This is a genomic window from Paraburkholderia sp. BR10936, assembly GCF_040965735.1.
GTDB lineage: Bacteria > Pseudomonadota > Gammaproteobacteria > Burkholderiales > Burkholderiaceae > Paraburkholderia > Paraburkholderia nodosa_A.
This window is the reverse complement of record NZ_JBFRCM010000019.1, coordinates 1-57,201: the sequence shown is the minus strand read 5'-3', so window position 1 is coordinate 57,201 and position 57,201 is coordinate 1. Positions and strand designations below refer to the sequence as shown.

Genomic DNA, 57,201 nt, shown 5'->3' with positions numbered 1-57,201 from the left:
TCTCATCCTTTTTCGAAACTCGCATCATGATCGGCGAAATCGATATCTTTGGCGTGTTCGTGCCCGCCGTGCTCGTCCTGATGCTGATTGCGTACCTCATCAATGTCGTGATCGGCAAGGTGCTCACGCGCGTCGGCTTTTACCGCCTCGTGTGGCATCGTTCCATTTTCGATCTCGGCATCTATGTCTTCGTGCTGGCTGCCGTCATCATCGTGTCGCATCGCTTCGTGAATTAACGTGAACGTGAAAAAAACCTGGTTCTCCGCAGGACAGATCCTGCTGACGCTCATCGTCGTCGTGGTCGCCGCCCTCGTGCTGTGGCGCATCGTCAACTACTACATGTTCTCGCCGTGGACGCGCGACGGCCGCGTGCGCGCCGACGTGATCCAGGTCGCGCCCGACGTGGGCGGACTCATCACCCGCGTCGACGTCGTCGACAACCAGCAGGTCAAGCAAGGCCAGGTGCTGTTCGTGATCGACCAGGCGCGCTACTCGCTCGCGCTGCGCCTCGCGCAGGCCACGCTCGAGCAGCGCAAGGCCACGCTCGCCCAGGCGAAGCGCGAATACGCGCGCAATATCGGGCTCGGCAATCTCGTGGCGGCGGAAACGCTGGAGGAAAGCCGCACGCGCGTCGATCAGGGCGAAGCCGCGGCCGCCGACGCCCAGGTCCAGGTCGACACCGCCAGGCTCAATCTTCAGCGCACGACGATCGTGAGCCCCGTGGACGGCTATTTGAACGACCGCGCGCCGCGGGCTGGCGAATACGTCACGGCAGGCCGCGCGGTCGTCGCCGTCGTGGACATGCATTCGTTCCGCGTGGATGGCTATTTCGAGGAAACGCGCCTGCACGGCATTCAGATCGGCCAACCCGTGGAGATCACGGTGATGGGCGAGACGCGCCCGCTGCGGGGTCATGTGCAGAGCATCGTCGCGGCGATCGAGGACCGCGACCGCCAGGCGGCGCCGAACCTGCTGCCCAACGTGAATCCGGCGTTCAGCTGGGTACGTCTCGCGCAGCGCATTCCGGTGCGCGTGGCGCTCGACGAAGTGCCCGCCGATTTCCGCATGATCGCGGGGCGAACGGCAACCGTGGCCGTGCGCACGGAAGCGAACAACGACCGCCAGGCCGCCCACGCGAACAACGCAAGCGGCGCCGTCGCTTCGCAGCCCGCCATGGATGCGAGCGCCCCCGCCGCTTCCCCGGCTGCCGGAGCTTCGCAATGACACGCCGTAGTCTCTGGCGCCGCCGCTTGTCGCCCAACGTCTGGCCCAACCTCGCGCTCGCGCCGCTCACGCTCGCGCTGGGCGCGTGCATCACGCTCGGTCCCAACTATCACGTGCCGCAGGAAGCCGTGGTCAATGCGCCGCTCGCGCAAGGGCCGATCGACGGCGCGGACCATGCGCCCGTCTCGCAACTGGGCGTGCCCGCCAACTGGTGGCAGCTTTACGACGACCCCACGCTCAACGAACTCGTGCAGGAGGCGCTGAAGTCGAACACCGACCTGCGCGTGGCGGCGGCGAATCTCGCGCGCTCGCGTGCGGCGGTCGACATCGCCAATGCACAGGGCGGCTTCTCGGGCACCGCGCACGCCACCGCCGAGCGCGCGCAGGTGTCGGGCGAGCAGTACCTCCTGTTCGAAAAGGTGCCTGTCGCGACGCTGGGCGACCTCGGCGTCAACATCTCGTACGAGTTCGACCTGTTCGGCAAGCTCCGGCGCGGCGTGGAAGCCGCGCGCGCCGACGACGCAGCCGTGGAAGCCGCGGCCGACCTTGCGCGCATCACCGTGGTCGCCAACGTGGCGCAGGCTTACGTGGAATCGTGCTCGGCCGCCGAGGAACTGGAGATCGCGCAGGAATCGCTCAAGCTGCAGAACGAGCGCGTGGCGCTCACCAAGCGCCTGCGCGACGCGGGCCGCGGCAACCAACCCGACGTGACGCGCGGGCAGACCCAGGCCAATACGATCGCCGCCGATATCCCGCGCTTTGAGGGACGCCGCCGCGTGGCCCAGTATCAGCTCGCCATGCTGCTCGCGCGCGCCCCCAAGGACCTGCCGCCCGCCGCGCTCGCGTGCAAACGCCTGCCGAGGCTCAAGCAGCCGATTCCCGTCGGCGACGGCGCCGCGCTCCTCAAGCGCCGCCCCGACGTGCGCGAGGCGGAGCGCCAGCTCGCGGCATCGACGGCGCGCATCGGTGTGGCGATCGCCGAGATGTACCCCGACGTCACGTTCGGCGCGGGCGTGGGCACAGTCGGCCTGACGAGCGATCTGTTCACCCCTGCGACCAATGCCTGGTCATTCGGACCCCTGATCAGCTGGACCTTCCCGGTCAACGGCCAGCGCGACCGCGTGCGCGCCGCGGAGGCTGCCACGGGCGGCGCGCTCGCGCACTTCGACGGCGTGGTGCTCAACGCGCTGCGCGAAACGCAGTCGAGCCTCGCGACCTACGCCGCCGACGACCAGCGCGCCGATGCACTGCGCACGGCCTATACGTCGGCGCAGCAGTCGGCGGACGAAACGCATCGTCTCTATGCGGCGGGCCGCGAACCCTTCCTCTCCGACCTCGACGCCACGCGCACGCTCACCAGTGTGCACGCACAGGTCGCCGCGGCCGAAGGCGAAGTCGCGCTCGACCAGGTGCGGTTGTTCCTCGCGCTCGGCGGCGGCTGGGAGGGCAATCAGCAATCGCTGCAGCAGCAGGGGGCGCAAGGCACGCAACCGGCTTCAGCAGCACCGGCGGCAACCGCCGCGACTGCGCCCGCGAACTAAGCTCGCCTCTCCCTCAGCGCGCCACGCCGCCTTGCGCGGCGTCGGCGCGCATCGACTTCTGCGGCTTCGCAAGCGCGCCGCGTACCTCGAAGCGCACGGTATTGGTCACCTGTCCGCTCGCATCGACGAGTTCGAGCGTGTGTTTGCCCGGCCAGGGCAGCCACGCGAGGCGCGCGGCGCCACCCAACGCCTTGCCGTCCAGGCGCCAGTTCACGCGCGCGGTCGAGCCCGTCGCACGCTCGAACCAGACGCGCTGACGCTGCGCGGGGATGTCGGGATCGAGCGCGAAAATGGTGCCGTCCACGGGGCTGCCGATTTGCGCGGGCCCACGCGCGAGATCGGCGGCATTCGATGCGAGGCCCACGAGCGGCGTGGACGTGCCCGCGATGAACCACTCGTTGCGGGATGGCTCCACGGCATTGGCGAACTGCACGCGCACGCGCTCGACACCCCGCGGCGCGGCAGGCGCGACACTCGGCACGCGCCGATGCAGATAGCCGACGATGGCGGCCCACACCGGCGCCGCGCCCGTGACGCCCGACACGTCCCACATGGGCGAGCCATCCGCGTTGCCGACCCACACGCCCACCGTATAGCGCGACGTGAAGCCCACGGTCCAGTTGTCGCGCATGTCCTTGCTCGTGCCCGTCTTGACCGCGGAAAACATGCGCGTATCCAGCGGACTGTCGAAATCGAAGGTACGCGTGCGCGCATTGTTGTCAGCGAGGACGTCCGTGACGATGAACGCCGACTCGCGGCTGAATACCCGCTTCGACGCGCTATTCGATGCGGCCTGCGCAGACGCGGGCAAATCGGCGATCGGGCTCACGACGCCGCCATTGGCCAGCGCGCGATACGCGTTCGTGAGGGTGACGAGGCTCACGTCGGCGCTGCCCAGCGCGAGACTGAAGCCGTAGTAGTCGCCCGCCTGCGTGAGCGGCAAGCCGAGCGCCGTGAGCGTCTTCGCGAATCTATGCGGCGTCACCATCACGAGCGTACGCACGGCCGGCACGTTCAGCGACGAGCCGAGCGCGGTGCGCACGCTCACCCAGCCCTTGAAGCCCTTGTCGTAGTTCTGCGGCATGTAGAGGCCGCCGCCCGCGGCGAGATCGAGCGGGGCGTCGTCGAGCAGCGAGGCGGTCGTCACGCGGCGCTCGTCGATGGCCTCGGCGTAGAGAAAAGGCTTGAGCGTCGAGCCCGCCTGGCGCAGCGCGAGCGCTGCGTCGACCTCGCGCGCCTTCGAAAGGCCGCCTGACGACCCGACCCACGCGAGCACGTCGCCCGTTGCGTTATCGAGCACGACGACCGCGCCGTCCTGCACGTTGCGCGGATGCGCGCGCGCATTGAGTTCGATGAGGGTGCGCGTAAGCGTGTCGCGCGCGTAGCGTTGCAGGTTCGCGTCGAGCGTCGAGCGCACGCGCATGCCGGGCGCGGGATGCACGGCGTTCGCGATCTGGCGCGCGAAGTGTGGCGCAAGCTGGGGCGAGTTTTCGCTGCGCCCGTCGAACGAGGGATCGTCGGCGGCGATGGCCGGGCGCGCGAAGGCGATCTGCACGAAAGCATCGAGATTCGGGCAACCGCTCTCGACGTTCGCTGCGCGCATGTCGCGCAAGATGCGGCACGCTCGCGTGGCGACCCTCGTATAAGGCGCATTGGGCGCGCGGATCAGCGCGGCGGCGACGGCCGATTCGCGTTCGTCGAGCCCCGACGGCGCCTTGCCGAACAGCGTTTGCGAAAGCGCGGCAAGCCCCACGGTCTCGCCGCGAAACGGCACGAGGTTCAAATACGCCTCGAGAATCTGGTCCTTGCGCCAGGTGCGTTCGAGCCGCAGCGCGTCCACGGCTTGCACGGCCTTTTGCGCGAGCGAGCGCTGGCCCGAGTGCTTCGGGTCGTCGTCGAGCAGTCCCGTGAGCTGCATCGTGACCGTAGATGCCCCACGCGTGCGCGTACTCCACAGGTTCGCCCAGGCGGCGGCAGTCGCGCCGCGCCAGTCCACGCCGCTGTGCTCATAGAATCGTTTGTCCTCCGAAACGACAATCGCCTCGCGCAGCGCCGGCGACACGTCGGCGAGCGCGACCCAGTCGCCGCGCCTCGCGGCGTGTTCCACCCGCGTGCGCTGCAACGGCGTGCCGTCGCGCGCCAGCAGAACCCAGTCGGAGCTTTTCCACTGGCCGCGCACATCATCGAAAGTCGGCAGTGCAAGCGCGGGCAGCGGCACGAGCACGAAGCACAGCGCGGCGGCGCCGAGTGCGCACGCCGCGCGATGCCGTAGCGCGAATGGCCCGCTCACGGCGCCGCCTTCACGACCACCGGCGCATTTGGCGCGACGCCGAACGTGGCCGGCGCGTAGAGCGCCTCCACGCGCGTGGGCGGCAACCCGAAGGTGCCGACGTTGTTCAGCCGCACCGTGTACTCCACCGACACCTTGCCCTTGGGCAGAAACTCATAGTACGCACGATAACCGTCGAAGCCGCGCTCGATGAACGCGGGCCACGGACCGTTCTCGTCCTGCTTCTCGCCCTGCGTCGCCACGGCCGAATCGCGCCCGAGCCCGGAGCCGAGGATCGTCGCGCCCGCGGGGATAGGGTCGTTCACGACGACCCACGTCATGTCGGTTTGTGCGTCGATGTCGAGGCGCACGCGTACGACGTCGCCGCGCGTGTACACGCCCTTCACCGTGGCATCCACCGGCGTGATGGTCTTCGTGATGCGATAGCCTGCCGCGAACGGCGCACGCAACGCGACCGCCGCGAGGCTCTCCACCGTGGCCCATGGCTTCCCGCTTCCTTCATGCGTCAACGTGAGGGGCACCGCCGCGTTCTGCTTTGGCCATGCTAGCAGCGTGCTGCGCACGGGCGCGTTGCGCGTCGCCGCCGTGGCCCCGCTGGCGCCCGATGCCGCTTGCGCCGCCGATTGAGCCGCCGATTGAGCCGCCGCGTTCCAGTCGACGATGCGCGACGTATCGCCGAGCTGGATCTTCGTCGCGCCCGTCACCGGGTCGTGCTCGAACACGCGCGAGAAGCGCTCGACCGCGAGCGAGCCATATGCGTTCGCCGTCGTCGTGCTCCATGCGCCGTTGCGTTGCAGCGCGAGCAGGCCCGCCACGAGCCGCGGCATTTCCTCCTTCCACGCGGGGTTGCCGACAAAGGCCAGCGCGAGGCGCGCCGCGTTGACCTCCGTGCCCGTCATCAGCCACCACAAATCGTCTTCGGCGGCCGTGGAGAAGGTCAGCTGCGTGCCTTGCCACGTGAGCCGCGCGCGCAGGATCTGCTCGAGCTGCGCCAGTTTCTCCGCGCGGTCCGGCACGTCGCGCATGCGCGCGAGACTTTCCGCATAGTCGATCACCGCCGAAGTGGGCCACTGGTTCGGCGCAATCTCGATCGAGCCGAACTGGCGCGCGTTCGCCGCGCCGTAGCGCGACAGCGCATCGATGGCGGCGAGCTTGCGCAGATCCAGATCGCGGCGCGGCGCCCACGAATTGCGCTCGATGCGGCCTTCCACGAAGCGCGTGAGGCCCTCCACCATCTTGCTGCGCAGGGCGTCGGGAAGCGCGAAGCGCGGGTCGAGCTTCGACGCCTCGTCGCTTATCGTGAGCAGATATGCGGTGAGCGCAGTACTGCCGCGGCTCGCGCTGTCGGCGGCGGGCGGGAAGTAGTTCGCGAGGCCGTCACGGTCCAGATACACCGGCAGGCGCGCAAGCTCCGCCTGCCAGCGCGCGGGGTCGCGCAAGCCGATCGCTATCGACGTCTGCTGCTCGAGGCAGGAATACGGATAGCGCGTGAACCAGCGGCGCACGCCGGGCAGGCCGTCCGCGAGCTTCGGCTGCAGCGACACCGCAATGCCGCCACGCACCGCGCCTGCACGCGTCATGCTCGCGTTAGCCGGCGGCGCAACCGGAATCGACAGCGTACCGTCCACCTGCGCGAGCATGGCCTGCTGCACCGTCACGGGTATCGCCGCGCTCACCTGCTGGGCGAGCTTCACCGCATCCGCCGCATGCGCGCCGCCCTGCTCCGCCGCACTCACGTTCCACACGAGCGCGGGCCGCTCCGCCTCGGCGAGATCGTCGGGAACCGCAACCGTCCACGCAATCTCACGCGACGAATTGGGCGCGAGCTCCACGGTCTGCGCGGCCAGCGCGAGCGGCGGCACGTTCGGCGCGACCAGCACTTTCATCGCGCGCGCGGTCGTATTGCGCAGCGTGAACTGCGCACGGAAGGTGTCGCCCTCGCGCACCTGTGGCGGCAGGCCCGAGATCAGCTGCAGGTCCTGCGTGCTCTCGATGGTCGCGCTGCCCGTGCCGAAACGCGCCACCCCGCTCGCCGCAATCGCGACGATGCGAAAACGCGTGATCGAGTCGTTCAGCGGCACACTCACTTGCGCCTCGCCCTTCGCATCGAGCGTAACGCGCGGGTTCCAGTAGAGCAGCGTGTCAAAGAGTTCGCGCGTCGCGCCATGCCCGCCGCCGCCGCCCGCCGGCACCGCCTTGCGCCCGAAGTGCCGCCGCCCAACGATCTCCATTTGCGCCGTCGCCGTCTCCACGCCGTAGGCGCGTTGCTGCAGCATGGCGTCGAGCAGATCCCAGCTGCGGTTGGGCATGAGTTCGAGCAGCGCTTCGTCCACGGCTGCCACGGCGATCTGCGTGCCCGCCGGCACCGGCTGGCCGCCCGGAAGCTGCACGCGCAACTGGACGTGCGACGTCGCGCGTACCGCGTAGCGTTTCGCGTCGGGCGTCACGCTCACCGCGAGGCGGTGCGCCGCGTCGCCCACGCGGATTTGCGCGAGCCCGTAGCGGAAAGCCGGCTTCGAAAGATCGACGAGCGGCGTGGGCGCCTCGTACTGGCGCCCTTCGTACCAGAACGCACGGGCCCATTCGAGCGGCGCTCTCCACCCCCAGGTGAAGAACGAATACCATGGCACTTCGTGAATACGCCCGCGCAGCGCGAGCACCGAAACGTAGACGTTGGGCCCCCACGTGTCGCTCACCTTCAGTTCGACGGTCGGATCGCGCCCGTCGAGTTGCACCACGTGCGTTTCGATGATGCCCTCGCGTTCCACGGCCACGAGCGCCGTCGCAAAGCGGAATGGCATGCGCACCTGGAACCGCGCGGTCTCGCCGGGTTCGTAGCTCGTCTTTTCGGGCAACACGTCGATGCGGTCCGTGTTCTCGCTGCCGAACCAGAGCTCGTCCTCGCGCGTGACCCATAACGAGGTCGTGGCCGTCGAGGCATGGCCGTCGCCGTCGCGCGCCGTCGCTACGAGCTGGATATTGCCCGCTTCCTTGAGCTTCGCGTCGCACGTGAGCAAGCCGTGATCGTCGCTCGTGCCGCTGCACAGCGTGCCGAGATCGCGTGTTTCCGTGTGGTTGTCGTAGGCGTAGAAACCGCCCACCATGCGCTTGCGCGAAGTCGTCGTGATCTTCGCCACGCCGCGCACTTCGAGCTTCATGCCCGCGTGCGGCTTGCCCTGTAGATCGAGCGCGAGTGCGGTGACCGGCACGGTCCTGCCCACGGAGACCCAATGCCCCGACTTGATGCCCGCCACCACGGCAGCGGGCCAGAGCGTGGCCGCGCCGCTGATGGTCTGCACCTCGCCGCTCGGGTCCGCGAAGGTCGCTTCGAGCGCGAGGCGCTTGGGCGCGTCCACGGCCGGCAGGTTCTTCAGCACGAGCGTGCCCGCACCGTTGCGGTCGAGCGTGAGCGGCTCCCTGTCGGCCACGAGCTTCGCGACCTCGTTGTCCTCGCGCGGGCCGCTGTCCTCGTCTTCTGACGCGTTATCGGCCGGGCCCCGGCTCACATACGGTGCGAAACTGAAATCGCTGTACGTGCTGGCGAACGAGGGCGTGGTGTCCTTCACGAGCGCCGAAACCTGCACAGGCAGATTCGAAGCCGCGCCGCCCGACACATAATCGATCTGCACCGCCACGCTCGCCTGCGTTGCGGCGACGAGCGGCGACGTCTTCTCGTTCTGCACGGCGATCGTGCCCTTGAGCACCGGCAAGCGGAAGGCTTCCACGCGGAAGCTGCCGCTGTCGTAGCTCATATGCATGGCGTCCGCGCTGTTGTCGGCTTCGTCGTTGCCGTCGCCTGCCGTGCTCGCGTTCGCGTCCCCGTCGTCGAGCGAGACGTCATATTCGCCGAGCTTCGCTTCGGGCGGCAACACGAAGGTCGAGTCCGCCGTATGGTCGGCGGCCCACTTCAGTGGCAGATGCCATGTCTGCCCGCTGCCGGCATGACGTATCGTCACGCGTGTGGGGTACTGCTGCGGGAGCGCGAAACCATGCATCGTCTGCGCGCGGATGTAGTGTTTCATCGACACCGTCTCTCCCGCGCGCAGCAGCGTGCGGTCAAACACGGTATGCGCGCGCACCGTGGGCTGCACGCTCGTGTCGGTCGGCACGTTGAAGCGCCACGACTCGATGCCGCGATTCCAGTCCGATTGCACGAAGGCCATGTCGGGGCCCGTTTTCGGGTCGTCGATGCGCGCCGAAACGAACAGTCCGCTAAAGCTGTTTTCGCCGCAGTCGCGACGATTCGAGAGCGGTCCGTCTATCGTCAGGAGTCCATGGGAATCCGTCTTTCCCGTGGCGAGCATCTCGCCGTTGCAATCCGATACGTGTACCTCGGCGCCTGCTACCGGTTCGCCCTTGTCGAGCGATGTGACCCACACCACGCTATTCTCGCGGCCTTGCTTGAAGTGCACGCCCAGATTGGTGACGAGCACGGTCGTGCGCACGTACATGGGCGCCGGCTTGCCGAGCAAGGAGGCGCCGAGCGAAGGCGAAGCGAGTTCGATCACGTAGAAGCCCGGCTTCGGCACGGGAATGCCCACCACTTCGAACGGCCGCAACGCCTTGGGATCGGCTTTGGGCAGCGTGAGCGTCTCTACGCCTGGCTGGCCATCGAGCAGTGAGAGCGAGCGCACGTCGATGATGCGCTCCTTCGCGTCGTCGTCACCCTCCCCCGTCGTGCGCGGAATCACCACGGGCGACTTCGCGCGCGCGAGCAGCCCCGGCATCTGCTTGTCGATCGACGTCTCGCTCATGCCGAAATTGTCGAACTGGTCGACGAGGCGCATCCAGCGACGCATGTCGGTATCGGACTGCACCGCGAGCTTCGCGAACTTCGCCTCGCCCGCGTTGAGCCCCTGCACGTGCAGGTCGGCTTCTACGTTGCGCAGCGTGACCGGCACCAGCGGCGGCGTGCCGGGCTCCGCGTAGCGCTCGATGATGCCGAAGGTCGAGGACGGGAATTTCGCGAGCGGCGGCATTGGCGCGGTCGCCGTATGCAGCGGGAAAAGATCGGCGTTCGCGAGCGCACGGCCGCTTACGTCCTTAAGCCCGGCGGGTGCGGTGATCGTAAGCGTCGCGCGCTCGGGCAAAGGCGCGGAGAACGAAATTGAGCTGACCTCGTTGTTCTTGTCATCGGGGCGGAAAGCCGGCGCGACTTCCCCCTTCGGGCCTTGCAGACGGAACTTCTGCGCGTCGGCGCGCGCAATCGGCGCGCTCAGGTCGATGCGCAGAGGCCGCAGCGGCGTGCATGGCGCCTTCGCATTCTCGCGCTCGCAACTCATGCTCGCGGTGAACGGCTCGCGCACCGTGAAATCGAAGCGGCGCTCGACGTCGTTGGGCGTGCCGTTCGGTCCGAGCACGCCCTTGCCGTACACGAGCTGCATCTTCGCGCTGGAGGGCAGCGTTTGCTGGCACGTGAGCGTGAGCACGCTCGCGCTGTCCTTTTCGAGCCGGAAATGCTTGAGCAGCGCCGCGCGCGTGAACGCATCGACAGGCTGCACCGGAATGCGGTTGCCGAGTCCGCCCGACTCGCACCACACGTGTTCGCGCACGGAAGCCGGCGTGGCGGGGCCATTGAGCTTCAGCACGAATGCCTGGTTTTCCTCTATTTCGCCGCCATAGGGACGCACGCTCAGCGGGAAGGGGCCGCCCGTGGAGAACGTGAAGCGGCGCACGCCCGTCACGACGTTGCCCGCCTGCGATTTGAGCGCGTCGACTAGCGTGACGCTGCATTGCACGTCGGGCGGCAGATCGGCCGCGAAATCATAAGCCCACGTTTTCCCGTCGATCCACCGACCCTGGCCCGCGCTGGCCGCCGCATTGCTGCATTGCAGGCGCGCGGGGTCCTTTGCATCGGGCGCGCCGAACGCCACCATGGCCTCATCGAACTTCACCACCACCTGGCGCACCTGCGCCACGGTGCCCTGCGGCGATACGCTCACCGCGCGCGCGGCGTAGGCGCGCCACGCCCACGCCATGCATAAGCCCAGCACCAGGGCAAGCGCCAACGTCCACCACCCGCCAGTTGTTCGTGTTATTCGTTGCATCGACCGGTCCTCGTTTGCGCGCGCGCCGCGTGGCCATTGCCGGGCGGCGTGCGGTGAATGGTACAGGGCGCCGCGCGCCGGCGCGCCGGGAATGGCCGGCCACGCGCTCACGCGGGAGCCTCGCGCGCAACATTGCGCGAATCGGGCACTCGCGATATCGGAAACCGCTGATTTTGCGAACGGGTTAAGGCGAAGCGAGGACTGCGGGGAAGAGGCTGGCCGGGCTTGCGGACGCGAGCCGGTGAGAGTGGGAGCGAAGGTGCGCTGTGACGGCGGCCGCGCCTCGCGGCTCGCCATGCAACGCGGGCGGCCGCTGGCCGCCCGCAATACATCGGACTACATGGCTTCGCGATACCGCGCCGCCGGCTGCGACTGCCCGAAGTTCGCGAACATTGCGGATCGCGCCGCTTCGTAGTCGTCCCACTGCTGCGCGTCGGGCAGAGGCGGGATCGTCACCGTCTCGCGCCGGTCGAAGCCCACGAGCGCCGCGTCGACGAGGTCGTCCACTTCCATCACGGCCGGCAGCGCATTCACGTCCTTGCCGGAGCGCTCCCAGATTTCGGTGCGCGTGGCGCCCGGCACGACGGCTTGCACGTACACGCCCTTGCCGCCGAGTTCCAGATTCAACGACTGCGAGAAATACAGCACGAACGCCTTCGTTGCGCCGTACACGCTCGAGCGAAACTCGGGTGCGAGGCCAATGACGGAGCCGACATTCACGATCGCCCCCTTGCCTTCGCGCGCGAAACGCGGCGCGACTGCCGCGGCGAGGCGCGCAACCGCCGTGACGTTCAGACCAATGAGGCCGGCCACGGCGTCCGGGCCCTGCTCGACGAACGTGCCCGGCAGGCTCGCACCCGCGTTATTGATGAGCACACCGATGCGCGCGTCATCGGCAAGCCGCGCCTCCAACAGCGCAAGATCCGCGTGCGAGGCCAGATCGGCGCGAACGACATCCACGTTCACACCATCGCGCTCGCGCAGGCGCGCAGCGAGGTCTTCCATGCGGGCGCGATCGCGCGCCACCAGCACGAGGTCATGACCGCGCTTTGCGAAACGGTCGGCGTAGACGGCGCCGATACCCGTGGACGCGCCAGTGATCAAGACAGCAGGTTTAGCAGACATCGAAACTTCTCCTTGGGAATTCCGTTTTCATGATGAGCATCATGTAAACAGAATCATGATGACCATCATATATAATGTCAAGCGTCGAATGATGGAGAGCGGAGAGAACAATGAGGGTCAGTCGCGAACAGGTAGAAATGAATCGCCAGCAGATCCTGCAAGCCGCCGGCCGCCTTTTTCGCGAGCACGGCTACGATGCGGTCACCGTCGCGGACGTGATGAGCGCCGCCGGTCTGACGCACGGCGGCTTCTATGGCTATTTCAAATCGAAGGACGAGTTGATCGCGCAAACGCTCGCCCACGTCTTTGCCCAGGGCGAAGGCGGCGATCCCGATCTGGTGCGCTATGCGGCGCGCTACCTCAGTGCCGAACATCGCGACAACGTGGCGGACGGCTGCCCGACCGCGGCGCTCGCAGCCGAGACCGCGCGGCAAACGCCGGAAGCGCGCGCCGTCATGGCGGCCGGTCTGGAGCGTCAAATCGAGCGCCTGAGCGGGGGCATGAACGGCGCCGGCGGCGCAGCGGCGCGCCAGGCGGCGATCGGCGGCTGGGCCGCGATGGTGGGCGCGGTCGTGCTTGCGCGGCTGTGCGACGATCCCGTGCTATCGAATGAGATCCTCGAGTCGACACGCAAGTGGATTGGCGAGCGTGGGGCGCCGCGCGACTAAAACGAAAAGCGGCCGATATGTGCGCCGTGTAAGCAGGCAGCAAATGAATCAGCCCGCGACGGCGCTTTCGTGCCGTCGCGGGCTGATTATCTTCATGCGGTATGAATCGGCTTCCTGCCGCCCTAAAACTCAGTGCGCGTTATATACCGGCGGCGAATAGCTGCTAACCGCGCCGTCGGTACGTGCACCGCTTTCCGACGAGCCGCTAGTGGCCGGGCCATAGCCGGTTGCCTGCGCAACGGCCCCACCGTTTTGTGCGTTCACTCGCGCCTCGGCTTGTTGCAGATCCGCGGGGTAATACAGGTCGTTCACCGAGGGACGATAACCCGCGGCTTCGAGCTGCTTCAGCTCACTACGCACCTGCGCACGCGTCACAGGACCATTGGTGCCTTGCGACTGTGCAAATGAAATGGCCGGCACTGCAAGCACCGCAGCGATCGCAACGGCCTTGATGAGCGTTCTCATGACTAACCTCCAGTAACTTGAAATCGGCGCAGCGGCTTGTCTGCATCCGTTGAGTAGAAGTCTAGGAACGTTGGCGTCGCGAATAAATGCTGCAAAAGCGAATTTACTATTCCCGCAGCGCACCTAATCGGTTTTCACTGCTCCAATGCATAAGCTTCTATCCGGATGGAATATGGAACACGTATGCAACGCACTGTGCCACTCTGATGCATGATAGGGGCTCTTCCGAATCTTCGACGAGGGGGCAGCAATGGCGACGTGGCAACCGGACCCGACCTTCTACCCGTCTGCGCGCATGGCAGGCGAAGCCCCAGCGGAGACACTGGCATACGTCGCCAGCTTCGACCCCACGCGCAGCGTGCCCGATTCGCTCGACGTGGTCGATCTGGACCCCCGCTCGCCGGATTTCGGGCGCATCGTGCATCGGCTGGCAATGCCCAACGTCGGCGACGAGCTCCACCATTTCGGCTGGAATGCCTGCAGTTCGTGCCTGTGCCCCAACGCCCCCCACGCGCATACCGAGCGCCGCTATCTCATCGTGCCCGGTCTGCGCTCGTCGCGCATTCATATTGTCGACACCAAGCCTGACGCGCGCCGCCCGCATATCGCGCGCGTGCACGAGCCCGAGAGCGTCGCGCAGCGCGCGGGCTACACGCGCCCGCACACCGTGCATTGCGGGCCGGATGGCATTTATGTGACGTCGCTTGCGAACGCGCAAGGCGAGGCGCCCGGCGGCGTCTTCCTGATGGACCACGAGAGCTTCGATATTCTCGGCCAGTGGGAGATCGACCGCGGCCCGCAGCAGCTCGCCTACGACGGCTGGTGGCACCTCGGCTACGACACGCTCGTGACGAGCGAGTGGGGACTGCCCGCGACTTTCGAAAACGGCCTCGTGCCCGAGGTCCTGCTTGGCGGCCAGTATGGCCATCGCCTGCACTTCTGGGATCTGCATACGCGCCAGCACAAGCAGGTGCTCGACTTCGGCGCGGAAAACCAGCTCGTGTTCGAGTTGCGCCCCGCGCACAATCCCACGCGCCCCTACGGTTTCGTGAACTCCGTGATCAGCCTGAAGGACCTCTCGGCCTCGATCTGGCAGTGGTATCTCGACGGCGACCAGTGGGCCGCACGCAAGATCATCGAAATTCCGGCCGAGCCGGCCGATCCCGAGCATCTGCCGCCCTTGCTCAAGGGATTTGCAGCGGTGCCGCCGCTCGTCACCGATATCGCGCTCTCGCTCGACGACCGCTTCCTCTACGCGGCGTGCTGGGGAACGGGCGATTTGCGCCAATACGATGTGTCGGACCCTGAGAATGCGCGCCTGACGGGTTGCGTGCGTATCGGCGGCATCGCCGCGCGCGCGGCGCATCCGTTTGCGCCCGAGCGCGCGCTGAACGGCGGCCCGCAAATGGTCGAAGTGAGCCGCGACGGCCGGCGCGTCTATTTCAGCAACTCGCTTTATGGCGCGATCGACGCGCAGTTCTATCCCGAAGGCATCGACGGCTGGATGGTGAAGCTGGACGCCGCGCCCGAAGGCGGCCTCGAATTCGACGAGCGCTTCTTCGTCGAATGGCCGAAGTCGCACCGGCCGCACCAGATCCGGCTCGAAGGCGGCGACTGCTCATCCGATTCGTACTGCTACCCATAAGCGCGGAGCACGATATGGAGGAAGTCTTCGGCGCGCACTGGGGCGCCTGGGCAGCCGTGGTGGGCAGCGGCGTCTTTCACGGCGTGAATCCGGCGATGGGCTGGCTCTTCGCGACCGCGCTCGGGCTTCAGCGCGGGAGCCGCACGGCGCTGCTGCTCGCCTTGCCGCCCATCGCGCTCGGTCACGCCGCGTCCATTCTGCTGTTCACGAGTTCCACCGCGGCGCTCGGCGCGCATCTGCCCGGCGCGGCGCTGCACGCGTGCCTGGGCGCGCTGCTGATCGCGTGGGCCGCGTGGCAGTACGCGTACGGGCATCGGCACCGCGTGCGCGTGGGGATGACCGTGGGCTTTGCCGGGCTCGCGGCGTGGTCTGCGTTGATGGCCACGTTGCACGGCGCGGGGCTCATGCTGATGCCCGCCATGCTGCCGCTGTGCGGTGGAGCGGCCGGCGCAGCGGGCCTTGCGAACCCGCTTGCGCTGTCGTTCGCGTTCACCGCGCTGCATACCGCCACGACGCTCGCCACCACGGCCGTCATCGCGCTGCTCGCCTACGAGTATCTCGGTCTCGGCGTGCTGCGGCGAGGCTGGATCAACTTCGACTGGCTCTGGCGCGGCGCGCTCGTGGCAACGGGCACATTGCTGATCGCAACGGCGTGAGCCGCCGGCTCAACTCCCCGCCGGATAGTCCGTGCCGAGGCTCACCTCGCGCCATGCCTCGATATCGGCCAGCGCCGCGCGCAAGCGATTCGCCACTGCATCCACGCCGAATGCGCCCAGCACGAGATGCCGCGGCGGCTTTTCGGTTTCCGTGATGCGGATCATCGCCTGCGCCGCGCGCACCGGATCGCCCGGCTGATGCCCGCTGCCTTGCGCCGTGCGCTGCATACGCGCGCCCGCCGTTTCGGCGTAGTCGTCGATACGGCTCGCCGTTTGCACGAGCGAGCGGCCTGCCCAGTCCGTGCGAAACGGCCCCGGCTCCACGCAGGTCACCTTGATGCCGAGCGGGGCAACTTCGGACAGCAGCGAATCGGAGAATCCCTCCACGGCGTGTTTCGAGGCAGCATAGTAGCCAGAACCCGGAAAGCCCGCGAGCCCCGCCACCGACGTAATGTTGATGACGTGGCCCTTGCGGCGTGCACGCATGCCAGGCAGCGCCGCGCGCGTGAGCGCGAACAGGCCGAATGCGTTGGCATCGAACTGTGCGCGGATCTCTCGTTCCTCGCCCTCCTCGATCGAACTCTGATAGCCGTAGCCCGCGCTGTTGACGAGCACGTCGATCGCGCCGAACTGCTTTTGCGCGGCCGCGACGGCGGCGTCGATTTGCGCCGCGTCGGTCACATCGAGCGAGACGGGCAGCAGGCGATCGCCGGCCTCGGGCGCGAGATCGTCGAGCGACGCCTTGTTGCGCGCGGTTGCCACGCAACGCCAGCCGCGCGCGAGCACGGCGCGGGCGAGCTCGCGGCCAAAGCCGGTCGAACAGCCGGTCACGAACCAGACCGGCGACGCATTCGGGGAATCAACGGACATGGGAAGGCCTCGGAAGAAGGGGCAGACAGGGCTGCCGAAGACAGGGGAAAGTGGAAGATGGCGCCGCCGCACGAAGCAGGTCGCTTTCGAACGCATGCGCAGCCTCTGATGATACCGGTCACGCACGAACTCTGCTGGCGCGCCCGTGGGTCCGTGGGCCCGCGCCGATGAACGCCTGCGCGGATCGCGCGGGCCATGTACCATACGGCGCCTGGTGCCCCGAATTTCAGCGCCAAGAATCCACTGTCAGTTGCCGGAGAAGAAACCCGATGTCCACCGTCACCACGCCCGCACGACCCGCTGCCGATTTCGCCGATGCCGTACGCGCCCTCGAAGCGCGCTATGGCACGCCGTGGTCCGCGCCGCTGCCGGCCTGGAACGATACGCTCGACACCCTGCTCGCGCACCGCTCGGTGCGCAACTACGCGGACCGTCCGTTGCCCGACGGCACGCTCGAAACGCTGATCGCCGCGGCGCAATCGGCATCGACTTCGTCGAACCTGCAAACGTGGAGCGTGGTTGCCATCGAAAACCCCGAACGCCGTGCGCGCCTCGCCGACTTGGCGGGCGGCCAGTCGCACGTTCGCGCAGCACCGCTCTTTCTCGTGTGGCTCGCGGACCTCTCGCGTCTCGAAGCGGCCGGCGCGCGCAGCGGGGCGAGCGTCGAAGGTCTGCACTACATGGAGACGCTGGTCGTCGGCATGATCGACGCGGCGCTCGCCGCGCAAAACGCCGTGGTCGCGCTCGAATCGCTCGGCATGAGCGCCGTATATATCGGCGGCATCCGCAATCAGCCTGAGCAGGTTGCCGCGGAACTGGGTCTGCCGCCGCGCGTGCTCCCGGTATTCGGCATGTGCGTGGGCTATCCCGACGAAACGCGCCCTGCGGATGTGAAGCCGCGCTTGCCGCAGGAGGTCGTGCTCCATCGCGAGCAATACGACGCGCCGTCGCAAGCGGCCGCGATTGCACAGTACGACGAAGTCATGGGCGGCTTCCAGACCGCCCAGGGATTGAGCGCGGCGGGCTGGACCGTGCGCTCGCTCGCGCGCTGGCGCAGCCGCGAATCGCTGCACGGCCGCGACCGCCTGCGTGACGCGCTCAACGCGCTCGGCTTCGAGCTGCGCTGAACGCACCGGCACGCCGCGGAACATTTCAGGCAACGAAGCACGCACGCCACACAGGAGAGACGCAAATGAAAGTCGCCGTCATGGGCGCAGGCGCAGTAGGCTGCTTTTACGGCGGCATGCTCGCTCGCGCGGGACACGATGTGGTCTTGATCGGCCGGCCCCAGCATGTCGAGGCCATTACGCGCGACGGGCTGCGCCTCGAAGCGCAGCAGTTCGACGAGCGCATCGGCGCGCCGCATCTCACCGCCAGCACCGAAGCCGCCGCCGTCGCGGGCGCGGACCTCGTGCTGTTCTGCGTGAAGTCGACCGATACCGAAAGCGCAGGCGCCGCGATCAAACCGCATCTGGGCGCCGGCACGCTCGTGCTCACGCTGCAGAACGGCGCCGATAATGCCGAGCGCCTGCGCACGGTGATCCCGCAGGACGTGGCGGCCGCCGTGGTCTACGTCGCCACGGAGATGGCGGGGCCCGGCCACGTGCGCCATCACGGCCGCGGCGAGCTGGTAATCGAGCCTTCGCGCGCGAGCGACGCCGTTGCGCGCACGCTCATCGACGCAGGCGTGCCCACGGAAATCTCACCTAATGTACGCGGTGCGCTCTGGGCGAAGCTGATCGTGAACTGCGCGTACAACGCGCTTTCGGCGATCACGCAATTGCCTTATGGACGTCTCGTGAAGGGTGCGGGCGTGAGCGAGACGATGCGCGACATCGTCGGTGAATGCATGGCCGTCGCGCAGGCAGACGGCGTGACGCTGCCGCCGGACATGGACAGCGCCGTGACGCGCATCGCGCAGACCATGCCGGGCCAATACTCGTCCACGGCGCAGGATCTCGCGCGCGGCAAGCTCAGCGAGATCGATCACCTCAACGGCTATGTCGTGCAGCGCGGCACGGCGCTGGGCGTGCCCACGCCTGCGAACCGGATGCTGCAAACGCTCGTGCGGCTCATCGAGGACAAGGCGCGCGCGGCGATCTAGTTCGCTCCGGTCTCGTTGAGTCAGCGGTCGAACACGAGCAAGGTGGAGGTGGCGGACGCGTAAAGCTTGCCCTGTGCATCCGTGATGCTGGCCTCCGTGAAGGCCGCGCGGCGGCCGATGCTGAGCACGCGCCCTTCCGCGCGCACGGTGCCGGTGTCGGCAGTCATGGGGCGGTGGTACGCGACCTTTAGCTCTAGCGTGGTGTAGCCCTGACTCGCGTTGAGCCGCGAATGCGCCGCGCACCCGCACGCGGAATCGAGCAGCGTGGCCGCATAACCGCCGTGCACCGTGCCGATGGGGTTGTACACGTGCAGCCCGGGCGTGCCCTCGAACACGACGCGGCCCTCCTCGACTTCGACCAGCCTGAAGCCGAGCGTTTCGCCGATGGCCGGGCCACGGCTCCCGTGCAGCAAGTGCTGCAATTGTTCGACGCCGGTCAGGCCGGCGGGCATTTCGGCAACGAGGTTCATCGAGGCAGTCTCCATCTGCGGCGCGCGTCGGTTCGCAACTGTCCACGCCTGAGCGATGCGCCATCGTAACGCTTTTCGCACGATCGTGCTTAAACTATCGGGGGCCTCTCATGTGTTTCGAATCAGGCCTCGCTTCATTGCAGCGGACGTTTCAATACGTCTCGAGATGCAGCCGCCCTTCCCGCTTGAGACGATCCCACAATGCCTCCCAGCCCATGCCGTGTTTTTCGGCGATTTCCTGGAGCGCCTGCAGCACGCCATCTTCCATGCCCTTCAATCCGCAAACATAGACATGTGTGTTGCCGTCCTTGAGCAGTTGCGCGACGTCCACGGCGCGCTCGCGCATGACGTCCTGCACATAGCGCCGCGGCTGGCCCGGCGTACGAGAGAAGGCGAGGTTCGTGTCGATGAAATCCTTCGGCAGGTTCATCAGCGGTCCGAAGTAAGGCAATTCCTGCTGCGTGCGTGCGCCGAAAAAAAGCATGAGCTTGCCGGTCGCGCCCTTGAGCCTGCGGCGGCGGCGATATTCGGTCATCGCGCGCATGGGCGCGGAGCCGGTGCCCGTGCAGATCATCAGCAGATGCGAGTTCGGATGGTTCGGCATCAGGAAGGTATTGCCGAACGGCCCGATCACGGTCACCACGTCGCCCTTCTTCAGATCGCAGAGATAGTTCGAGCACACGCCATCGGTTGCGTTGCCGCTGTGATCGCGCGTCACACGCTTCACCGTGAGCGAAACGTTGTTGTAGCCAGGGCGCTCGCCGTCGCGTGGGCTCGCAATCGAGTACTGGCGCGCGTGATGGGCTCGGCCTTCCAGGGTCGCGCCCGGCGGCAGTATGCCGATGGACTGGCCTTCCAGCACCGGGAACGGCACGGCGCCGAAGTCGAGCACGATGTGATGGATATCGCTTTCGGTGGCGTCGTCGGTGAGGCGATAGTTGCCGACCACGGTCGCCGTGGTCGGCGCCTTGTGCGTGTAGAGCTGGACATAGGGGCGCGCCGCCGACCACGGCGGCACGGTCGAGCCACGCAGCATGTCGGAGCCGCCCACGGGCGCATCGGCGGCATTCGGCGCCGCTTGCGCCTCGCCGGCCACACCGCTCGATTCCTGCGTTTCGACCGGCGCGCCCACCGATGCATTGTGCGCGGGCAGTTCGTCCCACGTGTACTGCTCGTCGATGGTGTACGCCTCGGCCTTGAGCATGTTGCGCCAGTTGTCGATCGCGCCGGTCGGGCACGGCGGCACGCACGCCATGCAGGCGTTGCAGACATCGGCCTTCACCACATAGTTGGTGCCGTCGTGCGTGATCGCGTCAACAGGGCACGTTTCCTCGCACGTATTGCAGCGTATGCAGATTTCAGGATCGATCAGGTGTTGCCTGATAATTTCCACGGGTAGCGGACCGTTCATGATTGTCTCCCACCGCGGCGCGCGAACACGTGGCTGCGCGCCGCCGCTCCCCTCAGTTAAAGCGCACGTATTCGAAATCGACGGGCTGCCGGTTGATGCCCATGGCCGGCGGCGCGATCCAGTTGGCGAACTTGCCCGGCTCGATCACGCGGCCCATGAGCGAGGCCACATAGGCGCGGTCTTCCGCCGTGGGCAGCCATTTCGCTTCGTTCGCGGCCCATTCGGTCTCGCCGATCACGCGGCCGTCCGGCGACACGCGCACGCCCGCGAACGTGCCGATCTGGCGGTTGAAGGCCTTGTGCGGCACGGTGAGACGAGCACCGATGCCAGCTTTTTCCAGCACCTTGTTCCAGCGGTTCACGCCTGCAATCGAGTCCTTGATGTAGTCGTCGCGCAGCACTTCGTTCATGGCGTTGAGCATCGGCACCTCGCGCTCCACGAGCTTGCCGTCCTGCACGTCGAGCAAACGGTATTGCTGGCCTTCGAGCTGATGGTCGTCGTCGCGTTTGGTCTCTTCGTAGCGACCCTTCAGGCCCGAGCTATAGAAGGTCGCGGCATTCGACGAGTGATCGGCGCCGAACAGGTCGATCGTCACCGAGTAGTGGAAGTTCAGGTAACGCTGGATCGTTTCGAGGTCGATCACGCCCGCGGCGCGCAAGCGGTTCACGTCGTCGGTCTTCAGTTCGTTCATGACCTGCGCGGTGCGTTGCACGACGCGCGAGATGCCCGATTCGCCGACGAACATGTGATGCGCCTCTTCGGTCAGCATGAATTTCGTCGTACGCGCGAGCGGATCGAAGCCGGATTCGGACAGCGCCGAAAGCTGGAACTTGCCGTCGCGGTCGGTGAAGTACGTGAACATGAAGAACGCCAGCCAGTCGGGCGTTTTCTCGTTGAATGCGCCGAGAATGCGCGGGTTGTCGTCGTCGCCCGAGCGGCGCCCCAGCAATGCTTCGGCTTCCTCACGACCGTCGCGGCCGAAGTAGCGATGCAGCAGATACACCATCGCCCACAGGTGCCGGCCTTCCTCCACGTTCACCTGGAACAGGTTGCGCAGGTCGTACATGGAAGGCGCGGTGCGGCCGAGATGGCGCTGTTGCTCGACGGAGGCGGGCTCCGTGTCGCCTTGCGTGACGATGATGCGGCGCAGGTTCGCGCGGTGCTCGCCCGGCACGTCCTGCCACGCCGCCTCGCCCTTGTGCGCGCCGAAATGGATCTTGCGGTCCGCATCGCCCGGCGTGAGGAAGATGCCCCAGCGATAGTCAGGCATCTTCACATGGTCGAAGTGCGCCCAGCCGCCCGCGTCGACGCTCACCGCCGTGCGCAGGTAGACGTCGTAGCCGTGCGAGCCGTCGGGGCCCATGTCGCCCCACCACGAGAGAAAGTTCGGCTGCCACTGTTCGAGCGCGCGCTGCAGTGCGCGGTCGTCGGCGAGATTGACGTTGTTCGGGATCTTTTCGCCGTAGTTAATCGTAGAGTTGATCGTGGACATTGCGGTTCCTTGTGGCAAACGCCTTGGCGGAGTCGGAGATCAAACGCGGGCGACGTCGAACTGCGCCTTGCTGCCCTTGCCGTACACCTTGAGCGCGCCTTTCTCGCCCACGGCGTTGGGCCGGTTGAAGATCCAGTTCTGCCACGCGGAGAGCCGCCCGAAGATGCGCGTTTCCATCGTCTCCGGCCCGTTGAAGCGCAGATTCGCCTCCAGGCCCGTGAGCGCGTCGGGCGACATGACCGCGCGCTCTTCCAGTGCGAGGCGGATTTCGTCGGGCCAGTCGATGTCGTCGGGCGAGGCCGTCACGAGGCCCAGGCGCTCCGCCTCGACCGGCTTGACCGCTTCGCCGATCTTCGCGCGCACGGCATCGAGCGGTTCGGTTTCCTCATAGAAGCGCCGCGCGAGACGCGATTGATGCGTGACCATCGGGTAGAGGCCGAAATTCGCTTCCGAGAGCGTGATGGCCGGTTCTTCGTCTTCGTTCGCGGGCAGCGCGGCCATGTACGTACGGTCCGCGGCGAACGCGAATTCGGCGAAGGTGCCGGCGAAGCACGAGCCCGGCTCGATCAGCGCGAACAGCGAACGCGAAGAGACATCGATGCGTGCGAGCGTGCGGCGCAGCATGCCGATGGTCTCGCGCACGAACCAGTGGTCGCGGTGAGCGAGCAGCGCGGCGTCGGCGGCAAGCACGGTGCGCGCGTCGCCTGCGGTCTTGAGAATCCACGTGCCGATGTCGAGTTCGTTGGTGCGCATGGAGAGAATCGCGTCGTCCAGCTCGCGCGCGAACTGCAGCGGCCACCACGATGCACCGGCGGAGACGATTGATTCGATATCCGAAACAGGTGCCGCGGCGGGCGCTTTCGCCGTGAACGTCGCGGTGCGCTTCGCGCGGTCGATCGTGACATCGACAGTGGCATAGCTCAGGCCGCCGTCGTGCTGCACGCGTTCGATGCGCGGGAGCGCGATGCCCTGCGCGTCTGCGGGACGATCGCTCGCGGCGGCCAGCTCGAGCGCGCGCGCCTGCACGGCCTGACCGAACTGGTTCGGCTTCACGACGTCGTCCACGAGACGCCAGGCTTTCGCGCGCTCGCCGCGAATGCCTTCCACCACCGTGCAGAAGATATCGGCGCGGTCGTGGCGCACCTTGCGCTTGTCGGTGAGGCGCGTGAGGCCGCCCGTGCCCGGCAGCACGCCGAGCAGCGGTACTTCCGGCAGCGCCACCGACGACGAGCGGTCGTCCACGAGCATGATCTCGTCGCAGGCGAGCGCGAGTTCGTAGCCGCCGCCGGCACACGCGCCGTTCACCGCCGCAATGAACTTCAGGCCCGAATGGCGCGACGAATCTTCCATGCCGTTGCGCGTTTCGTTGGTGAACTTGCAGAAGTTGACCTTCCAGGCGTGAGTGGAGAGGCCGAGCATGAAGATGTTGGCGCCGGAGCAGAACACACGGTCCTTCACGCTGGTCAGCACGACCGTGCGCACTTCCGGATGCTCGAAGCGAATGCGCTGGAGTGCATCGTGCAGTTCGATATCCACGCCGAGGTCGTACGAGTTCAGCTTCAGCTTGTAGCCGTCGCGAATGCCGCCGTCTTCGGCGATGTCGATTCCGAGCGTCGCCACCGCGCCATTGAACGTGAGCTTCCAGTGCCGGTACTGCGAGGGATCGGTGCGGTAATCGACCCGCTGCGGGGCGACGGCGGTTTCGGCTGCGGCCATGAGCGTCTCCTGTCTACACATCGTTTCAATGAACGATAGTGCAATGGAATGCTCATGTAAAGCACATTAGTGCATTTTAGTGCATGCACGGGGTAAACCCGCGATGCCGCGGTCCGCGCCCGCCACTCATTCGATGCGGGGCGCCTCCGCGGCCAGCCGGGCGGCGAGCCGGTCACGCAGTTGCAGGTAAGCGTCGGCGAGCGTCTTTTCGCTGGTGTCGAAGGTCATGTCGGCGCGGCCATACAGTTCGCTGCGGCCAGCCAGGATGCGCTTGAGGTCGTCCATCGCCTCGCTGTTGCCCGAGTTGCCCGACATGGGCCGCAGGTCGCCCTGCGCCACGACGCGGCGCATGTGCTCTTCGGGCGCGGCCTGCAGCCAGACCGTGAAGCAATGCGCGAGCAGCACGTTGAACGTGGCGGGCTCGGAAACGAGGCCGCCCGGCGAGGCGATCACGGCGCGTGGGTGTTCCGCGATCACGGCCTCCAGCGCCCGGTGCTCGTAGCGACGATAAGCGCTCGCGCCATAGAGTGAATGGATTTCCGAAGGCGGACAGCCCGCCAGCTGCTCGATCACCCGCGTCAGCTCGACGAACGGCACCTTCAGCTCCTGCGCGAGCATGCGCCCCAGCGTAGACTTGCCCGCGCCGCGCAGCCCGATGAGCGCGATGCGCTCGTTGCGGTGCGGGTCGGCGCTCGTGTGCGAGAACATCTCCGCGAGCGCCACGCGCGCGCGCTGCAAGGCAGCCGGATCGCGCCCCTGCAGCAACTCGCGGATCAGGAGCCATTCCGCAGAGGATGTCGTGACGTCGCCGATCACCTCGGCGAGCGGGCAGTTCAGCGTGGTCGCGATCTGCCGCAACACCAGTACGGAGGCATTCCCTACCCCGGACTCCAGATTCGCCAGATGCCGCTCCGAAAGCCCGGTTTCCGCCGCCAGCGTCTTGCGCGTCATGCCGCGCCGCGCGCGCAGCATGCGTACGCGCTCGCCCATGGCGGTCAGGAACGGATCGCGTTCGGTGCGCTCGCCGCGCGAGGCGTCGTCGGCGGCTTCGGCTGGCAGCTCCGCAATGTAAGTTTGCTTCATCTTAGGGAATCCCTGAATCCGTTTTTATGTACTATAGTGCTTGACATGCATTTTGCTAACGGCTAATTTTCCGCGAAAAGGTTGATCGACGACAAATCCGATCGAATCAGACTGAGCGGAGACAACACCGTGCCAATCCCAGCAGCATCGCAGGAACACGCCACGGCCGTGCCGCCGCCCGCGCAATTCAACTTCGCCACGCATCTGTTCGCGCTCAACGCCGCGCGCGCCGCGAAGACCGCTTATATCGACGACACGCTCACGCTGAGCTACGGCGAACTCGAAATGCAGGCCCGCCGCTTTGCGGCCGCCATGCGCGCGCTGGGCGTCCACACGGAAGAGCGCGTTCTGCTCGTGATGCTCGATACCGTCGAGTTGCCCACTGCGTTTCTCGGCGCGCTCTATGCGGGTATCGTGCCGGTAGTCGTCAACACGCTGCTCACGCCGGCCGACTATGTGTATATGCTCACGCACAGCCGCGCGCGGGTGGTGATCGCCTCCGGCGCGGTGCTGCCCGCCGTGAGCGCCGCGCTGGCCGAAGCACAATGTGAGGACTGCCAGTTAATCGTTTCGCAGCCTGCTTCTCCGCCCGCTTCACAGTCGCTTCCGCATGAACCCGAATATGTTCTCGCCGATCTGATCGCACGCGCCGAGCCCGCCGCGCGCGCCGCGCAAACGGGTTGTGACGACATCGCCTTCTGGCTCTACTCGTCGGGATCGACAGGCAAGCCCAAAGGCACGGTGCATACGCACGCCAATCTCTACTGGACCGTCGAGACTTACGCGAAGCCCATTCTCGGCATACGCGAAAACGACATCGTGTTTTCGGCGGCCAAGCTGTTCTTCGCCTATGGCCTCGGCAACGGCCTTTCGTTTCCGCTCTCGGTAGGCGCGACCACGATCCTGATGGCCGAACGCCCCACTGCCAACGCCGTATTCGCACGCCTCGTGCAGCATCGGCCCACGGTGTTCTACGGCGTGCCCACGCTTTACGCGAGCATGATGGCCGCGCCGAACCTCCCGGCACGCGCCGACGTCGCGCTGCGCGTGTGCACGTCCGCAGGCGAAGCGTTGCCGCGCGAACTGGGCGAGCGCTTCCGGGAGCACTTCGGCAGTGACATTCTCGACGGCCTCGGCTCCACGGAAATGCTGCACATCTTCCTCTCGAACCGGCCAGGCGCGGTCGAATACGGCACCACGGGGCGCCCCGTGCCCGGCTACGAGATCGAACTGCGCGACGAGACCGGCGCGCTCGTGCCCGACGGCGAGATCGGCGACCTCTTCATCCGCGGGCCGAGCGCGGCCGTGATGTACTGGTGCAATCGCGAGAAGTCGCGCGCGACCTTCCTCGGCGACTGGGTGAGGAGCGGCGACAAGTACCGGCGCCTGCCGGGCGGCGCCTATGTCTATGCGGGCCGCAGCGACGACATGCTCAAGGTGAGCGGCCAGTATGTCTCGCCCATCGAAGTGGAGATGGTGCTCATGCAGCACGACGCCGTGCTCGAAGCGGCCGTGATCGGCGTCGATCAGGGCGGCCTCGTGAAAACCTGCGCGTTCGTCGTCCTCAAGCAAACGGCAGTGGAAACTTCGCACGACGCGTTGGCCGAGCAGTTGAAGGCGTTCGTGAAAACACGGCTCGCGCCGCACAAGTATCCGCGCGACATCCTGTTCGTCGACGATCTGCCCAAGACGGCCACCGGTAAGATCCAGCGTTTCCGGTTGCGTCAGCAGTTTCAGTCGTGACAGTGACAAACGCCATGAACGAAAGCGAATTCGCCGATCTGCCCGCCACGTCCACGCGCGATGCACTGCGCATCGAATATCGCTGGATCGGCACGGCCGCCAGCGATGTGCCGCTCGCCGTGTTCCTGCACGAGGGTCTCGGCTCGATCGCAATGTGGAAAGACTGGCCCACCGCGCTTTGCGAACGCCTCGGCATGCGCGGGCTCGTTTATTCGCGTCCGGGTTACGGCCGTTCCACACCGCGCGCGCAAGGCGTCAAATGGCCGGTCGATTTCATGTCGGCGCAGGCGCGCGATGTTCTACCTGCGGTGCTCGACGCACTCGGCGTAAGCGCTGGCGAACGCAAACGCATGTGGCTGATCGGTCATAGCGACGGCGCCTCCATCGCCCTGCTCTACGCCGCCGCTTTCCCCGAAGCACTCGCGGGTGCAGTGGCGATTGCGCCGCACGTGTTCGTCGAAGACATTTCGGTCGACAGCATCGGCGAGGCGAAGGTTGCGTACGAAACGACCCGCCTGCGCGAAAAGCTCGCGCGCTATCACGACGACGTCGATTCCGCGTTCTACGGCTGGAACGATATCTGGCTCGATCCCGCCTTCCGTTCCTGGAACATCGCCGGCGAACTGGCGTCGATTCGCGCGCCGCTGCTCGCCGTGCAGGCGCTCGACGACCACTACGGCACCATGGCGCAAGTCGAAGCGATTGGCGCGGCCGTGCCCCACGCGCGCGTCCACGCGCTCGCGCAGGGCGGCCATTCTCCCCATCGCGATGCGCCGCAGCCGCTGAACGACGTCATCGAGCCATTCATTTGGGCACAGCGCAAGCCCGCGGCCTGAAAACAACTCAGCGTCCCCGCAACACCCTCCAACGCGCGCCCAATGCCTCCACGCAGGGGCGAATCGATGCACCGCGCATAACACTCCCCCGCCAACGCGGTACCTCAGCCCATCGAAGGCCAAACTAAGGGCCAAACCCGCCTCATCGCTGCAATCCTTTGGTGATATTGTCTTTCTTTGCGCGGTGGAGACGGGGTCCGACCACGCGAACCCAATGGCAAAACGGGGCACCAAAAAAAGCGAGACGCAAGAAGACCGGCGGGACATGCGCGCCGGCCAGAACGATGAGCGATTCCATTCTGATGAACGTTTCAAGAACCTCGGTGCGACTGAGGCGAGCCTGGGCGTCGATGCGTCCGCGCTTCGTGCGCGCCTTCGCGCCCGCGCTGCGCAACCTGCAATACGTGAAGCGCCGCATGCGCCCGCTCGCCGTGGTGGCGAGCGTGGGCTTCCCGCTTTACTACTACGTCTGGAAAGACCTCTTTCCTCAGCCGTATGAAAATCTCACGCTGCGCCTGATCGGCTCGTTTCTGTTCATACCGATCCTGGCGTTCGAGCGCTGGCCCGCCGCGCTGAAAAAGCTGCTGCCGTGGTACTGGTACTTCTGCACGCTCTACGCACTGCCGTTCTTCTTCACGTTCATGCTGCTCAAGAACAACGGCAACGAAGTGTGGGTGGAAAGCGCGCTGATCGCGGCGTTCGTGATGGTGCTGCTGCTCGACTGGCTCATGCTCGTGCTGCAGTTCCTCGTGGGCATCAGCCTCGCGGTGGTGGCCTACTGCCTCACCACCTACCCCATCGTGCTCGGGCCGAACTATTTCACCCATCTGGCGATCTTTTCGTTCGCGGTGGCAATCGGTGCGGTGGCCAATTACGATCAGGACCGCATTCAGATCGAACAGGAGCGCGCCATGCTGGCCACGGCGGGCAGCGTGGCGCACGAACTGCGCACGCCGCTCGTGGCGATACGCGTGGGCGCCGCTGGCCTCATGCGCTATTTGCCCGCGCTCCTCGACACCTATCAACTCGCCCAGCGCAGCCGCTTGCCCGTGCCAAAAATACGCGTGGCGCATCTGCATTCCCTGCAAGGCGTGGCAGGCCGCATCGAACAGGAAGCACTGCATTCGAACGCGATCATCGACATGCTGCTCGCCACGGCGCGCTTCACAGGCGGCAACATGCAAAACGCAACGATGTGTTCGATCGTACATTGCGTCGAGACCGCACTCGCGCGTTTTCCGTTTCGCGAAGGCGACCGGCGTCGGGTAATCTGCAATCTGCGCCCCGATTTCGAATTCCACGGATCTGAGATGCTTACCGTTCACGTGCTCTTCAATCTGCTCAAAAATGCCTTCAGGCATATGGGCAGCATCGAAGGCGCGCAGATTTCGATTCGTCTTGAATCAGGGCAAAGGGCCAATCGTTTAATTTTCAGCGATACGGGCACCGGTATTTCCCCTGAGGTATTGCCGCACATCTTCACGCGCTTTTATACTTCGACAACCGCCACCGATGACGTGACGCTCGGAGCAGGAATCGGGCTGGCATTCTGCCGCGATGTCATGCAAGCGATGGGTGGAGCGATCACCTGCTCTTCCGTAAAAGGCGAATACACCGAGTTCGTTTTGACATTCCCTGCGCCATGACGAAAGCCATTCAGCCGTTCTCCTATCCGACCACCGTCGCCTTCGTCGACGACAGCGCCGCGTTCCTTTCGAACCTGAGCCTGCAACTCGACCCCGACCTGGCCTTCCGCCTGTTCAGTTCGCCCTCTGAGGCGCTGAAATTCCTCAATGGCCGTACGCCGCATGACCGCGCGGCGGAGCCTATCTTCAGCCCCTATCTGGACCGTACTGAAGAAAACGATGCGCACCAGGTCATCGCCATGCGCGTCGATGCGATACGTAGTCTCGTACATAACGCCTCGCGCTTCGAGTCGGTTTCGGTCGTGGTGGTCGATTACGACATGCCAGAACTCAACGGCATGGAGTTTTGCCGGCGCATTACCGACCCGTCGATCAGGAAAATCGTGCTGACCGGCAAAGCCGACGAGCACGTGGCCGTAAAGAGCTTCAACGAAGGGCTGATCGACCGCTTCATCCGCAAGCATGAAGTCGACGCGGTGGAAACGCTGAACCAGGCGATCGACGATATGCAGCGCGCGTATTTCGACCGCTGCTGCAGCACGGTGCTCGACGCGCTCGCCGTATCCGAATATGCATTCCTCAAGGATCATGCGCTCGCCGCGCACGTGAAGGGCATTGCCGATTCACTGGGCATCGTCGAGCACTATCTCTCGTATCAACCGCACGGACTCCTGATGTTCGACGGTGTCGGCACCGCGTACCTGCTCGTCATTCACACCGACGAATCGCTGCGCGGCGTGCGCGAAATCGCCGTCGAACAAGGTGCGCCCATCAGCTTTCTCGCGGAGCTCGACAGCCGTCGCAGCCTGCCGTATTTCTGGCGCACGGAAGGCTATTACCCGTCGCAGTGCATCGAATGGCAGCCGTATATGCATCCCGCATCGGAGTTTCACGGCGACCGCCGCTATCTCTACGCCCTGGTGAAGAAGCCGGCGGGGCTCGCGCTCGACAACGTGCTGCCCTACGACCGGCATCTCGACCAGTTGGACCGCGAGATCCAGGCGGCGTGGGACTCGCCCTGATAATCGGGCGCACCCCACGCTACCGCTGTCTCGCTCCACGCTGCCTCAATCGCGCACGGCTCAGGCCGCCACAGCCACCATCGGCATGTTCACCACAGCCTGCGGCAGACGCACGCGCGCACGACCCGCATTGCGTTCGTTGCGGCGCGTGGACGGCCAGTTCCACATCTGCACCTCGTCGCGAATTTCCGCGCACACTTCGACGAGCCGCTCCAGTTCCTCCTCGCACAGCGCCGCATTGAGCGAGAGCCGCACGAGCGAGCGGTTCTGCGCTGTGGCAGGTGCACAGAACACCGAACCAAAAATGCCGCGTGCTTCGAGCGCGTCGCGCAGGATGATCGTCTGCGGCTCAGGCCCGGCTTCCAGCGCGATGATCTGCGTTTCGCTGCCGTTCAGGTTGTAGCCGAGATCGGCAAGCCGTGCGCGCACGTAACGCGCGTTGGCCGCGACGCGCGTGCGCCGCCAGTCTTCGCGCTCGATCACGTCGAGCGTCGCAGCGAGACCCGCCGTTTCATGCGGCAGCAGCGTCGAGCTGAAAATGGCGGGCAGCGCCTCGCACTTGAAATACTCCTGGAAGCGCCGCGAACAGCTGATGATGCCCGCACGGCCGGCAAACGCCTTCGCAAGACTCGCGGTACGGAAATGCACGCGGTCGATCAGCCCGAGTTCGGCCACCATGCCCGCACCGTGCGGGCCGTGCGTGCCGAGCGAATGCGACTCGTCGACGACCAGCACGCATTCGTGCTCGGCGCACACTTCGGCGATCGCCGTGAGCGGCGCCACGCTGCCGTTCGTGCTGTACACCGAATCGACGATCACGATCCCGGCCCCGTAGCGCTGGATGCGCTGCTCGAGATGATCGACATCGTTGTGGAAGAAACTGATCGCGCGCGCGCCGGCGCTGCGGATGCCTTCCCACAGCGACATATGCGCCATCATGTCGACGTACACCGGCGTCTGCGCATTGGCGATCGACTGGATCAGCCCCGTATTCGCGGCAAAACCCGACTGGCACAGCACGCTCGCTTCAGCCCCCATGTATGACGCGAAGCGGTCTTCGAGCGCGAGTTGCGGGCAGTCGTCGCCGTGGAGGAAGACACCCGACATCAGAAGCCCGTTGCCCTCCTTGCGGATGCTCATGCACATTGCATCAAGAATCTCTGGGTGGCGCGCAATCGAAAGGTAATCATTACTCGAGAGGTGCAAGGCATCAGCATCGGCAACACGGCCCTTCATAATGTGGCCCCCGGCCCAGCTTTCCTGCACGCGCTCGGTGTAGTAGCGATCGACACGTGCTGCGAGGAATGCGGGCAATGCCGCGTCGTTGTTATGTGCGTTACGCCAGTTGCTGCCAACTTTCATCTCAGGCTCCTTGTGGTTAAAGGCCGGCCCCGGAGGCGACTTGTCTGGTCAGGAAGGATTCCGAAAGGCAGGCCCGTAATGTGTCCGCAACGAAACGACACGCGCGATGAGGCCTGACGTGCGCATTCCGGCAGCGGACTTATGAATGTGGGTGATGCAATGACTGGCGAGCGCGTGAGTCGCGGCGCGCGGCGGGGAGTGGTCACGGCCGGCGGCGCCAGAGCGCGCTTGAGAGAAAACCAATGCGGGCGCGGGGCGCCGGGAGCAGGCGCCTTCATATCCGCACGAATCCCGCTTCGCGTGATCGCCACTGGTTACAAGGGAAGAAACGCCCGCCCGAAAATTTTTGAGGCGCGCCACGCAGGCCACCTGGACCCTATACGTCATGCAGCGAAAGCGCCTTCACGCTGCACGCAACGTCGGTCGCGCCATTGATAATTATCGTTTAAAAACAGCGCTGTTAAGCCTTCACAGTGCGCAACTATGCGTAGCGCATGGAGTTTCGACAAGGATTGCCCGTCGCGCCGCGAAAGGACGCGAGCGTTGATTCATCACGCATAGATCGCGCGAAGGGGACCGACGGAATTGTCAGATGGCCACGACGCGGTCGCGCCCGCGTGACCTGGCGACATAGAGCGCGACGTCGGCGCGCGCCATCAAGGTGGCGAGCGAGTCTGGCGCTTGCAGTTCATCGACGCCGGCGCTGACCGTCAGTCCGTCGTGGGGCTCTTCGCCGGAGTCGCGGGCGTGAGCGTCGGCGCTGCGGCGAACGGAGAGCGTCAACACGCGCAATTCATCGAGCGATGCGCTCGCCTGGGCGAGAAAGGCGCGGCGCGTGAGCGAACGCGCCCAGCCAGGCCGTCAGGGTCACGAACCGGTAGCTGTACACGGGGCGCTCGGGCGGGGGGCAACGCAGTGAGAGCCAGCCGAGCGACGCGTAGATGGCCGCATGAAACGTGGAGATTCAAGATCGCATGGCTGGTCAGCCGTCGCGCGGCGGTGACCCGGCGTGGTCAGACAAAACGGCGAAGCCACGCGACTCTATTTGGACTACGAATCGTAATCTTCGCACGGCAGGCGGGAAAAGCTCGCCGCCCCCTCCCGCCGCTTGACGAACGCCCCGCAGGACCGCGACCATGCCTGAGTCGCCACGACGTAACAGGAGCCATGTCATGACCCAGCATGCGTTGTACGTCGAGCTGCACGCGCAGCCCGGCAAGGAAGAGGACCTCGCGGCATTTCTCGCGAGCGCGAAACCGCTGGTCGATGCGGAGCCCGGCACGCCAGCCTGGTTCGGCGTGCGCTTCGACGCCACGACGTTTGCGATCTTCGATGCATTCAACGACGAAGCCGGCCGCAACGCGCATCTGAACGGCCAGGTGGCCGCGGCATTGATGGCGCGCGCGGGCGAACTGCTGGCCGCGCCGCCGCAGATCCGCCGCGCCGACGTGCTCGCCGACAAGCTCCCCGCCTGAACGGCCGCCAGATTGCCCGACGGGACGTGCGCGCGGTCACGTCCTTTCCCTGCCTGTAAATGGGGCGCGCGCCGGTCAAGGCGCCGGGAACGGCAACTGCGCGAGCCGTCCAGATCTCCGAAGGAGGAGCCGATGAAGCCTGCTTCCGCTTGCGAGGCCACACGAGCTGACACCCCAGACGAGGCGCGTTCGAATGCAGAGGCGCTGAGCGATCGTGTGCTGCACGCTCTCGAACGCGTCACATGGCCCGCGCATCCCGCCACGCTGATCGAAAACGCCGAGCGCAGCGGCGCGCCGCGCGACGTGATCGACGCTTTGCGCCGCTTGCCGGACGAGGCGTTCGGCAGCTTTCCCGAAGTCTCGGCACTCATCGTCGCGGCGCAACTGGGCGCGCGCGGCTCGACCGCCCAACGGGGCGCGGCGACGCGAAGATGACGACCGAAGCGGCAACGATGCCGGGCGAGGATCGTTCTTGCACGCCGCAGGAACAGAAATTGCGCGCTGCGGGACGGCCGCCGGATACCCTCGGCCCGCGGCGACGCGATCGCGAAGAACAAAGGCCCAGCCGCCATGATCGGCCGGGCCGCTCACGCAAGAGACGTATGGCTACCGTATTACTAGTCGACGACGACACGAACGCGCTCGATGCGCTCAAAGAACTGGTCGGGCAGGAAGGTTATCGCGTCAGAACTGCCGCAGACGGTTCGGATGCCCTGCAAAGCGCACTCGCCGACCCTCCCGATGTCGTGATCTCCGACTGCATGATGCCGCGCATGGACGGTCTCTCCCTCATGCGCGAAATGAGGCGCAGCAGCAAGCTTGCGGGCGTGCCGCTCGTGCTCGTCTCCGCGCTCGTCACCCTGCCCCCCGACGCCGACGTCGTGGGCTTCCTGCGTAAGCCCTTCGCGGTTTCGCAACTGCTCGACATCCTCCACCGGCTCGCCACACCGTGACGCGCTCCAGCCTCGTCCACCGCATGAACGATTTACATCGTCGTTGTAGCAACTGACGCTCGGGGCGCGCAACGCGACCACTCACGGCCGCTTCCTTCATTCGGCCTCCTGACCGGTTCTCGATCGATAGCCGCGCCCTGCACGTCACGGCATGACCCATGCTCCTAATCGGCGTGGCCGGCCCATTTGGGGCCGGCATGGGATCGAACCCTAGCCGCATTGCGTCGAGATGCGATGCGCATATTCAAGGGAGGTCGAAATGAGTGAATACGCAGGCCGCTCGCACGACGAGCGCGTGGCGCAACGCAAGCGCGAGAAGAAGGGCGCCACAGAGCCGCCGGGCGGCGATATGGCCGTGCACGGCACCGAGCCAGACGCCACCCACAGCAGCGGCGAGCTCTCCGAGCAAGGCAAGGAAGTGTGGCGCAAAGGCGCGGGCCTGGACGGCGGCGGCAAGAGCAAGTGAATCTTTCTTCAAGCCACCACGATCGCCATGGCGCATGGTTGCGCCATCAACTTCCGCAGTCTTCTGGATAACCGAAAGGAGAACGTCATGACCTACTCGCAAACCCCAATCGGTTCGGCGCCGCGCAGCGGCGACGGTGCTCGTATCGTCGGCCGCGACCAGTCGGACACGCGTGGCCCCGGCCCCGAAGTGATGGCGGCCAGTACGCTGGACGGCGACCGCGTGATGAGTTCGGACGGCGACGAAGTCGGCAAGGTCAAGGAAATCATGCTCGACGTGGAAAGCGGCCGCATTGCCTACATGGTGATGTCGAGCGGCGGTTTCCTGGGCATTGGCGACAAGCTGCTCGCGGTGCCGTGGAATGCCCTCACGCTCGACGCGGCACGCAAATGTTTCGTCATCGCGCTCAATTCCGAGCGCGTGAAGAACGCACCGGGCTTCGACAAGGGCCAGTGGCCCTCGATGGCCGATCGTACCTGGGCCAGCTCCGTGCACCAGTACTTCGGCCGCGAGCCGTACTGGAGCGACGACGCCGCGAGCCTGCCGCTGGACGAGCCGGGTCGCGAGCCGCCGGAGGCCGGAGGCGTAAAGCTCTAACGGGCGCGCACGTGCACCCGTAACCGTTCATCGGGCGCCCGCGGCGGCGCCAACGTGTCATGCTGATGGTCGCGAGCACAACGACAACAACGCGAACACACCATGACTTCGATGGACCGCCGTGATTTCCTTCGCGCCGCCGCCGCGGGCGCGACGCTCAGCCTGGCTTCGCCCGCCATTCAGCGGGCGCTGGCCATTCCTGCCAACAACGCAACCGGAACGATTGAAGACGTGCAGCATATCGTCGTCTTCATGCAGGAAAACCGCGCGTTCGACCACTACTTCGGCACGCTGCCCGGGGTGCGCGGCTTCTCGGACCGCATCACGATTCCCCTGCCCCACGGCGCCAATGTATGGCAACAGAGCGACGGCACACGCACGCTGATGCCGTTCTACCTGGACAGCCGCAAGGGCAACGCGTTGCTCGCGGGCGGCGCGCACAATTGGGCCGACGCACACGAGGCCTGGGACCACGGCCGCATGACGCATTGGCCCAAGTTCAAGGGCGCCGCCTCGATGGGCTATTTCCAGGCCTCCGACCTGCCGTTTCATTTCGCGCTCGCCAACGCCTTCACGATCTGCGATGCCTACTACTGCTCGCTGCATGGCGGCACCAATGCGAACCGACTCTTTCTGTTCACCGGCACCAACGGCCCTACGGCCTCGCCTTATGCCGTGGTCGACAACAATGGTTGGGACAACATCGGCGCGCCGTCCACGGGCCTGAAATGGACCACCTATCCGGAACGCCTGCAGGCCGCAGGCGTGACGTGGAAAGTGTACGAAAACCAGCCCGATAACTACACCGACAATCCGCTTGTGGGGTTCGCGAACTATCGCAAGGTGCTCGAGGCGATCGATGGCTCGCCCAACCTGCCGTGGACCCAGGCGCTCGACGCACGCGAGCCGCTCTATAAAGGGGTAGGCAATACCATGTCCGACGGCGGCTTCCTGCAGGCGCTCAATGACGACATTGCGACAAACCAGCTGCCTCAGGTGAGCTGGATCATCGCGCCGCAAGCCTATTCCGAACACCCCGCCGTTTCGACGCCGGGCCAGGGCGCGTACTATCTTCAACGGCTGCTCGAAGCGCTGACGCGCAACCCGGACATCTGGAGCAAGACCGTGCTCTTCGTGAACTTCGACGAGAACGATTGCTTCTTCGATCACATGCCGCCGCCTTGCCCACCCTCGCCCATCAAGGACGGCGAGTACGCAGGCAAATCCACGGCCACTACGCGCCACGAATACTTCACCATGCGGAACCCTCCCGGCGACGGCAAGCCGGTCAAGCCAGACGGCTTGCCGTTCGGGCCGGGGCCGCGCGTGCCGATGATCGTCGTTTCGCCGTGGAGCACGGGCGGCTATGTGAACTCCGAAGTCTTCGATCACACGTCGGTGCTGCGCTTCATCGAAACGCGCTTCGGCGTGCGCGAACCGAATATCAGCCCGTGGCGGCGCGCGGTATTCGGCGATTTCACCTCGGCGTTCAACTTCAGCACGCCGAATGAAAAGCCCATGCAGGCGTTTTCGGCCCCCACGAAGGCCGACGCCGATGCGCTCAACAAGCAGCAGAACGCGCTCAAGCCCGTGCCGGTGCCGCAGCCTGGCACGCAAGCCATGCCGCAGCAGGCGCGCCGCGCGCGGCCATCGCGCGCACTGCCGTACCGCCTCAACGTGGATGCGAGCGTCGACGGGCGTCATCACAAGGTTCAACTGGCGTTCGGCAACGAAGGCAACGCCGGCGCCGTCTTCCACGTGTACGACACGCTTCATCTCGACAGGTCGCCCCGCCGCTACACCGTCGAAGCCGGCAAGACACTGCGCGACACGTGGACGCCCAGCGCCGCTGACGACGGCGCCTACCACCTGTGGGTGCTTGGCCCGAACGGTTTCCATCGCGCCTTCGAGGGCAATGTGCGCGCGGCCGCGCATGGCCCCAATCCCGAAGTGCGCGTGCGCTACGACGCCGCGAACAATGCACTCGAACTGAGCATCGCGAATCGCGCGAGCGCAGCTTCGAACGTGAGCGTGGCGGCCAATGCCTACCGCAGCGACGGGCCCTGGACTTACGCGTTGCGCGCCGGCGAACAGGTGCAGTCGAACTGGGCGCTCGCGGATTCGGGCGGCTGGTACGACTTCACGCTGACCGCGGAGAACGGCGTGCTAAGGCGTTTCGCGGGCCGGGTAGAAACCGGCAGGGACAGCGTGAGCGATCCGGCGATGGGTGCGTGAGGCGCCTGAGAACGCATCCGAAGCGCCCACGCAGTACACTGCCCGTTCCCTTCACGATGGCCGCGCGCGACGTTGCGTCCAGGACGTTCGATACGCATTCAACGCGCGTTGGAAAGCGCGGCCAGCCTTCCCCCTCAAGGAGCCCGCATGAAAATCGATCTGACTGGAAAACTCGCGCTCGTCACCGGCTCGGCTGCGGGCATCGGCCTTGCCGCGGCCAAGGGCCTCGCGCTCGCGGGCGCCGACGTGATCGTCAGCAGCCGTCACACCGAAAACGTGCGCGAAGCCGAGGCGGCGCTGCGTACCGCTGCGCCCGGCGCGCGGGTGCAGGGCTTCGTCGGCGATCTTTCCAGTGCCCAGGGATGCGACGCGCTCGTGAAGGCGCATCCGCAGGTGGACATCCTCGTGAACAATCTCGGCGTGTTTCAGCAGCAGGACTTCTTCGAGATTCCCGATGCCGAGTGGCTCCGCTTCTTCGAAACGAACGTGATGTCGGGCGTACGGCTCTCGCGCGCCTATGCGAATGCAATGGTCAAGCGCGGCTGGGGGCGCATCGTGTTCATCTCATCGGAATCGGGATTGAACATTCCCGCCGACATGATCCACTATGGCATGACGAAAACCGCGCAACTCTCACTCGCACGCGGCCTCGCCAAGCGCCTTGCGGGCACGGGCGTCACGGTCAATTCGGTGCTGCCGGGCCCCACCCTTTCCGATGGCGTGACGCACATGCTCAAGGACGAAGTGGCCGCTTCGGGCAAGACCGTCGAGGAAGTCGCCGCGCAGTTCGTGCAGACGCATCGCGCCTCTTCCATCATCCGGCGCGCGGCGAGCGTGGAGGAAGTGGCGAACATGATCGTCTACGCATGCTCGAAGGAGGCTTCCGCGACCACGGGCGCGGCCTTGCGTGTGGATGGCGGCGTGGTGGATACGATCGCGTGATGCCTCCGGCTGCAAGCCTGGCTATTTAATTCGCAATGCGAATGACACGAAGGCATCCGTCGAATACAAAAATGCAGCCCGCCTGGGCGGGCTGCGATTCGACTGCCACTAGCGTGGCTCGCTATTAGCCCCTTCTTACGACGCCAAGCACCAACGTGACGAGGAAAATCACGAGGAAGATGAAGAACAGGATCTTGGCGATCGATGCCGCACCCGCCGCAATGCCGCCAAAACCGAACACGGCCGCGATGATCGCGATGATGAAGAAAATGACAGCGTATTGAAGCATGACGTCCTCCTGCATCCGGTGCAACCCGGCTCAAGGGTGGTCGCCGCGCCCCGGCGCCGCGTGCGGTCGCCTGATGCCCGGCATCTGGTTGAGCAGGACGGATCTACGCGCCCGCCCCTGCAGAATCCACTGCAGCAAGCGCGGTGCCCGGCATCGGGCAGGTCTCCGAGGGGAATGATGTGACGGAATCGCCTCGCAAGGGTGCTGGCAAACACGCGCGCACCGGACAAGCGCGCGCTTCGTGATGCGTTACGCCACTTGCGGATGCCAGCCGGCGCGCTGGAACGCCGTGGCGAAGAAGAGCACCTGGTAGCGGATCGAGTTCGACCAATAGGACCACGTGTGGCCGCCTGGACGTTCCGCGTAATCGTGAGGCACGCCTAGTTCGACGAGCTTTTCATGCAGCGTGCGGTTCGACTGTACGAAAAAGTCGCTCACGCCGCAGTCGATCGTGAGCGCGATATGGGCGTGTGCGAAGTCCTGCGCGCTATCCACGATCGCATTGTTGTTCCAGAACGACGCGTGTCGCGCGGGGTCGCCGAATACGTGATCGATGCCGGGCTCGTCTTCGCAGTTGCGCGGATCGACAGCGCCACTTATGCTGCCGGCCGCACCGAACGTCTCCTGCCGGTCCAGCGCAATACGCAGCGCGCCGAATCCGCCCATGCTCAAACCCGTGATCGCCCGCGCCTCGCGCATCGCGATCGTGCGGAAATGCGTGTCGATATACGACACGACCTCGCTGCCCACATACGTTTCGTAACGACTGCTCCGATCGAACGGGCTGTCGATATACCAGCTCTCGTGACCGCCGTCCGGCATCACGAGCACGACGTGATAGCGGTCGGCGAGCTTGCCGATGCGGGTGTTCGAGGTCCAGTCGGCATAACTGCCGCCCGAACCGTGCAGCACGTAGATCACCGGAAAGCGCGAGGCGTGGTTGCCACGCGCGTAGTCGTCGGGCAAGACGACGGTCGCGTCGAACGAGCGCTGCATCGCGGCGCTAGGGATCGAAACGACACGCGTCTGGTAAGCCCAGACGGGAGCACTGAGAAGCAGCGCCAGAACGAACCAGCACGCGCGGACAATAGCCATGAGAAGTCGCTCTTGTGTTGACTGCCACGAAAGACAACTGCTTTCGTAGACTCTAACAAGGACCACTTACAGCCAAATTTCAGCGTGCCATACGAATGGTTGGCGACCTTGCGGGAACCCACATGATGGGAGACGAAACCCCGCACGCCGCATTTTCGAGCGCACCCTCTATCTCACCAAGCCGGCTGCGCAGGCCAACGATCAATCGCCGTTGCGCCGCCTGCGCCGCAGCCGCCCTTCGGGCTCGCCCTCATGCAGCAAACCCTTTTGACGCGCCGTGAGCGGATCGGTCAAACACGGCTCCGCGTCGAGTTCCTGCTCGAAACGCTCCCACATGCCCGCAGGCGTATTCGCCTTGCCGACGCGCGTGCCGATCGTGAGCCGGATCTGGTTCGCCCGGCCGATGGTGGAGCGCAACCGGTGGATTTCCCATAGCAACCGCAATACGACGGGCAAGGGATTCCGGTCGTAGATTTCAGCCAGTTCCGCCGCCGTGAGCGGAGGGAAGTGACGATGATCCCGTCCCATTTTCCGCCCCCAAAAACACTGTATATTTATACAGCCTATCACAGGTCAGAATGATTCTGCCTGGTCGGTTTCATCGGTGTTTTGTGAGCAAACGAATATTTGTCACCTTATGAGGCTTGAAACCCACGGATTGAAGGTCTACCTCATGGCAGCCGAGACTGGGCGCCTCCACGTGCCAGGCACGCTATATCTGAACGAAAAGTACGGCAACCCTCACACCCAACAAGTCGTCGCCAGGGCGCTCCGGGTATGGGTGCGTCTGGCCGACGCGTTTGGGATCGACCTTGCGGCTCGCGCACTTGAAGGGCACTGTCGAGAAGAAGAGCACCGTGAATGCGTAAACAGGATCATCCTCGAAGTGGCGTTGACCTCTTACATGCGCATTTATCGGTCCGTGGATGCCTGCAAAGGCCACAGTGGCTTCTACCCGCGCATCGGTTCGCAATCCAAATTGATCTTTCGAATCACGATCTCCCAGCCCACGACGTGACGATAGTTGCCTGCGAACGAGGACTCACGTCGGCGCCCGACGCAGCTTCAGAGCGATGTCGAGCTTCTCAATCCAGCCGACGTCGTCGAGGCTCGCCCCGAGCAGCGCCTCAATGCGTTCCATCCTGTAGTTCAGCGTATTTGGATGAATGCCAAGGGCGGCCGCTGACTGGCCGCGCCGCTGCCCCTGCTCGAAATAGGTCTGCAGCGTCGCCACCAGCTCAGGCTCGTTGGCTAGCTGTTCGAGCAGGGAGACGAGGTAGCGCCGCGCGTTCGATGCGAGACGCGCGCTTTCTTCAATGAGGATACTAGAATACATTGCGACCTGCGACTGCCCCTGGCTTTTGGGTGTGAAGTCCAATGCCCGGATCGCTTCGTCGACCGTGGCCGCCCAACCCGACGCGCCTTCGTTCATCAGGCCAACGCCGATACGATGAAGCTCCGGCACCGCAGCCGCCAGCGCACCGGCCCGTTCTGCCGTGAGCCGATCGATACGGTTGATCGAATCGCCTCGCAGGCAGGGTGCCCACAGAATCAGCCTGCCACGATGCCACGCCCGCACCAGATCGCCTGGCGCGGCAGCAAGATGACGCGCTGACGCCAGTGCGATGCGGTCGAGTTCCCGTTCACGTTCGTACGACGTATGCTCGGGTAGTTCGATGTCGATGGCGAGCGCCACGCGTGGCGCAGTGGAATCGAGACCCAACGCCTCCACTGTTTCCCGAAAGCCGTCGTGATCATCCGGTGTATAAAAGACAATGTTGTAAAGCTGATGACGCAACGCCTCACGCCAGCGCGCTTGTTGATACTGCTCTTCGAGATAGCTTTGCGCGATGCTCTGCGCCATGACGTCAAAAAAGTCGAAAAGATACGGCGAGATGACGAACAGCAATTCGTCGACGAGGCTTCCATCGTCCTCGCCCAGCGCAATGTAAGTGCGCCAGATTTCGCGCGATCCGAGCCGGAAGGCACGCAGTACGGATTGCAGCGGTACGCGCTGGTGAACGCGTCGGCGGCCGAACTCGCGGAAGCGATCCATGTCGTCCGCCGATGGTGGTCGACCCGTCAGAAGCGACTGGAACCACAAACCGGCCGTCAAGTCGATCGACGCTGCAATGTCCTGTCTGACTGATGGCATCAGGTTCTCGTAACCTTCGAGGCTCATCAGCGTCTCATACATGCGCTCATTCACGGCCGTCGGGTTCGCTGCAAGCAAAGCCGTACGTTCACGCAAGCTCGCGCTGATCGTCGGGATGCTGACTATCATGAGTAGACTCTTCCCTGTAGAAGGACCTGCAACTGGCAACAGCACGGATTTCGGCTATTGTGCGATATTCGCCTCAATTTGCCTCAATCGGCAGTGTGAACCGGAACACCGTGCCATTCGGCTCACGAGGCGTGACCCACAGTCGCCCGCCATGGGCTTCGACAATCGATCGGCTAATGGAGAGTCCCATGCCCATTCCGTTGGGTTTGGTGGTGTAGAACGAGCGGAACAATTGTTCTGTACTCCCTGGTGGAAGTCCTAAACCGGTGTCCCACACCTCGACTATCACATCGTTCGAGTCACTCCGCTCAGAGACGATCGTCAGCTCGCGCTGTCTGTCACTCACTGCGCTCATCGCCTCCGCAGCATTCATGACAAGATTGACGATCACCTGCTGCATCTTGACCCGGTCCCCGAGCACAGGCGGCAGGTTTGCGGAAAGGCAAGTCTGCAACCGCACGCTGTTTCTCTGCAACTCGGCGTTGATCAGGGCCAGCACTTCGACAATGGCCTCGTTGATATCTACCGGGTCCTCGCGCGGCGGCGCCTGCTTGACGAGAGATCGCACGTGGCCAACAACCTCCACGACCCGGTTGCCTTGCTTGAGAATGTGATTCAGCGACTGCCGTGCCTCCTCCAGCTCCGGAGGCTGGGCATCCAGCCAGCGCAATCCGGCCGTAGCATGCATGACGACGGCGGACACGGGCTGCTTGACCTCGTGCGCAATCGAGGCCGCCATTTCGCCGAGCATCAAGACGCGGTTCAGGCGCGCCATATCGGCCTGGGTTTGCTGCAACGCGTCCGCCGCCCGCTCGCGTGAATCGCGCTGTGCCGCTTCGGCCAGTTTTCGCTCCGTCACGTCGATGATCCAGCCCACCATCCGATAGGGCTGGCCGGAATTGTTCCAGAGTGCCTGTCCGCGAGACTGAACCCATCGGTATTCTCCCGACATGGTGCGAATACGATATTCGACGTCGTAGGCGTTCTTGTGCTCCAGATGCGCCGTGAGGCAGGCCGTCACCCGCTCGATGTCTTCTGGATGAATTGCCTCCTGATGCACACTCGCTTCATTCGGCAGGTCGTTTTCCTCGTAGCCCATGATTGCGTTGAAATGGGGCGAAAAGTACATCGCGCCCGTCTGCGGATTCCAGTCCCACAAGCCCGCTGTCGCGCCCCTCACTGCGAGCTGAAAGCGTTCCTCGCTCGCCCTTAGCTCGACCGCGACGCGGTGGCGTTCGATTGCGTAACGGATCGCGCGGCTCAGTTCCGAAGCGCGGATATCCTTCTTGAGGAGATAGTCCTGTGCACCGTGCTGAATGGACAGCAGACCGACCGAATTATCGTCCAGTCCGGTAAGGACCAGCACCGGCATGCCGGGCACCATCTGATGGAATTTCCTGAAGGTGTCGAGCCCCCCTTTTGCGTCCGGCAGCCCCAGGTCGAGAATCACCACGTCGAAATGCGTGGTCCGCGCGCACGCGACGCCCTCCGCCATGGATTCGGTGCGCACCACGTGGTACTTGAACTCCACCACGTCCTCGAGCACCCTGTCGATCAACAGTGCGTCAGTCGCGCTGTCCTCGATCAGGAGGATATGTATTTCATGATCGATGTTCACGATTTAACGGGCGGTAGCGTCACGACGCGAAGCCAGAAGTCGTTGATGCTGCGCACGACTTGAACGAACTTCTCGAAGTCCACGGGCTTGGTGATGTAGCAGTTGGCGTGCAGGCCATACGACTTCGCCACGTCCTCCTCGGCTTTGGACGTGGTTAGCACGACGACCGGAATGTTCATCAACTCCGGATCGGTTTTCAGCTCTTGAAGCACTTCCTGGCCGCTCTTTCGTGGCAGGTTGAGATCCAGGATGATCAGGCCGGGACGGGGTGCGTTTGCATGTTTTCCTTCTCGCTTGAGGAACTCGATGGCCTCCACGCCGTCCTCCGCAATGTGCAGTGGATTGAGCACCTTGTAGTATTCCAGCGCCTCGCGCGTCATCATCACGTCTGTGGGGCTATCCTCCACCATCAGGATATGAAACATCTGCTCGCTATTTTCGGAAAACATCGTAAGTCTCCTCTTTTTCGTGTTCGGCTTCAGATTGTGTTCTTGACGCCCAGCGTGAAAAGGAACGTCGCGCCCTCCTCCGGAGCAGACTCGACCCAGATCTGGCCGCCGTGCTGTTCGACGATCCGCTTGCAAAGCGCCAGGCCAATCCCGGTGCCGGGATACTCTGCGCGCGTGTGCAAGCGTTGAAAGACCAGGAAAATCCGTTCGAAGTATTGCGGATCGATACCGATCCCGTTGTCCTTGACCCAGAATAGCCACCCCTCGCCCTGGCGCTTCGCACCCACGTCGATCCGTACAGGGCGTGACTTGTCGCGGAACTTGACGGCGTTGCCGATGAGATTCTGGAACAGAAGCGTAAGGTGCGTCGGAATCGCCACCACGGTAGGCAACGTTTCCTTCCTCACCTCGGCGCCGCTTTCCTCCATCATGACGCTCAGGCTCTTGAGCGCCTGATCGAGGATCTGCGCGCAGTCAGTCAACTGGCGCGCGTCATCGGAGCGGCCGACCCGCGAATAGGCGAGCAGATCGTTAATGAGCGCCTGCATCCGCGTCGCGCCATCGACCGCGTGTGTAATGAATTCATCGGCACGGTTATCCAGTTGCCCCTTGTATCGCATCTGCAGCATCTGCAAGGGGCCGGCGACTGCTCGCAGGGGTTCCTGCAGGTCGTGCGAAGCCAGATAGGCAAATTGTTCGAGGTCCTTGTTCGAGCGGGCCAATTCGTCGGTTTTTCTAAGCAACTCCTCTTCCGCGTGCTTGCGCGCCGTGATGTCGACCACGGCTGCGAGGACGAATTTCCCTTCGTCGGTCGACAGCGGATTCAGGCCGATCTCGACGGGAAATTCCGAGCCGTCCTTGCGCAGCCCGTAGAGGTCACGGCCGGCTCCCATGGGTCGGCTCGTCAGATTGCTGTAGAACAACGCGCGATATTCCGGGTGGTGCGCACGGAAACGCTCCGGCACGAGTGCTTCGATGCTTTGCCCGATCAGTTCGTTGCGCGGATAGCCGAAGAGCTTCTCCGTTTGTGCGTTCACGAGAACGATCCGGCCATCGTGGTCCACCATCACCATTGCGTTAGGCGCCGCTTCCACCACCTGCCGGAAACGTTCCTCCTGCCTCCTGCGCTCAGTGATGTCGACGACGGCCGCGAGGACGAACGTGCCTTCGTCGGTAGAGACAGGATTGAGTCCTATTTCAACGGGAAATTCGGAGCCGTCTTTACGCATTGCGTAGAGGTCGCGGCCGGTCCCCATCGGGCGGCTCCTCATGTCGGTGTAGTATGCGCTCCGGAAATCCGGATGACCAGATCGGAAACGCTCGGGCACAAGCGCTTCGATACCTCTCGTCATCAATTCTTCACGCGCATAGCCGAACAGCTTCTCCGCCTGCGCATTCACGAGAACGATCTTGCCGGCACGGTCCACCATCACCATGGCGTTGGGAGCCGCCTCCACGACTTGCCGAAAGAGTTCGTTAGTCAGGCCGCTCAGTTCTTTGCGTTCCTCCATCTGACCTCCTGGCAAGAATTCTCGTTTTCAAGGTTAGAGCGTAAGGCCGGCGGTGCAGTGCCCTGGACCGCTACACCAGATCGCCAGGCCGACTTCGCGAGTCGAGGCCTTGCGGGTTCCATGTAGTTCTCGTTTCGCGACAGAGCAAGCGGCAAGGCTCGGAGCACGAATACCCTCATAAGAGTGTATTCGGCAAATGCCTGGCACTCCATCACGTGCGCTACATACATCCGTATTATTTCTGTTCCGGCATGCACGTACTATTCTTCGCAATGCACTGCCGATATCACACCTTCCTTCTTCTCGACGATCGGGGTCCTTCTCGTGGTTACGTCTGAGGTAGTTACGATCGTTGACGACGATGAGGCAGTCCGTATCGCGACTGCGAACCTTGTTCGTTCGTTGGGCTGGAACGTACGCACCTTCGCATCTGCCGAGGAGTTCCTCGAATCCGCACACGTGGAAGACACCTCCTGCCTGATTTCCGACGTACGAATGCCCGGCATGTCCGGTGTCGCGCTCCACGCCCGGCTTCGTAGCCGGGGGAATGCACCACCCACCATTTTCATCACCGCGTTTCCAACTCTCGATCTGCACGCCGAAGTTATTGAAAACGGTGCACTGGTCTTGCTCGAGAAACCCGTTGCCGCCGACGACGTGGTGCGCTGGCTCAGCCTCGCGTTGCAGGAGCCGCCGCCGCAAGGCAATCTATAATCGCCCGCTGGCGCACCCGGCCCCGCACGATGGCGCCGGGACGACGTCCCCAACACGACGACGCTCTCAGGAAGGTCCGTTCACTTGGGGCTTGAGGCCAAGTGCTTGCGCCTTTCTGACAAGATCCGGAACCGAGTGCGCAGCCAGTTTTCTCATTGCGTGTCCTCGATGAATTTTGACGGTGACTTCGCTGAGTTTCATCTGCGCCGCAATCTGCTTGTTCATCAGGCCCGAGATGACATAACGGACGACCTCCTGTTCGCGAGTGGTCAACGAAGCATAGGCAGCGCGCAGCGCGACAAGCGCCTGTTCGGCCTGGACACGTTCGCCGTCGCGCGCCAGTGCGTCGGTAACGGCGTCGAGAATCTCCTGGTCCCGAAACGGCTTGGCGAGAAAATCGAAGGCACCGGCTTTCATGGCTCTGACCGACATCGCAACGTCGGCGTATCCGGTCATGAAAACAACCGGCATCCGGATTTCGCTTTTTGCAAGCTCCTTCTGAAATGCAAGCCCCGTTTCGCCTTGCAGCCTCACATCGAGAATCAGGCAGCTCGGTACAGCCTTTTTCGGGAACGCCAGAAACTCGCGGCTGGCCGAGAAAGTCTCCACATGCAATCCGGCAGAGCGCAGGAGTGCGTCAAGTGCGATTCGCACCGCTTCATCATCGTCGATCACGTACACCATCGACGGCAGACCATCGGACGCGCCCTTCGTCGAAGTCAAGCCAGATCCTGAACTCAACGGCTTCTCCTAATTTCAGGTCTTTCGTTCGGCCCTCACGGCCGATTGTTGCCGCCCTATTCTGATTGCGGCCCAATGGGGCATCGGGGTTTTAGAAGCCTTTTGAAAGCTTGTGCGGGCGAGTCGAACGACGCCCGACAAATAGCGACGAGTGAAAAATACCGCAGCGGCTGCGTATCGACAAACGTGCAAGTGGTTGCTGGATTAAGGCGTTGGTCCAGGAAAAGTATATCTTCGTATAGCCAACGTGAGTGGCGCGTATTTACCTCCCTCGGCGAACGACTTCGCGCTTCCTGACGACCTGCTTCGCCCCGCTCCCGCTGGCACTCTGGCCGCGCCAAGGTCAGATGACCCAAACATACCCCTGTATGAACCGCTCACGCGAATGAAGAACCACGCCACCCGTTCGTACGATGGTTTTTCTCGCCTTGCATGCGTATCTTTGGTGTCATCGACGGAAGCAAATTGAGCTTCCGCCACCGCGCATTCGATGGCCATATGCTATCCCTAGAACATCAGGAGTCCGATATATTCAGTACGCTACACACATGGATTTTGTGGGCAGCAACGCGTACGCACACAACGCACGTTCGCGATTCCCCACGAAAGCGCTCGACCACCCCGCCCCCACCCGGTGTGCAAATGTCGCCGCGAGGCGCCCACGATCCGCACGTGGCATCTGACGCCGGGCAGCGGCTTGCATGACGCCCCGTGACAAGTGACGCAGAAGTCGGCGGAGAACGTGAACACCGCCGCCACAATCGAAGTGAGCGCACAAATGTTCTCGATATTTTACTTAGGAATGCAACGTTGTTCTCTTTTTATTGACTTCTTGAAGCACATGTTACGGAGGATCACCAAATGAACTGGCTGGTATTAACGCTGCGCAGCCATCCTGAGATAGCGATCTTTATGTCGCTAGGGATCGGTTATTGGGTGGGGGGAAAGAGTTATCGGGGCTTCAGTCTCGGTGCCGTCACCTCGACGTTGCTTGCGGCCATCGCTATCGGACAGCTGGGCATTCCGATCTCCGCCAATGTCAAGTCGATATTCTTTTTGATGTTCCTCTTTGCCGTAGGATACGGAGTCGGACCGCAGTTCGTCAGAGGCATTGCTAAGGACGGTATTCCTCAGGCGCTTTTCTCGGTTGTCCAGTGCGTTCTGTGTCTTGCCGCCCCCATTGCCGCCGCCAAAATCGCCGGTTACGGCGTCGGTTCCGCCGCCGGCCTTCTCGCTGGCTCACAGACCATTTCCGCGTCGATGGGGTTGGCGACGGACGCCATCGGCCGACTCGGACTGCCCGCCCCGCAAACGAAGGCGTTGCTCGATGCCATGCCGACCGCCTATGCCGTCAGCTATATATTCGGCACGGTCGGCTCCGCCATCATCCTCGCCCAACTCGGCCCGAAGCTCCTGCGAATCGATCTCGTCAAGGCGTGCAAGGAATACGAAGCCAGCCTCGGCGGCACGCAGCAGATCGTCAGCGCGGGTAGCGCGTGGCACCAATACGAACTGCGCGCGTTTCGCATTGCGAGCGAGAGCCCTTTCGTCGGTCTGACCGTCCGCCAGGTCGAAGCCCTGGAGACCGAGGGCATGCGTCTGTTTATCGAACGTATCCGACGCGGCACCGCAATCGAGGAAGCAAGGCTCGACTATGTCCTTGCAACGGGTGACGTCGTGGCTGTCGCCGGGCGCCGCGACCAGCTCGTGTCCGCGCTGGGCACAAACGGGGCGGAGATCGACGACGCCGAACTCCTCGCGGTTCCTGCCGAGGGAGTCGATGTCTATGTCTCCACAAAGGATGTCGACGGCCAGACACTTCAGCAGTTGTCCACGCTTCCCGCAGCGCGAGGCGTCTTCATCCGCAAGATCAAGCGCGGCCCGACCGAGACGCCGATTCCCGTGCTTCCCAGCACGCAGCTTCACCGCGGCGACACGATCACGCTCGTTGGCCGGACCCAGGACACGACTGCAGCAGCCAAAGCACTGGGCACGCTCGACCGGGCGACCAATGCCGCGGACGTTGCCTTCGTCGGGCTGGCGATCACGATCGGTGCACTCGTTGGCGCGATCACCATCAATATCGGGGCCGTTCCGTTGACACTCTCAACGGCGGGCGGTGCCTTGATCGCCGGCATCGTGTTCGGTTGGTTGCGCGCCATCCACCCAACATTCGGACGTGTCCCCGAGCCCACGATCTGGTTCATGAACTCCGTAGGACTGAATGTGTTCATCGCCGTGGTGGGGATCACGGCGGGACCCGGTTTCGTGCTCGGCCTGAAGCAACTCGGCGTCAGCCTCTTTCTGTGGGGCATCTTCGCGACCGCGGTCCCGCTGGTTCTAGGCATGTTCATCGCGAAGTACGTGTTCAGGTTCCATCCCGCAATCGTGCTGGGTTGTTGCGCCGGCGCCCGCACCACAACGGCAGCCTTGGGGATGATTTGCGACGCCGCGAGAAGCCAGGTCCCAGGGCTCGGCTACACCGTCACATACGCGGTCGGCAATACGCTGCTGACGATCTGGGGCATGGTCGTCGTCATGATACTCAAGTAGCCCCCCCGCCCCGTACGCATTCAATGAAGCGCACCCGGCGTGCCCTGTCACGCCGTCCCAGCAGTTGCCTTACCCGGCAAGGCACATCTTGTCGATGGCATGTTCAACCCCAGGAGATAGTCAATGGCTACGCCAATTGCAGCAGTGTCGTCGTATGAAGAGTTCAATATCAACGTTCCGGAAAACGAGTTTCCCCGACACGGCATCGCTGCGCGGGCAGCAGAGGCACTCGTCCTCAGTCAGGAATGGACCGACACGAACCCGATGCTGAACATGTCATCGTTCGTCACGACCTTTGCTGAGCCCGAAGCGGTCGAGATCGCCAAGCGAAACATGTTCAAGAACTATATCGACCACGACATGTATCCGCAGCTTTTCGCCATGGAAACGCGCATGGTGAAATGGCTGCACCAACTCTGGAACGGACCGGAGGGCGTCGAACCGTATGGCGCCGCGACGGTCGGCTCATCGGAAGCGTGCATGCTCGCCGGTCTCGCCCACAAATGGAACTGGCGCCAGAAGCGGGAGCGGGACGGCAAGGACGCCACACGCCCCAATATGGTGACGGGCGGCAACGTCCAGATCGTCTGGAAGAAGTTTCTGCGCTATTTCGACGTGGAACCGCGGATCGTTCCGCTCAAGACCGGTAACTATCGGCTAACGGCGGACGAACTGGAGAAGTACGTAGACGAAAATACGATCGCTGTCGTTGCCATCGCCGGGCAGACCTTCACCGGCGAGGACGACGACATCGAGGGGATCCACGACTGGCTCGACGCTTATGAAGCGAGGACCGGCATTTCGATTCCGATGCATATCGACGGCGCGTCGGGAGGTTTCGTCAATCCGTTTCTCTATCCTGACTACCGCTGGGACTTCCGGCTGCCGCGCGTCCAGTCCATCAACGCATCGGGGCACAAGTACGGGCTCACGCCGCCGGGACTGGGCTGGGTGATCTTCCGCGAACGCAGTGTGTTCAATGAGGACCTCGTGTTCTATGTGAACTACCTGGGCGGCGAAATGCCGACGGCCACGCTGAACTTCAGCCGCAACGCTTTCCAGATCGCCGTTCAGTACTATCAGTTCTTGCGCCTGGGTTTCGACGGGTATCAGCGGATCATGCGCCAGACGTTGGACAACGCCATCGCCTTGCGTCAGACACTCGTCGACAGCGGCTATTTCACCATCATGAACGAGCAGCAGCGCATTCCGGTGGTGGCCGTCACGCTCGACAAGGGCGTCACGAAGTTCAACGAATTCGATGTGTCCAACAAGGTCCGTGAAAAGGGTTGGGTGCTTTCCGCGTATTCGATGCCGGCCAACGCCGAGGAGGTCAAGAGCCTGCGCGTGGTGGTCCGCCCGCACATCAATCACAATGTGGCGCAGATGCTCGCGCGTGACATCGTCAATGCGTGCAAGTACCTCGAGACTCACGGCGGCAGCGCGACCGCACCGAAGCTGCACCAACACCCGCCGGAGAACAGGTCGCCGGCCAAGTGCTGAAGGGTCGGGCCGGAAGCCTGCCTTTCACTGATTGCTTAGCTTTGGCGCCCCGGGCTCAGTTTCCTCGGGGCGCATCGTGCGGACATCAATCTTCAGCGAGGCTTCAGTTCGACGGGCGCATCGGCTCGATAGCCGCCGCCCAGCGCCTTCGTCAACGCGACCTCCTGACTGAGCGTCTGCCCGTTCAGCGCGAGCAGTGCCACCTGCTCGGCAATCACCGGCTGGCGCGCTTGGAGCGCCGCGAGCTGGCTGGTCAGTCCGCGTTGCCAGGACGCTTCGACACTGTCTCTCGTGAACGTCACCGATTCGATGCGCTGCTTTTGCAAGTCGGTTTCGGCGTCGAGCGCCTGCAAACGGCTACCCGTCTGCGCGACATCGCGAACCGCATTGAGCACGGCCTGGTTGTACTGCTCGATCAACAGGTTGCTCCCCTGGCGCGCGCCGCTCAAGTTCGCATTGAGCATGCCGCCATCGAAGATCGGCAGGTACAGGCCCGGAATCAGGTTGATCTGGCGGCTTGCGTGCGTGAACAGATCGGCGAGATGCAAGGCGTTGTAGCCGAAAAACGCCTTGATGTCGAAACTCGGATAGAAGGCAGCCTTCGCCGAGTCGATCCGGTCGAAGGACGACTGCACATACCACCGCATGGCCTGCAAGTCGGGGCGCCGGGCGAGAAGCTCATAGGAGAGCGTCGCCGGCAAGATAGCCTGCGAGGCCGGAAGCGCAACGGACCTGATCTCCGGCAAGCCTTCGGGCCCCGCGCCCGCCAGCGCCCGCAATGATTCCCGAAACTGTCTGATCTGCGCCTGCGTGGATACGATCTGCCGTTCGATGGCCAACTGCTGCGCGCGGGCCTCTTCGAACTGCGTACGGGGCTCGAGGCCGCGCGCCGCGCGCGCCTCGTGGGCCTGCACCGCAAACTGCGCGATCTCGTGTGATTCGTTCAATAGATCGATAAGCTGGTAATTCGTCTGAATGCCGAAATAGAGCTGCGCGACATCGGCCGATATTTCGAGTTCGACCGCCGATGTCTCCGCAAGCCTCGCGTTCGTCACGCCAATCGAAGCCGCGATCTGCGCGCGCTGCTTGCCCCAAATGTCGACGTTCAGGCTCGCGCCCAGTCCGACGACGCCCTCGGTGTACCACGGGCCCGTGAGACCCAACGCCGGCTCGTTCTGCGCGAACGGCCCCAGGAAACCGTTTGCCGAGACATGCTCGCGATCGAGCAAGGCGATCGCACTGACTTGCAGGCTCGATCCTGTCCTGACGAGGTCGACGTCAGACTTTGCCTGCGCCACGCGGGTGCGCGCGATCACCATCGTCGGTGCATTGGCGAGCGCCTGGTCGATTAACGCGTCGAGCTGCGCGTCGTTGTAGCGCGTCCACCAGCGGGCGGCGGGCCAGCCGTCGCGCGCGAGATGGATATCGTTCGCGAGATTGATCTGCCTGGGCGCGATCTCGGTATACGGCGGGCTGTCATGGCGAATTAGCGCGCACCCCGGCAGCACGGACGCCATCCACACGATGCACAGGCAGCGTCGGTGCCACGACACGCCTCGCCGATTCACCCGCGCAATCATGATCGCAGGGCCTGTGACGATGGCGCCGCGGCGGGCTCCGGGAGGCCGGCGTCAGCAGCCCATTCCGGCAATCCCGCGACCTGCCGCGACAGGTCGTCCGCGGCCTCGATGAGCGGTCCGCCGGTCGCGAGCGCCGGTTCGCCGGCTTGCGCAACGATCTCGATGCGTCGCGGTGCGCGGGCTGCCGGTGGATTCGCCGCGAGTTCCTCCGCATATCGCGCAAGCTCGGCTGATGCCTGGTCCTGGGCCAGGCGCACGGCTTCTGCCATTCCCGGGTCGGACAATTCGACCTGCGCCACCAGCGTACGCAACGCATCACCCGCCAGCATGATCTCGCGCCCCTGTGCGAGAACAGTTTGCGCGCGCAGCGTCAGTTGCGGCTGGTCCGTCTCCCGCCAGTCGGGCTCGAGTGCGACACGGGAGAGCGTCGCCTCGCAATCGGCCAGCACGGCCCACGCCTGCAATTGGCGCTGCTCATAGGGTAATTCGTCGTGCCCGGTCACGCCGGTTTGCGGTGAGCGCAATTGAGCTGCGATCGCCCGCAGCATGGTGGCGAGCTTCTGCCGCAGCACATCGCCCTCGCCTTCTCGCCAGAACGACATCTGCACGAAGGTCGCGACGCCAACGCCGAGCAGGATGCCCACCATCCGGTCGCGGATTTCCGTGAGATTGATGACTGGGCCGAATCGCGCGAGCAACGCCAGCGAAAAGGTGAACACCAACTGGATTCCGGCGTAGCCGATTCGCTCCGAGCCCGCCGCAATCCACGCCCCGAACGCGATGACGGGCAGCGTCATCAGCAGCAGACCCGTTATTTCGTCGAGGCGCGGTAGGACGAACACGACCATGAACAACGCGAGCGCACTGCCGATCACGGCCCCGGCGAGCCGCAGCAACGCACGCTGCGCCGATGCGCCGAGGCTTGGCAGCGCGACGATCAGGCAGGTCAGCATGATCGTGTGGGCGCCCTGCCAGTCTGCGGCGTTGTAGAACACGTAACAGATCAACACCGCGAGCAGCGTCTTCAGTGAGAAACGTGCATAGGCCGGGTTAGTCCAGGCGTCGGGCGCGACCATCGGTTCACTCGGAGCGGAAGCGCCTGGCGTCGCGCCGCTCGCGAGGAGGTCGGCGTAGGCATACAGCGCCCGTTGCAATTCCGCGGCTACGGGAATCGTGTCGGCGGCGTTGCGCTCAACAGCGGTGACGGTGCTCACGTAGCGATACGGCTCGCCCAGCGCCACCGATTCGTCGAGCGCGCGGACGTTCGCATGCAGTTCGTGCAGCATCTTCAGTTGGGCCGCCGACGCGCCTCGCCACTCGGGCGGCAGCTCGCTCGCCGCGCGATAAAGACGCGATACCGTCGCGATACATGCAAGCTGCGTCGCCTGATGCTCGCGATAGTGGGCGTCGCGCATCGTCGCGAACCGCAGCAGCTTTTGCAGCGTCAGCGCGCCTTGCTGGACGTCCGCCGGCGTGAGCGACGTTAGCGGCGCATTGCTCGCGCCGCCCTCGATCAGTTCCACGAGCCGGGCATCGAGCGCCTCGAGTTGCCGATGGATCTCCGCCTTGAGTTGCAACTGCGGTTCCGCGGGCAACAGCAGCGTATTGACCAGTAACGTCAGCGCGATCGGATAGTTGACGGCCACCCACACCCACAATACTGCGCGGATCAGCAGGTCGGCCTGGTCGGTCCGGTCGACGAAGCTCTGCACGTAGATGACGACAATGGCGACAATGAAGAACACCACGCCGATTTTCAGCACGCGAATCAGGTACGCGCTGCAAAAGAACACCAGACTCGCAATGACGATGCGCACCAAAGGATAGTCGTACGTGAACTTCAGCAGCAAGATCGACAGGCCGATGCCGAGCGTCGATCCGAGAATGAACATGATGCCGACGAGCCGCGTGAACACCACGTTCGACTGCGTGACGTAAAACACCACCAGCAACGACAACGCAAGTTCGGGCACTTCGAGTGCCATCGACACGACGATCACAATTGCGCTCGTCAGCATGCAGCGCAGCGTCACGTTCATCCGCCCGGGGAACGTCGCTAGCTCCTGCTTCAGGAATGCGCCGGCATCGCGCAGCGTGGCGGGCAGGTAGTCGGCAGCGGCCATCCGTACTCCTTAGTGGCCTTCGCCGTGATTGCCGCGCCCAGGCCGCAACACGGCCACGGCTGACGTGCCGACGCGAAACAGCTCCGGGTTCGGATTGCCCACGAGGATCTTCACCGGGAAGCGTTGCGACACGTGCACCCAGTTCAGCGTGCGCTCGATGTGCGGCAGACCGCCAGGCAGGGCAAGGCCGGCTTCTTCTGAAGCGATGCCGTAGCCGATCGAGTCGACTACGCCGTGAAAGCGCTGCCCGGTGTCGCTCATCAGGTAGACGGTGGCGGGCGTGCCTGCGCGCACACCCTTGAGTTCGGTCTCGCGAAAGTTCGCGACTACATACCAGTGGCGCGTGTCGATCAACGTAAAGACCGGTTTGAGTGTGGAAGCGAACTGCCCCGTCGATGTCTTCAGCGAGACAACGCGTCCGTCGAATGGTGCGCGCACCGTTGCGTATTCGAGGTGCAGTTCGGCAATTGCGATCTCGGCCATGATGACGGCACGCTGCGCGACCAGCGCGTCCACCCCGCTCACCGCCGCTGCCGCCTGCTGGGCCTGTAGCTGCGCGGCGCTGAGTTCGGCCTCGGTTGCACGCTGCGCCGTGCGTGCGCGGTCGACATCTTCTGCCGACACATAGCCGTGCGAGAGCAGCGGCTCCATCCTGTGCAAGGTGTCGGACGCCTGATTCGCCGCGGCACGGGAGCGTTCGACAGCCGCACGCACCGACTGTGCGTTGTACTGCTGCGCGTTGACCGTGCGTTGAGTCAGCTCGATCTGACGATCGAGCGCGACGAGCGATGCCTTGCCTCTCGCCAGCGCATCCTCGTACGGGCGTGGATCGATGCGGAACAGCAGATCGCCCTGCTCTACCGCCTGATTGTCGCGCACCGCCAGTTCGACGATGCGGCCGTTGACCTCGGGCACGACGTCGATCGTATCCGCATAGACATAGGCATCGTCGGTGCGAGGCGAGCGGTCCAGCAGCCGGATCACGAAAAAGAGCAGCAACAGCGCCGCCACGACCAGGAGAACCGCCGGCCATGCCTTCTTCCTGGTCTTGCTCGCACCTGTCGCCATTAGCTCACCTGAAGCGGATTCAATATTGGAACAACGCCAGCCAGAGGGCGAGTGACAGGAATGCGACCAGCGTGGGATACACCACGGCGGAGGGCGCCAGCAGGTGGTCCACCGCGAAGCGCTTCAGAACCAGATAGATGACGACCGTCAACACGACGCCCGCGACGATGCAAAACAGCCAGTCGGGAAAGTACGCGCCGAGCACGTTGAGCGAAGGCGCGTAGTTTGCGCACCCTGAAACGGACATCGTTGCTATCACGGCGGCGCCAATTGGACGCTTCGGATCTCCGACCGTGGTGAGTGGCATCTGTCACTCCGCCTGCCAACCGGATTTCGCCCCTTGCAGTTGCGCGCCAACGTGTGAAAAAGCGTCCCCTGCTCGCAAGGCTGCATAAGTCGCCACGAAACGGTGCGCGTCACGGCTTAGCAGCGCGGCCTCGACGGCACCAAAAGCGCGTTCCATTTCTGAACGGCCTGCAGGCGTGGAATAGCCACTCTCGATTATGTGAGTCGCTTCTTCTTTCAATCGGCAGATGAGGCTGGAGGCGCACCGACTATCGAGCGTCCCGTCGAGAACGGATACTTCGATCGCGGTGACCAGTGCCGCCACCGCAACGTCGGATGACCCATCGGCACTGCTGTTATCCACCGAACCTTGCGACTCATTCATACGATTCTCCTCCTGGCCAATCACGCGCAAGCGGCGATGTGCAATGTCTTCATTGCGCAGTTTTCGTTATGGACGATTCAGCGCCGTCCTGCAGGGGATCGCACGCGTCATCGTCGTTCGCGCGCGCGAGCGGCAGCCGTAGTGATACGTCCTCGCCGCCCGCTGATTTCTTATCCTTTGGTGCCCATGCAGTGCGATATATCTCGACGACATAGTCGCGAGCGTCGCACTGCTCGTTGAACAATCGTTCATAGAACCCTCGGTGTCGTTCGTGCGCCGACATATCCAGAACCCAGCACACTGCCAGCACAAGCAACGCCCATACGAATCGCTCGGTAAGTCTCATTCCAAACGCCCCCGACCTGTCAGAGCGACGTGGCCCGCGTGCCATTCTCGTGGGGCGGTGCACAGGCGAAAACCAGAAAAACGAGCTTGCCCCCGCAGTCGACCAGCGAGATCAGCGGGATCCACATCGCATCGGCGAACGCAAGCGGAAGCCTGGAGCCGAGTGCCAGAATGCCGACGCCACCGCGCACGACGTGCTCCGAAGTCGTATGAATCAGGAATCCAAAGTCATTTTCGGCTTGCCCGAACATTTTCCGCCTCTTCGCGTCGCACCTTCGTTCTCGAACCGGCGCCAGTGAGCGGGGCATCGAAAGCGAGCCGCGAAACTGTACCGTCCACGCTTGCAAGGTAGCCCGGCAACGCGAAGAAATCCATTGTACGAAGGGGTCGGTGGTCCTGACTCGCTGTTTGCCCGACTCATCCTTTGGTATAGGGGCCGGCGCAGAACCAGAGTGTGTGGAAACACCAACTTTTTCCGGAGGTGAGCGGTAGGCAATCAGATCGATCGAGTTCGATACGCCGAATTTGCGCTAATCGGACGTCGCGAGTACAACAAAGCCCCTCGGGGCTTCAG

50 protein-coding genes are annotated in these 57,201 nt (G+C 64.3%); 23 read left to right on the top strand and 27 right to left on the bottom strand.

Annotated features, from left to right (window positions below; genetic code table 11):
- Positions 1-26: 26 nt before the first annotated feature.
- The 3 genes from AB4Y36_RS31765 to AB4Y36_RS31755 are packed head-to-tail and all read left to right on the top strand — an operon-like array spanning position 27 to position 2,765.
- Entirely contained in the window at positions 27-236 is a 210-nt protein-coding gene (locus AB4Y36_RS31765) for a DUF1656 domain-containing protein (RefSeq protein WP_027818583.1), read from the top strand.
- 7 nt (positions 237-243) lie between these two features.
- On the top strand, positions 244-1,224 hold the full coding sequence (locus AB4Y36_RS31760; RefSeq protein ID WP_368685154.1) for an efflux RND transporter periplasmic adaptor subunit: 981 nt from the start codon (positions 244-246) through the stop codon (positions 1,222-1,224).
- Positions 1,221-2,765 (top strand): efflux transporter outer membrane subunit, encoded by a 1,545-nt coding sequence (locus tag AB4Y36_RS31755; protein ID WP_368685111.1) that lies wholly within the window; start codon positions 1,221-1,223, stop codon positions 2,763-2,765. The genes AB4Y36_RS31760 and AB4Y36_RS31755 overlap by 4 nt, the downstream gene beginning before the upstream one ends.
- A 13-nt stretch (positions 2,766-2,778) precedes the next feature.
- Here the strand turns inward: AB4Y36_RS31755 and pbpC are convergent, their stop codons facing one another.
- From pbpC to AB4Y36_RS31740, 3 genes are all read right to left on the bottom strand, one after another.
- On the bottom strand, positions 2,779-4,998 hold the full coding sequence (gene pbpC, locus AB4Y36_RS31750) for a penicillin-binding protein 1C (protein ID WP_368685153.1): 2,220 nt from the start codon (positions 4,996-4,998) through the stop codon (positions 2,779-2,781).
- Between the two features lie 53 nt (positions 4,999-5,051).
- A complete protein-coding gene (locus tag AB4Y36_RS31745) occupies positions 5,052-11,102 on the bottom strand; it encodes an alpha-2-macroglobulin (RefSeq protein WP_368685110.1) in 6,051 nt (2,016 codons plus the stop codon).
- Positions 11,103-11,438: 336 nt separating this feature from the next.
- Positions 11,439-12,227, bottom strand: a complete 789-nt coding sequence (locus AB4Y36_RS31740; RefSeq protein ID WP_069266071.1) for an SDR family oxidoreductase — start codon at positions 12,225-12,227, stop codon at positions 11,439-11,441.
- Positions 12,228-12,337: 110 nt separating this feature from the next.
- On the opposite strand from AB4Y36_RS31740, the gene AB4Y36_RS31735 reads away from it, so the two are divergent.
- Entirely contained in the window at positions 12,338-12,895 is a 558-nt protein-coding gene (locus tag AB4Y36_RS31735) for a TetR/AcrR family transcriptional regulator (RefSeq protein ID WP_368685109.1), read from the top strand.
- Positions 12,896-13,024: 129 nt separating this feature from the next.
- On the opposite strand, the gene AB4Y36_RS31730 is transcribed toward AB4Y36_RS31735, so the two are convergent.
- A complete protein-coding gene (locus AB4Y36_RS31730; protein WP_368685108.1) occupies positions 13,025-13,360 on the bottom strand; it encodes a DUF4148 domain-containing protein in 336 nt (111 codons plus the stop codon).
- A gap of 250 nt (positions 13,361-13,610) precedes the next feature.
- Here AB4Y36_RS31730 and AB4Y36_RS31725 point away from each other — a divergent pair, with 250 nt between their 5' ends.
- The gene (locus AB4Y36_RS31725; protein ID WP_368685107.1) at positions 13,611-15,005 is read left to right on the top strand and encodes a selenium-binding family protein; all 1,395 of its coding nucleotides are present in this window, start codon (positions 13,611-13,613) and stop codon (positions 15,003-15,005) included.
- A gap of 14 nt (positions 15,006-15,019) precedes the next feature.
- Positions 15,020-15,661, top strand: a complete 642-nt coding sequence (locus tag AB4Y36_RS31720) for a hypothetical protein (RefSeq protein WP_069266075.1) — start codon at positions 15,020-15,022, stop codon at positions 15,659-15,661.
- 9 nt (positions 15,662-15,670) lie between these two features.
- On the opposite strand, the gene AB4Y36_RS31715 is transcribed toward AB4Y36_RS31720, so the two are convergent.
- Positions 15,671-16,531, bottom strand: a complete 861-nt coding sequence (locus tag AB4Y36_RS31715; protein WP_368685106.1) for an oxidoreductase — start codon at positions 16,529-16,531, stop codon at positions 15,671-15,673.
- A 269-nt stretch (positions 16,532-16,800) separates the two neighbouring features.
- On the opposite strand from AB4Y36_RS31715, the gene AB4Y36_RS31710 reads away from it, so the two are divergent.
- Both AB4Y36_RS31710 and AB4Y36_RS31705 read left to right on the top strand, forming a co-directional pair.
- A complete protein-coding gene (locus tag AB4Y36_RS31710; RefSeq protein ID WP_368603481.1) occupies positions 16,801-17,658 on the top strand; it encodes an NADPH-dependent oxidoreductase in 858 nt (285 codons plus the stop codon).
- 65 nt (positions 17,659-17,723) lie between these two features.
- Positions 17,724-18,635 carry a ketopantoate reductase family protein gene (locus tag AB4Y36_RS31705; protein WP_368685105.1) on the top strand — a complete coding sequence of 304 codons (912 nt, stop codon included), beginning with the start codon at positions 17,724-17,726 and terminating at the stop codon, positions 18,633-18,635.
- Between the two features lie 20 nt (positions 18,636-18,655).
- On the opposite strand, the gene AB4Y36_RS31700 is transcribed toward AB4Y36_RS31705, so the two are convergent.
- The 5 genes from AB4Y36_RS31700 to AB4Y36_RS31680 all read right to left on the bottom strand — a co-directional run bounded on the left by AB4Y36_RS31700 (position 18,656) and on the right by AB4Y36_RS31680 (position 24,807).
- On the bottom strand, positions 18,656-19,105 hold the full coding sequence (locus tag AB4Y36_RS31700; protein WP_069266079.1) for a PaaI family thioesterase: 450 nt from the start codon (positions 19,103-19,105) through the stop codon (positions 18,656-18,658).
- Between the two features lie 151 nt (positions 19,106-19,256).
- Positions 19,257-20,516: a benzoyl-CoA 2,3-epoxidase subunit BoxA gene (boxA, locus tag AB4Y36_RS31695; RefSeq protein WP_368685104.1), complete on the bottom strand. Its 1,260-nt coding sequence runs from the start codon at positions 20,514-20,516 to the stop codon at positions 19,257-19,259.
- Positions 20,517-20,568: 52 nt separating this feature from the next.
- Positions 20,569-22,008 (bottom strand): benzoyl-CoA 2,3-epoxidase subunit BoxB, encoded by a 1,440-nt coding sequence (boxB, locus tag AB4Y36_RS31690; RefSeq protein WP_368685103.1) that lies wholly within the window; start codon positions 22,006-22,008, stop codon positions 20,569-20,571.
- Between the two features lie 39 nt (positions 22,009-22,047).
- Positions 22,048-23,724 (bottom strand): 2,3-epoxybenzoyl-CoA dihydrolase, encoded by a 1,677-nt coding sequence (gene boxC, locus AB4Y36_RS31685; RefSeq protein WP_368685102.1) that lies wholly within the window; start codon positions 23,722-23,724, stop codon positions 22,048-22,050.
- A 126-nt stretch (positions 23,725-23,850) separates the two neighbouring features.
- Complete coding sequence (locus AB4Y36_RS31680) at positions 23,851-24,807, bottom strand: helix-turn-helix transcriptional regulator (protein WP_069266083.1); 957 nt, start codon at positions 24,805-24,807, stop codon at positions 23,851-23,853.
- Positions 24,808-24,936: 129 nt separating this feature from the next.
- Here AB4Y36_RS31680 and AB4Y36_RS31675 point away from each other — a divergent pair, with 129 nt between their 5' ends.
- From AB4Y36_RS31675 to AB4Y36_RS31660, 4 genes are all read left to right on the top strand, one after another.
- Positions 24,937-26,550, top strand: a complete 1,614-nt coding sequence (locus AB4Y36_RS31675; protein WP_368685101.1) for a benzoate-CoA ligase family protein — start codon at positions 24,937-24,939, stop codon at positions 26,548-26,550.
- 14 nt (positions 26,551-26,564) lie between these two features.
- Positions 26,565-27,386, top strand: a complete 822-nt coding sequence (locus AB4Y36_RS31670) for an alpha/beta fold hydrolase (RefSeq protein ID WP_069266084.1) — start codon at positions 26,565-26,567, stop codon at positions 27,384-27,386.
- 284 nt (positions 27,387-27,670) lie between these two features.
- On the top strand, positions 27,671-29,032 hold the full coding sequence (locus AB4Y36_RS31665; protein ID WP_256094820.1) for a sensor histidine kinase KdpD: 1,362 nt from the start codon (positions 27,671-27,673) through the stop codon (positions 29,030-29,032).
- The gene (locus tag AB4Y36_RS31660) at positions 29,029-30,054 is read left to right on the top strand and encodes a response regulator (protein WP_069266085.1); all 1,026 of its coding nucleotides are present in this window, start codon (positions 29,029-29,031) and stop codon (positions 30,052-30,054) included. Before AB4Y36_RS31665 ends, AB4Y36_RS31660 begins: the two co-directional genes overlap by 4 nt.
- A 60-nt stretch (positions 30,055-30,114) precedes the next feature.
- Here AB4Y36_RS31660 and cqsA read toward each other — a convergent pair whose 3' ends face one another.
- Positions 30,115-31,416, bottom strand: coding sequence for an alpha-hydroxyketone-type quorum-sensing autoinducer synthase (cqsA, locus tag AB4Y36_RS31655; protein ID WP_368685100.1), 1,302 nt, complete (start codon positions 31,414-31,416; stop codon positions 30,115-30,117).
- Between the two features lie 588 nt (positions 31,417-32,004).
- A complete protein-coding gene (locus AB4Y36_RS31650) occupies positions 32,005-32,202 on the bottom strand; it encodes a hypothetical protein (RefSeq protein ID WP_368685099.1) in 198 nt (65 codons plus the stop codon).
- A 386-nt stretch (positions 32,203-32,588) separates the two neighbouring features.
- Between AB4Y36_RS31650 and AB4Y36_RS31645 the strand changes: the two genes are divergently transcribed.
- The 7 genes from AB4Y36_RS31645 (at position 32,589) to AB4Y36_RS31615 (ending at position 38,084) form a co-directional block, all read left to right on the top strand.
- Complete coding sequence (locus AB4Y36_RS31645; RefSeq protein WP_368685098.1) at positions 32,589-32,891, top strand: putative quinol monooxygenase; 303 nt, start codon at positions 32,589-32,591, stop codon at positions 32,889-32,891.
- A gap of 132 nt (positions 32,892-33,023) precedes the next feature.
- A complete protein-coding gene (locus tag AB4Y36_RS31640) occupies positions 33,024-33,326 on the top strand; it encodes a DUF2795 domain-containing protein (RefSeq protein WP_069266089.1) in 303 nt (100 codons plus the stop codon).
- 167 nt (positions 33,327-33,493) lie between these two features.
- On the top strand, positions 33,494-33,844 hold the full coding sequence (locus tag AB4Y36_RS31635) for a response regulator (RefSeq protein ID WP_368685097.1): 351 nt from the start codon (positions 33,494-33,496) through the stop codon (positions 33,842-33,844).
- A 259-nt stretch (positions 33,845-34,103) separates the two neighbouring features.
- A complete protein-coding gene (locus tag AB4Y36_RS31630; protein WP_342947124.1) occupies positions 34,104-34,310 on the top strand; it encodes a hypothetical protein in 207 nt (68 codons plus the stop codon).
- A gap of 87 nt (positions 34,311-34,397) precedes the next feature.
- Positions 34,398-34,907: a PRC-barrel domain-containing protein gene (locus tag AB4Y36_RS31625; RefSeq protein ID WP_069266092.1), complete on the top strand. Its 510-nt coding sequence runs from the start codon at positions 34,398-34,400 to the stop codon at positions 34,905-34,907.
- Between the two features lie 102 nt (positions 34,908-35,009).
- Positions 35,010-37,142, top strand: coding sequence for a phosphocholine-specific phospholipase C (locus AB4Y36_RS31620; protein WP_368685096.1), 2,133 nt, complete (start codon positions 35,010-35,012; stop codon positions 37,140-37,142).
- A gap of 147 nt (positions 37,143-37,289) precedes the next feature.
- A complete protein-coding gene (locus AB4Y36_RS31615; RefSeq protein ID WP_069266094.1) occupies positions 37,290-38,084 on the top strand; it encodes an SDR family NAD(P)-dependent oxidoreductase in 795 nt (264 codons plus the stop codon).
- Positions 38,085-38,208: 124 nt separating this feature from the next.
- Here AB4Y36_RS31615 and AB4Y36_RS31610 read toward each other — a convergent pair whose 3' ends face one another.
- From AB4Y36_RS31610 to AB4Y36_RS31600, 3 genes are all read right to left on the bottom strand, one after another.
- Positions 38,209-38,373, bottom strand: a complete 165-nt coding sequence (locus AB4Y36_RS31610) for a DUF1328 family protein (RefSeq protein WP_028210724.1) — start codon at positions 38,371-38,373, stop codon at positions 38,209-38,211.
- A gap of 249 nt (positions 38,374-38,622) precedes the next feature.
- The gene (locus AB4Y36_RS31605; RefSeq protein WP_342947120.1) at positions 38,623-39,468 is read right to left on the bottom strand and encodes an alpha/beta hydrolase family protein; all 846 of its coding nucleotides are present in this window, start codon (positions 39,466-39,468) and stop codon (positions 38,623-38,625) included.
- A 201-nt stretch (positions 39,469-39,669) separates the two neighbouring features.
- A complete protein-coding gene (locus tag AB4Y36_RS31600) occupies positions 39,670-39,996 on the bottom strand; it encodes a hypothetical protein (RefSeq protein ID WP_368685095.1) in 327 nt (108 codons plus the stop codon).
- A 145-nt stretch (positions 39,997-40,141) separates the two neighbouring features.
- On the opposite strand from AB4Y36_RS31600, the gene AB4Y36_RS31595 reads away from it, so the two are divergent.
- The gene (locus tag AB4Y36_RS31595; protein WP_368685094.1) at positions 40,142-40,486 is read left to right on the top strand and encodes a hypothetical protein; all 345 of its coding nucleotides are present in this window, start codon (positions 40,142-40,144) and stop codon (positions 40,484-40,486) included.
- Between the two features lie 24 nt (positions 40,487-40,510).
- Here AB4Y36_RS31595 and AB4Y36_RS31590 read toward each other — a convergent pair whose 3' ends face one another.
- The 4 genes from AB4Y36_RS31590 to AB4Y36_RS31575 form a co-directional block, all read right to left on the bottom strand.
- Complete coding sequence (locus AB4Y36_RS31590) at positions 40,511-41,752, bottom strand: PucR family transcriptional regulator (RefSeq protein WP_368603468.1); 1,242 nt, start codon at positions 41,750-41,752, stop codon at positions 40,511-40,513.
- Positions 41,753-41,825: 73 nt separating this feature from the next.
- Complete coding sequence (locus AB4Y36_RS31585) at positions 41,826-43,370, bottom strand: PAS domain-containing protein (RefSeq protein WP_368603467.1); 1,545 nt, start codon at positions 43,368-43,370, stop codon at positions 41,826-41,828.
- Positions 43,367-43,819: a response regulator gene (locus tag AB4Y36_RS31580; RefSeq protein ID WP_368603466.1), complete on the bottom strand. Its 453-nt coding sequence runs from the start codon at positions 43,817-43,819 to the stop codon at positions 43,367-43,369. The genes AB4Y36_RS31585 and AB4Y36_RS31580 overlap by 4 nt, the downstream gene beginning before the upstream one ends.
- A gap of 29 nt (positions 43,820-43,848) precedes the next feature.
- A complete protein-coding gene (locus AB4Y36_RS31575) occupies positions 43,849-45,330 on the bottom strand; it encodes a PAS domain S-box protein (protein WP_368685093.1) in 1,482 nt (493 codons plus the stop codon).
- Between the two features lie 183 nt (positions 45,331-45,513).
- Between AB4Y36_RS31575 and AB4Y36_RS31570 the strand changes: the two genes are divergently transcribed.
- On the top strand, positions 45,514-46,044 hold the full coding sequence (locus tag AB4Y36_RS31570; RefSeq protein WP_368685092.1) for a response regulator transcription factor: 531 nt from the start codon (positions 45,514-45,516) through the stop codon (positions 46,042-46,044).
- A gap of 66 nt (positions 46,045-46,110) precedes the next feature.
- Here the strand turns inward: AB4Y36_RS31570 and AB4Y36_RS31565 are convergent, their stop codons facing one another.
- Complete coding sequence (locus tag AB4Y36_RS31565; protein ID WP_368603504.1) at positions 46,111-46,728, bottom strand: response regulator transcription factor; 618 nt, start codon at positions 46,726-46,728, stop codon at positions 46,111-46,113.
- A gap of 918 nt (positions 46,729-47,646) precedes the next feature.
- On the opposite strand from AB4Y36_RS31565, the gene aspT reads away from it, so the two are divergent.
- A complete protein-coding gene (aspT, locus tag AB4Y36_RS31560; RefSeq protein WP_368685091.1) occupies positions 47,647-49,338 on the top strand; it encodes an aspartate-alanine antiporter in 1,692 nt (563 codons plus the stop codon).
- 123 nt (positions 49,339-49,461) lie between these two features.
- A complete protein-coding gene (locus AB4Y36_RS31555; protein ID WP_368685090.1) occupies positions 49,462-50,841 on the top strand; it encodes a glutamate decarboxylase in 1,380 nt (459 codons plus the stop codon).
- Positions 50,842-50,933: 92 nt separating this feature from the next.
- Here AB4Y36_RS31555 and AB4Y36_RS31550 read toward each other — a convergent pair whose 3' ends face one another.
- The 7 genes from AB4Y36_RS31550 to AB4Y36_RS31520 are packed head-to-tail and all read right to left on the bottom strand — an operon-like array spanning position 50,934 to position 56,878.
- Positions 50,934-52,394 carry an MdtP family multidrug efflux transporter outer membrane subunit gene (locus AB4Y36_RS31550; protein ID WP_368685089.1) on the bottom strand — a complete coding sequence of 487 codons (1,461 nt, stop codon included), beginning with the start codon at positions 52,392-52,394 and terminating at the stop codon, positions 50,934-50,936.
- A gap of 23 nt (positions 52,395-52,417) precedes the next feature.
- Positions 52,418-54,544, bottom strand: a complete 2,127-nt coding sequence (locus AB4Y36_RS31545) for an FUSC family protein (RefSeq protein WP_368685088.1) — start codon at positions 54,542-54,544, stop codon at positions 52,418-52,420.
- A gap of 9 nt (positions 54,545-54,553) precedes the next feature.
- Positions 54,554-55,612, bottom strand: a complete 1,059-nt coding sequence (gene mdtN, locus AB4Y36_RS31540) for a multidrug transporter subunit MdtN (RefSeq protein WP_368685087.1) — start codon at positions 55,610-55,612, stop codon at positions 54,554-54,556.
- A gap of 19 nt (positions 55,613-55,631) precedes the next feature.
- The gene (locus AB4Y36_RS31535) at positions 55,632-55,919 is read right to left on the bottom strand and encodes a YtcA family lipoprotein (RefSeq protein WP_368603458.1); all 288 of its coding nucleotides are present in this window, start codon (positions 55,917-55,919) and stop codon (positions 55,632-55,634) included.
- Positions 55,920-55,922: 3 nt separating this feature from the next.
- The gene (locus AB4Y36_RS31530) at positions 55,923-56,282 is read right to left on the bottom strand and encodes a hypothetical protein (RefSeq protein ID WP_368603457.1); all 360 of its coding nucleotides are present in this window, start codon (positions 56,280-56,282) and stop codon (positions 55,923-55,925) included.
- Between the two features lie 49 nt (positions 56,283-56,331).
- Positions 56,332-56,628 (bottom strand): hypothetical protein, encoded by a 297-nt coding sequence (locus tag AB4Y36_RS31525; protein ID WP_368603456.1) that lies wholly within the window; start codon positions 56,626-56,628, stop codon positions 56,332-56,334.
- Between the two features lie 19 nt (positions 56,629-56,647).
- Positions 56,648-56,878 (bottom strand): hypothetical protein, encoded by a 231-nt coding sequence (locus AB4Y36_RS31520; protein WP_368685086.1) that lies wholly within the window; start codon positions 56,876-56,878, stop codon positions 56,648-56,650.
- Positions 56,879-57,201: the final 323 nt, after the last annotated feature.

Excerpts from the sequence above, each read along its gene's own strand:
- AB4Y36_RS31765 (WP_027818583.1), top strand. The coding sequence starts at position 27 with ATGATCGGCGAAATCGATATCTTTGGCGTGTTCGTGCCCGCCGTGCTC.
- AB4Y36_RS31755 (WP_368685111.1), top strand. The coding sequence starts at position 1,221 with ATGACACGCCGTAGTCTCTGGCGCCGCCGCTTGTCGCCCAACGTCTGG.
- AB4Y36_RS31745 (WP_368685110.1), bottom strand. The coding sequence starts at position 11,102 with ATGCAACGAATAACACGAACAACTGGCGGGTGGTGGACGTTGGCGCTT.
- AB4Y36_RS31740 (WP_069266071.1), bottom strand. The coding sequence starts at position 12,227 with ATGTCTGCTAAACCTGCTGTCTTGATCACTGGCGCGTCCACGGGTATC.
- AB4Y36_RS31735 (WP_368685109.1), top strand. The coding sequence starts at position 12,338 with ATGAGGGTCAGTCGCGAACAGGTAGAAATGAATCGCCAGCAGATCCTG.
- AB4Y36_RS31730 (WP_368685108.1), bottom strand. The coding sequence starts at position 13,360 with ATGAGAACGCTCATCAAGGCCGTTGCGATCGCTGCGGTGCTTGCAGTG.
- AB4Y36_RS31725 (WP_368685107.1), top strand. The coding sequence starts at position 13,611 with ATGGCGACGTGGCAACCGGACCCGACCTTCTACCCGTCTGCGCGCATG.
- AB4Y36_RS31720 (WP_069266075.1), top strand. The coding sequence starts at position 15,020 with ATGGAGGAAGTCTTCGGCGCGCACTGGGGCGCCTGGGCAGCCGTGGTG.
- AB4Y36_RS31715 (WP_368685106.1), bottom strand. The coding sequence starts at position 16,531 with ATGTCCGTTGATTCCCCGAATGCGTCGCCGGTCTGGTTCGTGACCGGC.
- AB4Y36_RS31710 (WP_368603481.1), top strand. The coding sequence starts at position 16,801 with ATGTCCACCGTCACCACGCCCGCACGACCCGCTGCCGATTTCGCCGAT.
- AB4Y36_RS31705 (WP_368685105.1), top strand. The coding sequence starts at position 17,724 with ATGAAAGTCGCCGTCATGGGCGCAGGCGCAGTAGGCTGCTTTTACGGC.
- AB4Y36_RS31700 (WP_069266079.1), bottom strand. The coding sequence starts at position 19,105 with ATGAACCTCGTTGCCGAAATGCCCGCCGGCCTGACCGGCGTCGAACAA.
- boxA (WP_368685104.1), bottom strand. The coding sequence starts at position 20,516 with ATGAACGGTCCGCTACCCGTGGAAATTATCAGGCAACACCTGATCGAT.
- boxB (WP_368685103.1), bottom strand. The coding sequence starts at position 22,008 with ATGTCCACGATCAACTCTACGATTAACTACGGCGAAAAGATCCCGAAC.
- boxC (WP_368685102.1), bottom strand. The coding sequence starts at position 23,724 with ATGGCCGCAGCCGAAACCGCCGTCGCCCCGCAGCGGGTCGATTACCGC.
- AB4Y36_RS31680 (WP_069266083.1), bottom strand. The coding sequence starts at position 24,807 with ATGAAGCAAACTTACATTGCGGAGCTGCCAGCCGAAGCCGCCGACGAC.
- AB4Y36_RS31670 (WP_069266084.1), top strand. The coding sequence starts at position 26,565 with ATGAACGAAAGCGAATTCGCCGATCTGCCCGCCACGTCCACGCGCGAT.
- AB4Y36_RS31665 (WP_256094820.1), top strand. The coding sequence starts at position 27,671 with ATGAGCGATTCCATTCTGATGAACGTTTCAAGAACCTCGGTGCGACTG.
- AB4Y36_RS31660 (WP_069266085.1), top strand. The coding sequence starts at position 29,029 with ATGACGAAAGCCATTCAGCCGTTCTCCTATCCGACCACCGTCGCCTTC.
- cqsA (WP_368685100.1), bottom strand. The coding sequence starts at position 31,416 with ATGAAAGTTGGCAGCAACTGGCGTAACGCACATAACAACGACGCGGCA.
- AB4Y36_RS31645 (WP_368685098.1), top strand. The coding sequence starts at position 32,589 with ATGACCCAGCATGCGTTGTACGTCGAGCTGCACGCGCAGCCCGGCAAG.
- AB4Y36_RS31640 (WP_069266089.1), top strand. The coding sequence starts at position 33,024 with ATGAAGCCTGCTTCCGCTTGCGAGGCCACACGAGCTGACACCCCAGAC.
- AB4Y36_RS31635 (WP_368685097.1), top strand. The coding sequence starts at position 33,494 with ATGGCTACCGTATTACTAGTCGACGACGACACGAACGCGCTCGATGCG.
- AB4Y36_RS31630 (WP_342947124.1), top strand. The coding sequence starts at position 34,104 with ATGAGTGAATACGCAGGCCGCTCGCACGACGAGCGCGTGGCGCAACGC.
- AB4Y36_RS31625 (WP_069266092.1), top strand. The coding sequence starts at position 34,398 with ATGACCTACTCGCAAACCCCAATCGGTTCGGCGCCGCGCAGCGGCGAC.
- AB4Y36_RS31620 (WP_368685096.1), top strand. The coding sequence starts at position 35,010 with ATGACTTCGATGGACCGCCGTGATTTCCTTCGCGCCGCCGCCGCGGGC.
- AB4Y36_RS31615 (WP_069266094.1), top strand. The coding sequence starts at position 37,290 with ATGAAAATCGATCTGACTGGAAAACTCGCGCTCGTCACCGGCTCGGCT.
- AB4Y36_RS31610 (WP_028210724.1), bottom strand. The coding sequence starts at position 38,373 with ATGCTTCAATACGCTGTCATTTTCTTCATCATCGCGATCATCGCGGCC.
- AB4Y36_RS31605 (WP_342947120.1), bottom strand. The coding sequence starts at position 39,468 with ATGGCTATTGTCCGCGCGTGCTGGTTCGTTCTGGCGCTGCTTCTCAGT.
- AB4Y36_RS31600 (WP_368685095.1), bottom strand. The coding sequence starts at position 39,996 with ATGGGACGGGATCATCGTCACTTCCCTCCGCTCACGGCGGCGGAACTG.
- AB4Y36_RS31595 (WP_368685094.1), top strand. The coding sequence starts at position 40,142 with ATGGCAGCCGAGACTGGGCGCCTCCACGTGCCAGGCACGCTATATCTG.
- AB4Y36_RS31590 (WP_368603468.1), bottom strand. The coding sequence starts at position 41,752 with ATGATAGTCAGCATCCCGACGATCAGCGCGAGCTTGCGTGAACGTACG.
- AB4Y36_RS31580 (WP_368603466.1), bottom strand. The coding sequence starts at position 43,819 with ATGTTTTCCGAAAATAGCGAGCAGATGTTTCATATCCTGATGGTGGAG.
- AB4Y36_RS31575 (WP_368685093.1), bottom strand. The coding sequence starts at position 45,330 with ATGGAGGAACGCAAAGAACTGAGCGGCCTGACTAACGAACTCTTTCGG.
- AB4Y36_RS31565 (WP_368603504.1), bottom strand. The coding sequence starts at position 46,728 with ATGGTGTACGTGATCGACGATGATGAAGCGGTGCGAATCGCACTTGAC.
- aspT (WP_368685091.1), top strand. The coding sequence starts at position 47,647 with ATGAACTGGCTGGTATTAACGCTGCGCAGCCATCCTGAGATAGCGATC.
- AB4Y36_RS31555 (WP_368685090.1), top strand. The coding sequence starts at position 49,462 with ATGGCTACGCCAATTGCAGCAGTGTCGTCGTATGAAGAGTTCAATATC.
- AB4Y36_RS31545 (WP_368685088.1), bottom strand. The coding sequence starts at position 54,544 with ATGGCCGCTGCCGACTACCTGCCCGCCACGCTGCGCGATGCCGGCGCA.
- mdtN (WP_368685087.1), bottom strand. The coding sequence starts at position 55,612 with ATGGCGACAGGTGCGAGCAAGACCAGGAAGAAGGCATGGCCGGCGGTT.
- AB4Y36_RS31535 (WP_368603458.1), bottom strand. The coding sequence starts at position 55,919 with ATGCCACTCACCACGGTCGGAGATCCGAAGCGTCCAATTGGCGCCGCC.
- AB4Y36_RS31530 (WP_368603457.1), bottom strand. The coding sequence starts at position 56,282 with ATGAATGAGTCGCAAGGTTCGGTGGATAACAGCAGTGCCGATGGGTCA.
- AB4Y36_RS31525 (WP_368603456.1), bottom strand. The coding sequence starts at position 56,628 with ATGAGACTTACCGAGCGATTCGTATGGGCGTTGCTTGTGCTGGCAGTG.
- AB4Y36_RS31520 (WP_368685086.1), bottom strand. The coding sequence starts at position 56,878 with ATGTTCGGGCAAGCCGAAAATGACTTTGGATTCCTGATTCATACGACT.